This is a genomic window from Apibacter sp. B3935 (assembly GCF_009827705.1).
Taxonomy (GTDB): domain Bacteria; phylum Bacteroidota; class Bacteroidia; order Flavobacteriales; family Weeksellaceae; genus Apibacter.
Map to the genome: position 1 here is coordinate 288358 of NZ_WINL01000002.1, position 57671 is coordinate 346028.

At 30.9% G+C, this 57671-nt stretch carries 61 protein-coding genes (1 of these 61 running past the window's edge); 17 read left to right on the top strand and 44 right to left on the bottom strand.

Features of this window, described 5'->3' with window-relative positions; genetic code table 11:
- Window positions 1–77: 77 nt before the first annotated feature.
- Window positions 78–989, top strand: coding sequence for a DnaJ C-terminal domain-containing protein (locus GFV00_RS04170; protein WP_160557103.1), 912 nt, complete (start codon window positions 78–80; stop codon window positions 987–989).
- 13 nt (window positions 990–1002) lie between these two features.
- Window positions 1003–1290, top strand: coding sequence for a chaperone modulator CbpM (locus GFV00_RS04175; protein WP_160557102.1), 288 nt, complete (start codon window positions 1003–1005; stop codon window positions 1288–1290).
- Between the two features lie 97 nt (window positions 1291–1387).
- Here GFV00_RS04175 and GFV00_RS04180 read toward each other — a convergent pair whose 3' ends face one another.
- On the bottom strand, window positions 1388–3193 hold the full coding sequence (locus tag GFV00_RS04180) for a TonB-dependent siderophore receptor (protein ID WP_160557101.1): 1806 nt from the start codon (window positions 3191–3193) through the stop codon (window positions 1388–1390).
- 117 nt (window positions 3194–3310) lie between these two features.
- Here GFV00_RS04180 and GFV00_RS04185 point away from each other — a divergent pair, with 117 nt between their 5' ends.
- On the top strand, window positions 3311–4804 hold the full coding sequence (locus GFV00_RS04185; protein WP_160557100.1) for a PLP-dependent aminotransferase family protein: 1494 nt from the start codon (window positions 3311–3313) through the stop codon (window positions 4802–4804).
- Window positions 4805–4983: 179 nt separating this feature from the next.
- Here GFV00_RS04185 and araJ read toward each other — a convergent pair whose 3' ends face one another.
- Complete coding sequence (gene araJ, locus GFV00_RS04190) at window positions 4984–6150, bottom strand: MFS transporter AraJ (protein WP_160557099.1); 1167 nt, start codon at window positions 6148–6150, stop codon at window positions 4984–4986.
- 112 nt (window positions 6151–6262) lie between these two features.
- Between araJ and GFV00_RS04195 the strand changes: the two genes are divergently transcribed.
- Together GFV00_RS04195 and GFV00_RS04200 are read left to right on the top strand one after the other, a co-directional pair.
- Entirely contained in the window at window positions 6263–7120 is an 858-nt protein-coding gene (locus tag GFV00_RS04195; protein ID WP_160557098.1) for an aldo/keto reductase, read from the top strand.
- A 281-nt stretch (window positions 7121–7401) separates the two neighbouring features.
- A complete protein-coding gene (locus tag GFV00_RS04200; protein WP_160557097.1) occupies window positions 7402–8538 on the top strand; it encodes a glycosyltransferase family 4 protein in 1137 nt (378 codons plus the stop codon).
- Here GFV00_RS04200 and GFV00_RS04205 read toward each other — a convergent pair.
- The 7 genes from GFV00_RS04205 to GFV00_RS04235 all read right to left on the bottom strand — a co-directional run bounded on the left by GFV00_RS04205 (window position 8535) and on the right by GFV00_RS04235 (window position 18780).
- Entirely contained in the window at window positions 8535–9560 is a 1026-nt protein-coding gene (locus GFV00_RS04205) for an FAD:protein FMN transferase (RefSeq protein WP_185149982.1), read from the bottom strand. The two genes, GFV00_RS04200 and GFV00_RS04205, sit on opposite strands and share 4 nt — an antisense overlap.
- A 26-nt stretch (window positions 9561–9586) precedes the next feature.
- Entirely contained in the window at window positions 9587–11785 is a 2199-nt protein-coding gene (locus GFV00_RS04210) for a PepSY domain-containing protein (protein ID WP_160557096.1), read from the bottom strand.
- 4 nt (window positions 11786–11789) lie between these two features.
- Window positions 11790–12272: a DUF2271 domain-containing protein gene (locus GFV00_RS04215; RefSeq protein WP_160557095.1), complete on the bottom strand. Its 483-nt coding sequence runs from the start codon at window positions 12270–12272 to the stop codon at window positions 11790–11792.
- A gap of 6 nt (window positions 12273–12278) precedes the next feature.
- Window positions 12279–13748, bottom strand: coding sequence for an ankyrin repeat domain-containing protein (locus tag GFV00_RS04220; RefSeq protein ID WP_160557094.1), 1470 nt, complete (start codon window positions 13746–13748; stop codon window positions 12279–12281).
- Between the two features lie 141 nt (window positions 13749–13889).
- On the bottom strand, window positions 13890–15122 hold the full coding sequence (locus tag GFV00_RS04225; RefSeq protein ID WP_160557093.1) for a DUF4374 domain-containing protein: 1233 nt from the start codon (window positions 15120–15122) through the stop codon (window positions 13890–13892).
- A gap of 30 nt (window positions 15123–15152) precedes the next feature.
- Window positions 15153–16385 carry a DUF4374 domain-containing protein gene (locus tag GFV00_RS04230; RefSeq protein ID WP_160557092.1) on the bottom strand — a complete coding sequence of 411 codons (1233 nt, stop codon included), beginning with the start codon at window positions 16383–16385 and terminating at the stop codon, window positions 15153–15155.
- Between the two features lie 13 nt (window positions 16386–16398).
- On the bottom strand, window positions 16399–18780 hold the full coding sequence (locus tag GFV00_RS04235) for a TonB-dependent receptor plug domain-containing protein (RefSeq protein ID WP_160557091.1): 2382 nt from the start codon (window positions 18778–18780) through the stop codon (window positions 16399–16401).
- Between the two features lie 138 nt (window positions 18781–18918).
- Here GFV00_RS04235 and GFV00_RS04240 point away from each other — a divergent pair, with 138 nt between their 5' ends.
- The 10 genes from GFV00_RS04240 to recG all read left to right on the top strand — a co-directional run bounded on the left by GFV00_RS04240 (window position 18919) and on the right by recG (window position 31317).
- On the top strand, window positions 18919–19908 hold the full coding sequence (locus tag GFV00_RS04240; RefSeq protein ID WP_160557090.1) for a helix-turn-helix transcriptional regulator: 990 nt from the start codon (window positions 18919–18921) through the stop codon (window positions 19906–19908).
- Between the two features lie 190 nt (window positions 19909–20098).
- The gene (serS, locus tag GFV00_RS04245; protein WP_160557089.1) at window positions 20099–21367 is read left to right on the top strand and encodes a serine--tRNA ligase; all 1269 of its coding nucleotides are present in this window, start codon (window positions 20099–20101) and stop codon (window positions 21365–21367) included.
- A gap of 10 nt (window positions 21368–21377) precedes the next feature.
- The gene (locus GFV00_RS04250) at window positions 21378–21797 is read left to right on the top strand and encodes a SufE family protein (protein WP_160557088.1); all 420 of its coding nucleotides are present in this window, start codon (window positions 21378–21380) and stop codon (window positions 21795–21797) included.
- A gap of 12 nt (window positions 21798–21809) precedes the next feature.
- Window positions 21810–22808 carry a glycosyltransferase family 9 protein gene (locus GFV00_RS04255; RefSeq protein WP_368733471.1) on the top strand — a complete coding sequence of 333 codons (999 nt, stop codon included), beginning with the start codon at window positions 21810–21812 and terminating at the stop codon, window positions 22806–22808.
- A 270-nt stretch (window positions 22809–23078) separates the two neighbouring features.
- Window positions 23079–24059 (top strand): pyruvate dehydrogenase complex E1 component subunit beta, encoded by a 981-nt coding sequence (locus GFV00_RS04260; protein ID WP_160557087.1) that lies wholly within the window; start codon window positions 23079–23081, stop codon window positions 24057–24059.
- A 116-nt stretch (window positions 24060–24175) separates the two neighbouring features.
- The gene (clpX, locus tag GFV00_RS04265; RefSeq protein WP_160557086.1) at window positions 24176–25372 is read left to right on the top strand and encodes an ATP-dependent Clp protease ATP-binding subunit ClpX; all 1197 of its coding nucleotides are present in this window, start codon (window positions 24176–24178) and stop codon (window positions 25370–25372) included.
- A 185-nt stretch (window positions 25373–25557) separates the two neighbouring features.
- A complete protein-coding gene (locus tag GFV00_RS04270; protein WP_160557085.1) occupies window positions 25558–27447 on the top strand; it encodes a T9SS type A sorting domain-containing protein in 1890 nt (629 codons plus the stop codon).
- Window positions 27448–27461: 14 nt separating this feature from the next.
- Window positions 27462–27710 (top strand): hypothetical protein, encoded by a 249-nt coding sequence (locus GFV00_RS04275; RefSeq protein WP_160557084.1) that lies wholly within the window; start codon window positions 27462–27464, stop codon window positions 27708–27710.
- Window positions 27711–27762: 52 nt separating this feature from the next.
- The gene (locus GFV00_RS04280) at window positions 27763–29082 is read left to right on the top strand and encodes a TlpA disulfide reductase family protein (protein WP_160557083.1); all 1320 of its coding nucleotides are present in this window, start codon (window positions 27763–27765) and stop codon (window positions 29080–29082) included.
- A 132-nt stretch (window positions 29083–29214) separates the two neighbouring features.
- A complete protein-coding gene (recG, locus tag GFV00_RS04285) occupies window positions 29215–31317 on the top strand; it encodes an ATP-dependent DNA helicase RecG (protein ID WP_160557082.1) in 2103 nt (700 codons plus the stop codon).
- Window positions 31318–31330: 13 nt separating this feature from the next.
- Here recG and GFV00_RS04290 read toward each other — a convergent pair whose 3' ends face one another.
- The 5 genes from GFV00_RS04290 to sppA form a co-directional block, all read right to left on the bottom strand.
- Complete coding sequence (locus GFV00_RS04290) at window positions 31331–32566, bottom strand: M50 family metallopeptidase (protein ID WP_160557081.1); 1236 nt, start codon at window positions 32564–32566, stop codon at window positions 31331–31333.
- Window positions 32567–32568: 2 nt separating this feature from the next.
- Entirely contained in the window at window positions 32569–34587 is a 2019-nt protein-coding gene (locus tag GFV00_RS04295) for a penicillin-binding transpeptidase domain-containing protein (RefSeq protein ID WP_368733472.1), read from the bottom strand.
- 514 nt (window positions 34588–35101) lie between these two features.
- Window positions 35102–35929, bottom strand: coding sequence for a rod shape-determining protein MreC (mreC, locus tag GFV00_RS04300; RefSeq protein WP_105298110.1), 828 nt, complete (start codon window positions 35927–35929; stop codon window positions 35102–35104).
- A gap of 28 nt (window positions 35930–35957) precedes the next feature.
- Window positions 35958–36986, bottom strand: a complete 1029-nt coding sequence (locus tag GFV00_RS04305; protein ID WP_055425343.1) for a rod shape-determining protein — start codon at window positions 36984–36986, stop codon at window positions 35958–35960.
- Between the two features lie 153 nt (window positions 36987–37139).
- Window positions 37140–38906: a signal peptide peptidase SppA gene (gene sppA / locus GFV00_RS04310; RefSeq protein ID WP_160557080.1), complete on the bottom strand. Its 1767-nt coding sequence runs from the start codon at window positions 38904–38906 to the stop codon at window positions 37140–37142.
- A gap of 31 nt (window positions 38907–38937) precedes the next feature.
- Between sppA and folK the strand changes: the two genes are divergently transcribed.
- Together folK and GFV00_RS04320 are read left to right on the top strand one after the other, a co-directional pair.
- A complete protein-coding gene (gene folK, locus GFV00_RS04315) occupies window positions 38938–39348 on the top strand; it encodes a 2-amino-4-hydroxy-6-hydroxymethyldihydropteridine diphosphokinase (RefSeq protein ID WP_160557079.1) in 411 nt (136 codons plus the stop codon).
- A 95-nt stretch (window positions 39349–39443) separates the two neighbouring features.
- Entirely contained in the window at window positions 39444–40865 is a 1422-nt protein-coding gene (locus GFV00_RS04320; RefSeq protein ID WP_160557078.1) for an OmpA family protein, read from the top strand.
- A 528-nt stretch (window positions 40866–41393) separates the two neighbouring features.
- Here GFV00_RS04320 and rplQ read toward each other — a convergent pair.
- From rplQ to GFV00_RS04470, 30 genes are all read right to left on the bottom strand, one after another.
- Window positions 41394–41906, bottom strand: coding sequence for a 50S ribosomal protein L17 (rplQ, locus tag GFV00_RS04325; protein WP_160557077.1), 513 nt, complete (start codon window positions 41904–41906; stop codon window positions 41394–41396).
- A gap of 9 nt (window positions 41907–41915) precedes the next feature.
- Window positions 41916–42908 carry a DNA-directed RNA polymerase subunit alpha gene (locus GFV00_RS04330; protein WP_055425348.1) on the bottom strand — a complete coding sequence of 331 codons (993 nt, stop codon included), beginning with the start codon at window positions 42906–42908 and terminating at the stop codon, window positions 41916–41918.
- A gap of 24 nt (window positions 42909–42932) precedes the next feature.
- Window positions 42933–43544 carry a 30S ribosomal protein S4 gene (gene rpsD, locus GFV00_RS04335; protein WP_105298115.1) on the bottom strand — a complete coding sequence of 204 codons (612 nt, stop codon included), beginning with the start codon at window positions 43542–43544 and terminating at the stop codon, window positions 42933–42935.
- 27 nt (window positions 43545–43571) lie between these two features.
- Entirely contained in the window at window positions 43572–43964 is a 393-nt protein-coding gene (rpsK, locus tag GFV00_RS04340) for a 30S ribosomal protein S11 (RefSeq protein WP_105298116.1), read from the bottom strand.
- Window positions 43965–43975: 11 nt separating this feature from the next.
- Entirely contained in the window at window positions 43976–44353 is a 378-nt protein-coding gene (gene rpsM / locus GFV00_RS04345; protein WP_105298117.1) for a 30S ribosomal protein S13, read from the bottom strand.
- 4 nt (window positions 44354–44357) lie between these two features.
- Entirely contained in the window at window positions 44358–44474 is a 117-nt protein-coding gene (gene ykgO / locus GFV00_RS04350; protein WP_073961215.1) for a type B 50S ribosomal protein L36, read from the bottom strand.
- A gap of 13 nt (window positions 44475–44487) precedes the next feature.
- Window positions 44488–44703: a translation initiation factor IF-1 gene (infA, locus tag GFV00_RS04355; protein WP_055425352.1), complete on the bottom strand. Its 216-nt coding sequence runs from the start codon at window positions 44701–44703 to the stop codon at window positions 44488–44490.
- A 3-nt stretch (window positions 44704–44706) separates the two neighbouring features.
- Window positions 44707–46086, bottom strand: coding sequence for a preprotein translocase subunit SecY (gene secY / locus GFV00_RS04360; protein WP_160557076.1), 1380 nt, complete (start codon window positions 46084–46086; stop codon window positions 44707–44709).
- A gap of 6 nt (window positions 46087–46092) precedes the next feature.
- Window positions 46093–46542, bottom strand: a complete 450-nt coding sequence (rplO, locus tag GFV00_RS04365) for a 50S ribosomal protein L15 (RefSeq protein WP_160557075.1) — start codon at window positions 46540–46542, stop codon at window positions 46093–46095.
- 6 nt (window positions 46543–46548) lie between these two features.
- Window positions 46549–46725, bottom strand: coding sequence for a 50S ribosomal protein L30 (gene rpmD, locus GFV00_RS04370; RefSeq protein ID WP_055425355.1), 177 nt, complete (start codon window positions 46723–46725; stop codon window positions 46549–46551).
- A 4-nt stretch (window positions 46726–46729) separates the two neighbouring features.
- Window positions 46730–47251, bottom strand: coding sequence for a 30S ribosomal protein S5 (rpsE, locus tag GFV00_RS04375; protein ID WP_160557074.1), 522 nt, complete (start codon window positions 47249–47251; stop codon window positions 46730–46732).
- A gap of 14 nt (window positions 47252–47265) precedes the next feature.
- Window positions 47266–47622 (bottom strand): 50S ribosomal protein L18, encoded by a 357-nt coding sequence (gene rplR, locus GFV00_RS04380; protein ID WP_105298120.1) that lies wholly within the window; start codon window positions 47620–47622, stop codon window positions 47266–47268.
- 11 nt (window positions 47623–47633) lie between these two features.
- Window positions 47634–48179, bottom strand: a complete 546-nt coding sequence (gene rplF / locus GFV00_RS04385) for a 50S ribosomal protein L6 (RefSeq protein ID WP_105298121.1) — start codon at window positions 48177–48179, stop codon at window positions 47634–47636.
- Window positions 48180–48191: 12 nt separating this feature from the next.
- Window positions 48192–48590, bottom strand: coding sequence for a 30S ribosomal protein S8 (rpsH, locus tag GFV00_RS04390; protein ID WP_160541867.1), 399 nt, complete (start codon window positions 48588–48590; stop codon window positions 48192–48194).
- A gap of 63 nt (window positions 48591–48653) precedes the next feature.
- Window positions 48654–48923 (bottom strand): 30S ribosomal protein S14, encoded by a 270-nt coding sequence (gene rpsN / locus GFV00_RS04395; RefSeq protein WP_055425360.1) that lies wholly within the window; start codon window positions 48921–48923, stop codon window positions 48654–48656.
- 8 nt (window positions 48924–48931) lie between these two features.
- Window positions 48932–49483 carry a 50S ribosomal protein L5 gene (gene rplE / locus GFV00_RS04400; protein ID WP_105298123.1) on the bottom strand — a complete coding sequence of 184 codons (552 nt, stop codon included), beginning with the start codon at window positions 49481–49483 and terminating at the stop codon, window positions 48932–48934.
- Between the two features lie 16 nt (window positions 49484–49499).
- Window positions 49500–49814, bottom strand: a complete 315-nt coding sequence (gene rplX, locus GFV00_RS04405; RefSeq protein WP_105298124.1) for a 50S ribosomal protein L24 — start codon at window positions 49812–49814, stop codon at window positions 49500–49502.
- Window positions 49815–49829: 15 nt separating this feature from the next.
- Entirely contained in the window at window positions 49830–50198 is a 369-nt protein-coding gene (gene rplN / locus GFV00_RS04410) for a 50S ribosomal protein L14 (protein WP_055425363.1), read from the bottom strand.
- A 7-nt stretch (window positions 50199–50205) separates the two neighbouring features.
- A complete protein-coding gene (gene rpsQ / locus GFV00_RS04415) occupies window positions 50206–50460 on the bottom strand; it encodes a 30S ribosomal protein S17 (RefSeq protein ID WP_160557073.1) in 255 nt (84 codons plus the stop codon).
- Window positions 50461–50492: 32 nt separating this feature from the next.
- Complete coding sequence (rpmC, locus tag GFV00_RS04420) at window positions 50493–50669, bottom strand: 50S ribosomal protein L29 (RefSeq protein ID WP_105298126.1); 177 nt, start codon at window positions 50667–50669, stop codon at window positions 50493–50495.
- A gap of 12 nt (window positions 50670–50681) precedes the next feature.
- Window positions 50682–51104 (bottom strand): 50S ribosomal protein L16, encoded by a 423-nt coding sequence (gene rplP / locus GFV00_RS04425; protein WP_055425366.1) that lies wholly within the window; start codon window positions 51102–51104, stop codon window positions 50682–50684.
- Window positions 51105–51123: 19 nt separating this feature from the next.
- Window positions 51124–51819: a 30S ribosomal protein S3 gene (gene rpsC / locus GFV00_RS04430; RefSeq protein WP_055425367.1), complete on the bottom strand. Its 696-nt coding sequence runs from the start codon at window positions 51817–51819 to the stop codon at window positions 51124–51126.
- A gap of 2 nt (window positions 51820–51821) precedes the next feature.
- On the bottom strand, window positions 51822–52226 hold the full coding sequence (rplV, locus tag GFV00_RS04435; RefSeq protein ID WP_055425368.1) for a 50S ribosomal protein L22: 405 nt from the start codon (window positions 52224–52226) through the stop codon (window positions 51822–51824).
- Window positions 52227–52232: 6 nt separating this feature from the next.
- The gene (rpsS, locus tag GFV00_RS04440) at window positions 52233–52511 is read right to left on the bottom strand and encodes a 30S ribosomal protein S19 (protein WP_055425369.1); all 279 of its coding nucleotides are present in this window, start codon (window positions 52509–52511) and stop codon (window positions 52233–52235) included.
- 6 nt (window positions 52512–52517) lie between these two features.
- A complete protein-coding gene (rplB, locus tag GFV00_RS04445) occupies window positions 52518–53339 on the bottom strand; it encodes a 50S ribosomal protein L2 (RefSeq protein ID WP_105298127.1) in 822 nt (273 codons plus the stop codon).
- A 13-nt stretch (window positions 53340–53352) separates the two neighbouring features.
- Window positions 53353–53643, bottom strand: coding sequence for a 50S ribosomal protein L23 (gene rplW, locus GFV00_RS04450; RefSeq protein ID WP_105298128.1), 291 nt, complete (start codon window positions 53641–53643; stop codon window positions 53353–53355).
- A 4-nt stretch (window positions 53644–53647) separates the two neighbouring features.
- Complete coding sequence (gene rplD, locus GFV00_RS04455) at window positions 53648–54277, bottom strand: 50S ribosomal protein L4 (RefSeq protein ID WP_105298129.1); 630 nt, start codon at window positions 54275–54277, stop codon at window positions 53648–53650.
- Window positions 54268–54891, bottom strand: a complete 624-nt coding sequence (gene rplC, locus GFV00_RS04460; RefSeq protein ID WP_055425373.1) for a 50S ribosomal protein L3 — start codon at window positions 54889–54891, stop codon at window positions 54268–54270. The genes rplD and rplC overlap by 10 nt, the downstream gene beginning before the upstream one ends.
- 465 nt (window positions 54892–55356) lie before the next feature.
- A complete protein-coding gene (locus GFV00_RS04465; RefSeq protein WP_160557072.1) occupies window positions 55357–57471 on the bottom strand; it encodes a prolyl oligopeptidase family protein in 2115 nt (704 codons plus the stop codon).
- A gap of 84 nt (window positions 57472–57555) precedes the next feature.
- Window positions 57556–57671: the final stretch of a PfkB family carbohydrate kinase gene (locus GFV00_RS04470; RefSeq protein ID WP_160557071.1), read on the bottom strand. It continues 805 nt past the right edge of the window; the window shows 116 of its 921 coding nt (coding positions 806–921); its start codon lies beyond the right edge, outside the window; the stop codon is at window positions 57556–57558.

Genomic DNA, 57671 nt, shown 5'->3' on the forward strand with positions numbered 1-57671 from the left:
TGTACTTTGGTTTAGAATTTGTACCGATACATTATACACGAAATATCCACGAATATAAAAAATTTGACTTACACTATATGGCATATATTGATTATTATAAAGTTTTAGGATTAAGTAAAAATGCTTCTCAGGATGATATCAAAAAGGCATACCGAAAATTAGCCCGAAAGTACCATCCGGATTTAAATCCTAATGATAAAGAAGCTAATGTAAAATTTCAGCAGATTAATGAAGCTAATGAAGTTTTGGGCGATCCCGAAAAACGTAAGAAGTATGATCAATACGGCGAAAATTGGAAACATGCAGAACAATTTGAACAAGCACGTCAACAACAAGGAGGCGGTGGCGGTCAATACTATTATGACAATTCCGGTAATCCTTTTGAAGGTTTTTCCCAAGGTTTTGGTACGGAAGGTTTTTCTGATTTTTTTAGTGATCTTTTTGGTGGAAGAACCGGTAGAACTCATCGAAGAAGTTCTCAATTTAAAGGGCAAGATTATACCACAGAATTACGTCTTTCCTTGCGAGACGCAGCAACCACACATAAACAGACTCTTAACGTCAACGGTAAACAAATACGTATTACCATTCCTGCAGGCATCTCTAATGGTCAGCAAATAAAATTGAAAGGTCAAGGGGGCCAGGGTGCAAATGGAGGGCCTAACGGAGATTTATATATTACTTTTAATCTTTTGGAAGATCCTAAATTTAAAAGATTACATAATGATTTAACCACTACTGCAGAAGTAGACCTTTATACAGCTGTTTTAGGGGGAGAAATAACCGTTGATACTCTGGATGGTAAAGTTAAACTCAAAGTGAGTCCGGGTACACAAAATGGAACTAAAGTGCGATTGAAAGGTAAAGGATTTCCTGTGTATAAAAAAGAAGGAGAACATGGAGATTTATTCGTGATTTACCAAGTAAAAATACCTACTCATCTTTCTGAAAAGCAAAAAAATTTATTTAAACAATTAGCAGAATCATAAAATTATCTGATACATGAAAAATGATTTGATAACTATAGAAGAATATTCCATACATTATAATGTAGATGTATCATTTATTGAGGATTTAGAAAATTTGGGTATTATCCATACCGTTCAAAAGGAGGAAATAAAATACATTCCTTTTGATATTCTTTCCGATTTGGAATCTTATTCCAGAATGTTTTATGACATGGATATAAACCTTGCAGGAATTGATGCTGTAAAAAATTTACTTTTTAAAATACGTAAACTCCAACTTGAAATGACCGAACTTAAAAACAGGCTTGAATTTTATGAATAAATAAAAATATTCTGTATTTAAAAATTTAATTTAGCTTTATTAATATAATAGCCATACATTTTAAAAATGTATGGCTATTAACATATATGTACAAACTTTATAAAAAATTCTTAAAAACTACTCCTCCTTGTATCCATCTACCCGGCATGGGTACCAAATTTGATTCAGTATATTTAGTATTGAGAATATTGGTCATTTGGATGTATAACTGTAAGTTATTGGTTTGATACATAAGACGATCATCCAATAAATGGTAATCATCTAAGTTTACTCTGTCATTGTATCTATAAATTATTTGATTGGATATATTCTTGAAGAGTTTATGCTCTACTTTTACAACCAACTGATGTCTTAAATTATCTAATGAATATCTAGAGTACGCTCGGTCAGAATATTTTAAATTTTTATCCAAATAGGTATAACCTAAATTGATTGATTTTATGAAGAGTGCCGTAAAAGAATAATTAAAATCAACTTCTACACCATCCGTATTTATTCTTGAAATATTTTCGGGCTTCCATTTACCTTCTTCACTATCTTTTGTCCAATCTATACTTTTTCTTGATTCCCTTCTAAAAAAGCTGATGGTAGTTTTTATGTTTTTATGATTCAATCGATATCCCAATTCATAAGACAAAGCATTCTCCGGTTTTAAATTGGAATTTCCTTCGGTGACCGGGTCTGTATAATTAAGATCTGTATACGTAGGAACTCTATAGGTTTTTCCTAAATTAGCAAATAATTTATTTTGTTGGTTTATACTGTATCCAATATCAATTCCCGGATACCAAAAATTCCCAAAATCCGAATAGTCGGAAAAGCTAATTCCCGGAGTAATATCCAATCTGTTTTTAAAAAACATAAATCGATGTTCCAAAAATGCAAAATAAACTGTACGATGATTTTTTCCTAAATTATTGGAAGATAAATATTCCTTTCTAAAGTCCAATCCAACGCCGGTGATTCCTAAAGAAGATGAATAGTTTGTATTGGCTTCGATTCCTGCATTATTACCTATATGAAGGTTTCTATATTTTGAGGGATTATGTCTTTCGAAAATATATTCGTCTTGAGACCTTCTCCAATATGCATTGGATTCCCATTTGAATTTGCCTGATTTTTGATTCCAACCAATGCTAACCAAGGAAGTTTGAATCGCTTCGTATTGATCTTTTGCTAATGGGGATGAATAAAATCCGTTGGCTCCAAATTTTTTATCAATAAATCCTCCTTGTAAACGAAGTTCTCCCCCGTTTAATTTATACTGATTCTGATACCATACATTTTTAACTTGATAGTCCGTATTATAACGATATCCATCAGATTGTGAAGTTTCTGCTTGAATAAAGTGAGAAAACTTTTTTCCTGAAACATTTAATGAAGCACCTAAAGATGTCGTATTAAAATCACCTAAAGATCCTGAAATTGTTATATCATTCTTGGTAGACGGACGAGTAACAATATTAATAGCACCGGCATATGCATTTTGTCCAAAACGACGAGCTGCAGGACCTTTAACTATTTCAATTCGTTCAATGGATGCTAAATCTAACGGAAGATTCATGGTATTATGTCCGGTTTGGCTATCATTCATGCGTATTCCATTGATAAGAATTAATACTTGTTCAAAAGAACTTCCTCTTATACTAACATCGGCTTGTACTCCATGCGCTCCTCTTTGTCTTATATCTATTCCTGAATAATAAGAAAGAACTTCTTCAATACTGGAGGCAGGCATAGCTTTGATTTGTTCTTTCGTAATTATTTGAACATCTTGTGAAGTTTTATTATAAGGTAAGGAAAGTGTTTTCCCTTGAATTACAACTCCTTCAAGTTCTTTACTCTCCTGCGCAACCAGTACTAAACATATAAACAAGGCAATAATTGAATAAAATAGTTTCATAATTCTATTGTTCACAGCAAATTTTCGCAGTAGTTAGTTAAAATTTATTTTTATACTAGTTAGTTTATACAAAAGTAGTAACTTTCCGGATGATTAAACTATACCAGTTTTATTATTATGACTAGTCCGGATTTACTACCTTATTATAGCTTGATACATATCGACCGAAACGCTAAAGTTTCTGTATATCTACAAATTACCACTCAGATCATCAATGCTATTCAAAGAGGTTATTTAAGTATAGGTATGAGACTTCCCGGAACGCGTATTTTAAGTAATCTTATTCAAGTAAATCGCAACACGATCGTTAAAGTATATGATGAATTGCATGCACAAGGATGGATTGAAGTTCATCCCAATAAGGGCAGTTTTATCATTCAAAAAGACAATGTGACTAATAAAAAAATTAAATCCATATCTAAAGATTCTCTGACTCATTATCCTTCTAAAACGGGATTTTCATATAGAACTTCCAATTTATTGGATAACCCCTTTGAATCTTCAACTTGCTCATGGATGTTAAACGATGGAGGACCCGATACTCGACTTTTACAAATGAATACCTTGTCGAGCCTCTATTCATCGAACCTTAAAAGAAAAAGACATTTTACTAAAGGAAATAATGAAGTTCCTGAAAAAAGTGAATACCTAAAAAAAAACTTATCTAATTTTTTAAATCTATCTCGGGGATTACATATTTCACCAAAAAATCTTCTCATCACGCGAAGCATCGAAATGGGAGGTTATATCGCGGCAGAATTACTCATTACCCCAAAAGATATTGTATTGGTCGGAGAACCTAGTTATTTTTTGATCAATATGATTCTGCAAAAAGTTGGTGCAGATATAATAACCATCCCGGTTGATGAAGAAGGCATTTCTCCGGATGCTGTTAAAAAAATTTGTCAAAAAAGAAAGATTCGTATGTTATATATAACTCCACACCATCATTATCCAACAACGGTTTCTTTAAGTGTAAAACGTCGTATGGAATTATTGGAATTATCTCAACAGTATGGATTTATTATTCTAGAAGATGATTATGATTATGATTTTCATTACGAAAACAATCGGATTCTGCCTCTTGCCAGTGCAGATACCTCGGGAATGGTCGTTTATATCGGTTCGTTTGGAAGATCTTTAGCCCCGGGATTCCGTAAAGGCTTTGTGATCGCTCCTGAGGATTTAATTTTAGAAATGCAAAAATTATCGAATATGCTTGACAGGCAAGGAGATATTTTTATGGAATATGCTTTGGGCGAACTTATTGAAGAAGGTGAATTTAACAGACACCTGAGACGAACCTCTGCTATTTATAAAGAAAGAAGAAATTTTCTGGCATCTTTATTAAACACTCATTTGAAGAATTATTTAAATTTTTCTTTGCCAACCGGTGGATTGGCTTTTTGGACACAATGGAATTCATCGGTAAATTTGATGAAATTACGAGAGTATTGTCTAAAGGAAGATTTGCTCATTCCTAAGTCCTTGCTTTATCAAACGCACAATTTATCTGCTATGAGATTGGGATTTGGAAGTTTTACCACAGAAGAAATGGAGGAAATCATCTATAAAATCAAATCAGCTTTATCACGTTTAGAAAAAAAATAGATCCATTATCCACAATTAATCAATCATTTATTAAAATATTTATAAAAATTATATTAGATCGTAACGACATTTTTCAACGTTACTACTTTTCGTTTTGAAATTTTAAAACCGACAGTCTATAAGTAAAATTTGAAGTTTTTAAGTTGATTTTTGAATCAATTAGATAATAGTACAATTACTCAGTTACTCAGCTTGGCTCTGAAAAGGGTGTAATATATAAACACTAGAAACCCAATGAATGTTAATACAACACCCGGCAAAGCACTATATTCATAGGGATAATTTTTACTGATAGGAATACCTCCTAAATAAGCGCCTAAAGCATTTCCTATGTTAAAAGCTACCTGTGCCATTGCTGAACCTAACATCTCTCCTCCTCTTGAGTTATGCAACAATAAAATTTGTTGAGGAGCTGATACGGCAAAAAGACACCCCGTGCAAAGGAACATAAGTATTAACGAAAGGATTTGAGATTTGCTGAAAAAAAAGAAAAATAATAAAGATAGCATTGCCAACCCTTGGGTAACTGTAGCTACCTTTTGCGGAGAATATTTATCCGATAATTTTCCACTCAACAGATTTCCAACGACCATTCCCAAACCTGCAAACATCATTACTCCTGTCATAGATTCTTCTGAAAAGCCAACCGAATGGGTCATAATTGGATTTATATAACTATACCAACAAAATATACCTCCATTTCCTACAATGGTTGTTACGACAATCAGCCACGGATTCAAGTTCTTCAAAAAATGAAATTGATCTTTAAATCTAGTATAGGGAAGCGGTTTCAATTCAGGAACAAATTTTTTAATGGATATGAAAATTATGATTCCTAATAAAGCTATAAGAAAGTATGTAATTTTCCATGAAAAATGATGGCTTATGAATGTACCCAAGGGAACCCCTAAGAGGTTAGCAATCGTCATTCCTGAAATCATTCCCGAAACGGCAGAAGTTCCTTTTTCCTTAGGTGCCAGTTTACTGGCAACAATGGAACCGACACCAAAATAAGCGCCGTGTGGAAGACCTGAAATAAACCTGAACAATACATTCAATTCATAATACGAAGTCAAAGAAAAAAATAAATTACCTAATATGAAGATTAAAATAAGAATTAACAATATTCTTTTTAAGGGAAGTTTACCGGATATTAACACCAGTAAGGGAGCTCCGATAGCAACTCCGATAGCAACTCCGAGAGCATATGCCGATATAAAATGCCCTGCTTTTGGTATGCTTATAGACATATCTCTTGCAATATCCGGAAGAATGCCCATCATGCCAAATTCAGACATTCCCAATCCTAAAGTACCTAAAGCTAATGCAATGGTAGATTTTTTCATATTTTTTAACCGCCTGTTTACTAAACAAAATTATAGGAAATTATTCCTTATTCCGCAGTTTCCGGCAAAAAAATATTTATCGTATATTTGATTAAATTATAATACAGGAATCATGAATATAACAGATATCTCAGGAACAACTACTCTTTCCAACGGTGTAAAAATGCCTTATTTGGGTTTAGGCGTGTATAAAGCTGACGGAGGACAAGAAGTAATCACTGCTATACATGATGCCTTAGATGCAGGATATCGTCATATTGATACGGCTGCTTATTATTATAATGAAGAAGGAGTTGGAAAAGCCATCCAATCTGCTTCAATTCCTCGTGAAGAAATTTTTGTAACTACCAAAATATGGTTCAGTAGACAAAGATATGAGGACACTTTTAAAGCATTTGATGAATCTATGGAAAAACTTGGTCTTGATTATCTTGATCTATATTTAATCCATTGGCCTCATCCGGATTTCTATTTAGAAGCATGGAAAGCAATGGAAGAATTATATAAGGCGGGTAGAATACGTGCAATAGGTTTATGTAATTCTTTGCAGCATCATATCCAAAAAATTATAGATTTGGGACAAACCGTTCCTATGGTTAATCAAATGGAATTCCACCCCAATTTAGTGCAACAGGATTTATTGGATTTTTGCAAAAAAAATCAAATTCAATACGAAGCTTGGTCTCCTTTAAAAAGAGGGGCTTTGTTTAACGATCCTTTACTTATAGAATTAGCTCATAAGTATAATAAAAATGTAGCACAAATTATTATTCGATGGGATTTGCAAAAAGGGGTAGTTACTATTCCGAAAAGTACAAAAAAAGAAAGAATTATTTCCAATGCTGATGTTTTCGATTTTCATTTAAGTGATGAAGATGTAAAAAAAATAGATTCTTTAGATTCCAATGATCGAACCGGAGCTCATCCCGATCATTTTTTGGAATATTTTGCTAAAAAGGGAATCAAATAATCAAACTATCATATATCTCATTTAAAAAAAAAGATTCATTTAAACTCAAAAAAATATATCAATTTTTTTGGAGTTTAATTATACATATTGAAATATTTATTAATTCTTTTTTATAAATACTATTTCTTATAACCTTGAATTTGCTTTATAGACAAAAAGTATATACTTAATATAAGAGTAAACTTTCCTAAGTTAAAATTCAACTAATTACAGCTAAAAAATATTTACATAATATTGTAAAAATTTTTTAGACGTTATCGTAATTAAAAACCAATTCCTAAATGAAAATTGCATACTGTATAGGTAACATTCATAATTCCGGAGGAATAGAACGTGTGATTTCAATTAAGGCCAATTATTTGGTTGACAAAGACTATGAAGTTCATATTGTCGTTATATATCCATCTTCTCAAAAGCCTTTTTTCAACTTTGATTCCCGTATTAAATTTCATTATTTGAATTTGGATTTTGAAAAAGATAGGGGATTGAAAAAACATATTAATTTTAAAAAAAATAAAAAAATTTTTCTTCAAACAATCGGAAATCTTTTTCAGGAAATTAAGCCCGATATAGCAATTTCCACTTTTTGTAAGTATTCGAAATATATTTTTGAGTTAAATGATGGAAGTAAAAAAATTATAGAACGACATTTCGCTAAATACAAACGTGCGCAATATTATTCAAAATTGGATAATTATTTTCTAGGAAGAATCATAACGTATTTATACCGTAAAACAGATTATGATATTGGTAAGAATTTTGACCGATTTATAGTTTTAACGAATGAAGATAGAGAATCCTGGGGAAATACTCTTCCCAACCTTGAGGTAATTGAAAATCCACTTACTATATTACCTAAAACTCATGCATCTCTTGAAAATAAAATAGTAATTAGCTTAGGCCGATTAAACCAGCAAAAACAGTTTGATCATCTTATTGAAATATGGAACACTATTGTTCAAAAACATCCGGATTGGAAATTGTTACTATATGGAAATGGTGAGAAAAAAAGAGAGCTAGAAGAAATGATTGATCGATTAAATTTAAATTCCAACATTGAATTACATCCGGCGACTTCAGATATAAGTTCAGTTTTGCTAAATAGTTCCATTTATGCTATGACCTCTAAATATGAAGGATTTCCATTAACATTAATTGAATCTATGGTTCATGGAGTCCCTCCTGTTTCCTATACCTGCAAATGCGGACCTAAAGAAATTATCCATGATGAAGTAGACGGATTATTAGTTCCTTTTAATGATAAAGAAATTTTTGCTCAAAAACTCTCCTACTTAATAGAAAATGAAACTATTAGAAAACAAATGGGAAAAGCGGCTTCTGAAAATATTCTGCGTTATTCACAGGATATAATCATGCAAAAATGGATGAATTTGTTTCAACGTTTAGTAGAAAGTTAAAGTCGGGTTGCAGACTTTATTTTTTTATTATAAAATTCTACTTTTGTTTTAAAATACTTTGATTTACGGATTTTCCCCTTATCTGTAATAATGAGGCAACTATAATCCGGATATTGGTTAATGAGTTTGCGTCCGGCTTTTACTCCGAGTACCATTATTGAGGTACTGAATCCATTGGCCGTTTCTGCATTCGGACCTATCACACTGACACTTTTAATTCCTTTTACGGGATATCCCGTGCGAGGATCGATAATATGAGAATATTTTTTTCCTTCTAATTCGACATATTTTTCATAAGAACCGGATGTTGTGACGCATTCATCTTTAAGTGTAAAAAAACCTGTAATATCCGAAGGCTCAAAGGGATTAATTATTCCAATGTTCCAATATTCTCCATTAATTTTATGCCCCCAAACACTTATATCTCCTGAAGCATTGATTATCCCCGCTTTTACATTATTCTTCACCATTAGTTCTTTTGCTTTATCAGCTGCATATCCTTTTCCAATGGATCCAAATCCGATTTTCATTCCGGGGAGCTTTAAAAAGAGAGTTGAGTTTAAACTATCTATAATGATATTTTTATAGCCTATTTTCTTTATGGATTCTTTGATTTGCTCCTCTGAGGGCATTTTTTTCATTGAACCGTCAAATTTCCAAATTTTATCCATAGCTGCAAAACTTATATCAAATGCTCCTTCTGTAATCTCTGAAATTTTAATAGCTCTTCGGGTAAGTTCCAATACTTCTCTATCTACTTTTACGGGCTGTATACCTGCATTTTGGTTAACCTTTGAAACTTGCGAATCAGGCTTCCAATCCGATATTAAATTTTCAATCCGTACTATTTCATCGATAGCCTTATCTATGTATTTTTCTGCTTGTAGGGAATCTTCTGCTAGTATTGAAAAGTCAAACTTACAACCCATTAAAGTTGCCGTGCGGTTTCGTTGTACTTGCGAATTAATGTTTATGTAAGATAATACAAATAATGCTGCCAAAAGAACATATTTCCCTCTCATATTTTTACTACTTTTCTTGAAATTCATTAATAACAATCGGTTACAATTTGTCCTTTTCTTTTGTAATCATTACATTTTTTTAGGCTATCTACAAAAACAACCTCATCTAAGACTTTTTCTACCTCCAGTTGCATTTGCAAAGCTCCACAAATCATGATTACTCCTCCCTCTTCCAATAAATTAACAAAAAAATTTCTGTCATTTTGAATTAAATCCATCACATATTTATTTTCTGTATCTGATGAATACGAAAAATTATATTGTTCTAAATATCCTTGGTTCATTTGTTCCTTCAAAAAACAAATATATTGATCTACCATTTCACTTCGTTGTCTGAATCCGCAATACAAATAAGTTTTAACTTTGGTTGAATTTTGATCGATCATTCCTAAAAAGGGACCTATTCCTGTCCCATTGGCAATCATAACTACTTTTTCTGCTTTTTCGGGAAAATGAAAAGAAGTGTTAGTTATGATTTTCCCGTATATGGTATCTCCTTTTTTCCGATTTATTAAATATTCTGACGCCAAGCCGCTCGGATAATATTTTATTGATAACTGTATATTATGATTGACTTTAGCTATGGAATAATATCTTTCCTTATTGTCTTTACAGGGATAAACAGCAAGGATATCTCCTGAAGTAAATTTTTGTTTGCCGGGATGTATTTGTACTATAAAAGTTTCTTTAGAATCATTAGGTATGTAAACCTCCTCTATTTTCATTTTTATACGATTCTTAGGTTTACTTGTATAAAATTTAGCATCAGTATATAGTTTGATACCCGTTTTATTATTCCATTCTTTTATCCATGTTGTAAACTCATCTATTGATTGGTCGTTTACTGTGTGTAAATCTACTATCGATTCGCTCCATGCCTCTTTTTTGATTTGTTTGTCTACAGTTTTAGCAAACAAACAGTAATCTTCATAGGACTTTGATCCAAACCCAACTACACTGAACTTAACGTTTTGGTTTTGTGGATTTTCTTTTAGAAGTGTTTCGAATTTACGCGCATTTGAAGGAGCTTCTCCCAGTCCATAGGTTGAAGTTAAAATTAGTATATATTCCGCTTTTGGATATACTTGATACTTATTAAGCTCTGTTATATAGGATCGATAATTTTGCGAAACCATTTGTTGATGAATTGAATGAGCCAAGTTGAACGTACTTCCATTTTCTGATCCTACCAATAGTATAATTTGGCTATCTTCAGGGAGGTATTTATTTTTAAAACTACGTTTTCCTCTTTTCAAAGTTATGGTAAATCCTGAAACTATAAAAAACAATATATATACACCGGCTATAAAAAGAATGACAGCCCAAACTACATGAGTTCTGCCGGTATGAAGGTCTAAACTTAGAGTTGCTAACTTTTTTGAAATCGGATCATTAACTTGAGAGACAACTTCACCTGTTAAAGGACTGACGGTTAATTCTTTATCTTTTAATTTTAAAATAAAATATTCGTCGGGATCATCGTAAAACGGAAATTCTATTTTACGAACTTCTGAAAGTTTAATTCGTGAAAAAAGAGGGATATCTTTATATAATAGTTTCTTTGTTGAAGTTTGATCTTGGGGAGAATGAAAAATAATTTTCTCACCTTCTTTGGAAAAAAAATGAAACCTTTCTAAACATAGATAACTTCCGGTTAATGAAATTATACCAATAGGTATAAGCAGTACACGTCCAAACAAAGTATGGTAATATTGAGAAAAAGATGCTTTTTTTATTTTTGAAAAAAAGTTGCTGAATTTTTTCTGTCTTTTTATTATAAGTATGCTTCCCGAAGTTGCTATTAAAAAAAGTAAAAATGAATTGATACCCACAAGTATACGTCCGGTTTCATGCATAAACAGGGATCTATGTAATGAGGTAACCCACAAGATAAAAGAATTGTTTTTTTGAGGTTTTCCTATGATAGTTCCCGTTTTAGGATTTATATATCCTACTACCTCCTCCCCATTCGTATCGGTACCTTGTAATTTTACAAACGATTTTTCATTAATTTCTAATTCAGAAATTTCCTGAACAGTAGATTGTAATGCTGAAAGAGTCTGCGCAATACTAATACGATTTAAATCATGAATGCAATATGGTGACGTATTTTCTTCAATGGTATAAAAAGCAAGTATGGATCCCGTTATGGAAGCCATACTCAAAAATATGAAAGAAACTAATGCTAAAGTTAAGTGAGCATATCTCCAAATGGAAAGCGTCATTGAATTATTGAATCTTACTTAGTCTCACATAATTTATATATCCCGTTCCGGATATTTTACCCGTAAAGGCTTGAGAATTTAAAGGGATTTCCAGATCTTTTACATAATAATTTTGATCTTCAACAGCGGTTTCAAATCGGAGTTTATATCCCTTATCAATTTTAGAATCTTCAATTTCCAACGTGGTTATGCTACGGTCTCCGCCGGTTACGGATGCTCCGGTTTTAGCATCTATAGTTTTCTTTTTTGAATTGTATTTATGCCATTCTTTTAAGGTATTATACCATCTTTTATCTTCTCCCATTATATATAATGTCTTTTCATATTGACCTTGCGGAGAAATTAATGATACTACTATGTAGGCACCTTCTCCTATATAATTATTCATTTGAAGTAAACATTTATATTTATGAGTCTGTGCATGGCCCATAAAAGGCATCAACATAAGAAGTAAACTGTAAGCTACTAATTTAATATTCATCTTCATAATAGATTATTTTAAGAAATCAACGGATACTTTATTTTGAGTTAAGATTTTGTTTTCTTTTGCTAAATCATAGACTGTTTCTCCAAACTCTGTTTTTAGGTCTTTTTTTGCACCTAAAGATAGCAGATATTTCAAAATAGTATCGTCTTTAGCAATCATTGCGGCTCTTTGTAAAGGAGTTATCCCCTCGTTATTAGCTGTATTAACGTCTACTTTCAATCCTGAAATTTTTTTAATCAAATTGATATCATTTTTACCGACTGCTAAATGATAGAGGGTATTGCCTTCTTCTTGTTTTGTATTAAAATCTACTCCTTTATCTTTTAGTAATTCTAAATTTGCATCAAAATCTTTATTTCTAGGATGATAGGATTGGATAAGATAATAAACCAAACTGTTTCCTTTGTTATCTTTCTGATTTATATTAGCTCCATTAGCAAGTAACAAAGCAATCATTTCCGGTGTACTAGATTTTACTGCTAACATTAGAGCACTTTCTCCCTTATTGTTAACTTCATTGATATTTTTAACTAAAGGTAAAAATACTTGTGTATTTTTAATATCTTTTCCTGAAGCACTTTTTATAAATGCTGTATTTCCTTCTTTATCTTTTTTTTGTGGGTCAACCTTTTTAGAAATAAAATAGTTGATAATTTCTGCCTGATCCGGTTTTGTTGCGACTATATGAAGTACGGTTTGTTGATCGTCATTGACAATTAAAGGATTTAATTTTATATCCTCTACCAAATATTTAAAAACATCTAAGGTATTGGCTGTTCTCCGTGTAGCTTCAGCTGCCAGTAAAAGAGCATTGTTGGTGCTTTTTACCCCTCTTGTTTTCAATTTTTTTAATAATTCTATATCGCCTTTTCTGGCCGCATAATCAAATGCTGTGCTTCCTTTATCGTCTGTATCCGATAAAGAAAGACCTTTGGATTGTAAATAATCGGTAAGGTGAATATCAGAATCATAGGGAATAGCTAAAAGCAAAATGGTTGCCCCGTTTTTATATTTTTGCTTAGGATTTAATCCGGCATCAAAAAACAAGCGATAGATTTCAACATTGGTTTGACCTGCATTTGCTGCAAATACTAAAGGAGTGAGCCCATGGGAATCTTCTAAATTAATATTGCTCTTTTTATCGATTAAATATTTTATTAATTCAGTATTTCCTTTTAAAGCTGCCCAATGTAAATAAATTCTGTTATCATGAGTTAATTTATTTATGTCATTTCCTTTCTGTTTTAACAGGTATTTAATAGTTTCTAAAGGGGCTTCATTTAGTATGGCAACTGTAACAGCGTCAAATTTGTTATCATTAAACTCAATCGGACTGTTACCTTTTTTAATTTCTGTTTCAACTGCTTGTAAATCGGGTTTATTTTTCCAAAAGTTATTATCTAACAAGGTATTATTTATTTGAGCATTCATCCAAATGGATGCCATGCAAAGTAGAGTTACGAAACTTCTTTTCATTTTTTTTTATATTTTAAATGAGAGCACTATAATAGTAATTTTTTTGCAATAATACTTATATAGACTAAATAAAAACAAAATAGTTTAAAGCAGTTGAATAAATCAACTGCTTCTATTAAAAAATTATCTGAGTAAAATTAATTAATTTTTCAAGAAAGTGACCGCTCTAATATGCTCCTTATCATTGGAAAGTTCAAATCCTTTATTTGCTGTTGCTGTTACCGGATCTATGGCATATATGGCTGAATTTCCGCTAACCGGATTTAATGGTAAATATATTTTACCTTTATGTGCTAACGGCCATCCGTTACTTGACACTTGAGTATAGTCCGGAATTCCTTCTACCCATTTAAAAGATTTAGATTCCATTTTAACGACTGCAAAACGTGTTGCTTTGGAACCGTTTCCGGAACTTGTTGTTTCATTGTAAAATTCAAGTAAATAGTAATCTTTAGTAATCGGAAAAACTTTTCTGAATTTATATCCTCCTGAAGCAGTTTCAATATCAAAATAATAATTTGAATCGAATGTTTGAGAACCTTTATTAATTTTTAAAGCTCCTGCTTTTTTAGCAGTGGTATTTCCGGATCCGGCACCTGAAAATACGTATACGTTGCCTGATCCGTCCGACCAAATTTGAGAATATACAGCACCTTTCCATTGGCCTCCAGAATAGCTTAAGCGAGAATCGTTAATGACTGATTTAATAGTCATGTTATAATCCATCAAGGCTACATAAACATTATCTGAATTTGTATATTTAAATGCAGCAGCTATTTCATTATTTCCTCTATCTGCAATTCCTGTAATGGTTGGTTTTTTGTCATCAATCATATGCGAACTTAAATCGATAGGTTTATCTATCATTGATATATTATCTCCATTTCTTTCATACAGAAAGCTGTTGTCTTTATTGGATATGGCATAAATATATTTTCCAAAATTTCCTGTAACTGAAAATCTACCAATAATTATCGGACTTCCTTGTAATTCTTTCATTTTATCATCTGTGTCATATTTAAATGCTCTGCATCCTGATTTTCCTTGCCCTAAATCTGATCCGTTGGGATAAATAAAACCAACCAAGGTGCTTGCATTGTTTACTACGATCTGTGTAAAAGAACTGGTTGTTTTCACTGAATTAGAATTTCCTGAAATACTATCTTTACCGCTATCTAAATGATTGACAGTCAAAAAATAAGTTCCTGTACCTAATTTTCCACTCCCGGGAGCAGCCGCTATTACAAACTTATCTGCTTTAGTAGGAATGGGTTGTGTGGCTATCGTATTATCATCATCGCTACTACATGATATAGTCATGCATCCGGCCAAAAAGCTTACTAATACTTTTCGGATAAAATTTGTTTTTTTCATACTATATTTTATTTAAGAGTTTATTGAATTTTATTGTTTTTTTAACAGGGATAATCCCGTAATGCCATCTGCTTCAACCACTAATCCTGCTTTAGCTGAAGTAGTTTTAGGATCGATCACGTATACGGTAGGCTGCTCATTGGATGTGGTAACCGGCAGATATATTTTACCGTCATAACTTAATGGCCATCCCGTTGCCGTAATTTGTTCTTTAGATGGGAAACCATCTCTTAACCAATTAAAATTTTTGGTGCTCATTTTTAGAATTGCATATTGAGAGGCAGGGCTTATAATGTTATAGTCCAATTCGTTATAAAATTCTAACAGAAAATAGTCTTCCGTTATATGAAATACTTTACGAAATCGGTAGCCCCCTGATGCTTGTTCAATATTAAAATAGTAATCTTTATCGAAGGCAGTACTTCCTTTTTTTATACATAACGCACCCGCTGGTTTTGTGGTAGCGCTTTCGTATGAACCTGAAAATACATAGGTATTTCCGTTATCATCTTTTCCTATTTGAGAATACATGGCAGATCGCCATCTTCCTGCAGAATAACTGATTCTATCATCCGAATAAATTCGTTTAACATTTAAATTTGCGTCTAAAGCTAACACATGCACTTTATCGGGATCATTGGGACTAACGGCTGAGGTAAGAAATTCTCCATTTTCGGTATCAACAATTCCGCTAATCGTTGGATTATAACCGTTTCCAACTATATTATCGGTATGTAATGTTTTTTGGGTTATAGACATATTTGTTCCTTCTTGTTCTATAAAACTGAAGATGGCTCCTGTCGTTCCGTCTGCTAAAGCCTGTGATCCTCGTGCAGAAATCATATAATTTCCGAAATTTCCAACGGTATTATAACTGTTTACTTGAAATCCCATATCCTGATCTCCTTTTAATTTTTGAATTTTGCCGTTTGGAGCCAAAATGAAACAATATCCAACGTATGCCCCTCCTTGTCCGTATACCAGCCCTACTAATGATTTATAGTGGTTATTTATAAAATGTGTAAATACTCTTCCTACTTCCACGCCATTTCCCGATAGCGAGGTTCTGCCTATATCCAGATTATCGGAAGTTAACATATAGCTGGAACTGCCCATAGTTGCAGCTATAACAAATTTTTGTGTAGCAGAATCTGTTCCCGGATTTTCTGATAGGTTATCATTGTCATCGCTTCCGCATCCCACTATGAAAACTGATAGTGCTGCTATTAAAAGGAATTTTCTTTTAAATGATCTATTTCTCATATTATTGATTTATTTACTTTTTATGTGATTTTGAAAATGAATATCTTAGCTTGATATAATAAGCCCTACCGGGCTTTTGTAAACTGTAGTTGTCATAAAGAAATTCATTGGTGATATTTTTAAGTTCCAATGAAACACTTAATGAACTTTCGTAGAGAGTGTAATTTATAATTAGATCATGTGATAGTTGTCGGGGTAAAGTGTATTTCGATTTTTTATTTCCCAAACTTTCCCAATTAAGATAAAATTTTTCAATAAAGTTGAATGTATAACCAATACTTAAATTATTTTTTCTTTTTACCCAATCGTTAATAAAATATGCTGCATCAATTGCGCCGAAAAAATAAGGAACATTGGGTATTCTGTCATTATAGGTAATATCTTTCCTGTTTCCACTGACGGAAGAATATCGCTCTTTATTCCTTAAATTTTGGTAGGTTACATTTCCTCCTAACGAAAATTTATTTCTGTAATAGAATTTTATTTCAGCATCTATTCCAATATTTTTTACTTTTCCGTGGTTGACATAAGTTGCTGTACCATAATGTTGTTCAATAATTCTTCGGATATAATCTTTAGTATCTCTTATATAACCACTGACATCAAAGTAGATAACATTATTATTTTTAAATTGTTTATTTAAAAGGATTCCTAAATTGTAATTCATGGAATTTTCAGCTTTTAAAACTGAATTTCCCAATTCTAATACTTCATCCCCAAAGAGTTCATTATCTGTGGGCAGACGGAATGCCTTTTCTAATGATCCCTTAAATTGAAAATCTTTCAAAAAATAAGTGACGGCTAAGCCATACCCGTTGGTGTTAAATTTTTCCGTGTTCTCAATATATTTTGTACTATTGGTTATGGTAGAAATATTTTTAGGACCTTTCACTTTTTGATAGTAATATTTACCAAAAACATTCGCATTCCATATATTTTTATAATTAAAACTATAAGAACCTCCCAAAATATTTTTCAAATTGGTTCTTCTCATAGTATCGCGCACAGAACCGATTTCCACTATAGAAACCCGATCGGATTTCTTTCTTTTGTAGCCGGAAAGAACATCATTTATAGCAAAGGAATGCATATCATTCCATCGATAAGTTAAATTTGCTGTTGAGGAATAGTTATCATTATAAAATTTTGAAAGAGAATAAATGCCTTCACCTCTAGTTTTTTTGGGTACATAGTCTCCTAACCAATTGTATTGTCTGGCTGCCGTGTCCGTATTTTTATTATAATTTCTATTATAATTTGCTGTGATTTTAACATTTAATTTATTGATCAAAAAATTATTTTTTCCGTAAACTAAAGAAGGCATAACAGTTGTACCCATTCTTTTTTTCATTCCGTAAACAATTTCCATTAAATTGGCATTTTGTATATCGGAAAATTCTTGTCCAAATGTAATCCCAATTAGAAATTTATCTGCCCATCGTTTCTTAATAAAGCCTAATTTTAAAATACCTGTTTCATTGTGATATTTTCCATGAAATCTTTTGACCCAAAATTTTTCGGATGAAAAGACATTTGTTTTCAAATCCAATATAGAAGTCTTTACTTTGTAATTATTATCTGAATAATTTTGAAAAGCATTAAGTTGAATCGTAAATCCTGATTTTGAGGTATGGCCCATATTTAAATCGGTTCGGTAGGTATTAAATGAGCCGGAAGAATACGATAAATCCATATAGGTTTTAGTACTTTGAGCCGTCACAATGTTGATCACTCCACCTATTGCATCAGTGCCAAATTCAATAGGCACCACTCCTTTATATATCTCGATCCGATCCGCTATATTTACCGGAATATTATTTAATTGAAAAGCAGAACCGAAACCCTGCATAGGAACACCATCCATGAATATTTTAACATGTTTTCCCGTAAAACCATTTAAAGAAATTGACAAATCCGAACCTACCCCTCCGGCTTCTCTTATTTTTACTCCGGGTGCTTTCTCAAGCATATGAGCTAAATCTAATGAGCTATTATAAAATGATTTAGCATCTAAAACAGTTACATTATACGGGATTTCTTTTGTTTTTTGTATGGCTGATTTTCCGATAATTACAACATTATCGATATCGGTATAGGTGATAGGTTTAAGTTTAATGGATATATTTTTCTTTTCTCCTTTTTTTAAATAAACAGGAATACGTTGGGTTTCAAATTTAGGATTTGAAAACGTTAACCCATAGTTTCCCTCAGGAAGCATTATCTTATAATATCCTTTTTGATCGGTTTTAGTTATATAATCTATATTGTCTACCTGAACAGAACAATTTTCCAACACTTGATTATTAGAGGTAACTATTCCTTCTACTACTGCCATTTGAGAGTATAAACAGGTTGAAAATGAGCATATAATTAGAATATTGATAATTACTTTCATGGAGCAGTAAGTTTAAGACCACAACAATTTTTTATTTCTTATTTTTGTTTAGACTAAATAAATATTATTTGCGAAAGTATAATTTTAGAACCATATAATAATATCATATTTGGTATAAAAAATAATATAAACAGTATCATGAATATTTATTCGGAAATAAATCAAGATCTTTTACTGACTATTGAATTGGAAGACAGATTAAATATTAATTCACCTATAATTACTAAGAAAAACCATTTTAAAACACATTTTGCCAATGGTATTCAAAAAAGTATATATACCGGTGGTTTATGTATTCTTATTCAAAAATTTACTGTATTACATAATTGTATTCATACATTAAATATTGAAAAGGATTACATTCAAGTATCATTATTATTACAAGGAAAAGCAACTATTGAATCTTCTAAAAATAAAACCATTCATGGTATTAAGCCCGGTATTTTACAAATGACTTATCAAAATAAAAATAATATAAAAATTAAGATAGATTCTTATGAAAAGACATTTTATTCTATTAGTATTTTCATATCTAAACCTTTTATTTTTTCTGTCTTAAAAAATGAAAAATGGTTTTTGGATAGTATTTTTTGTAAAGATATTCAAAGGAATACTTATTCTGATTTCAACAAAATAGTTTTACCGATAGATTTCAATATGCTTACCGTTATAAATGAATTAATTGAAATTAAAGATACGGGAGTATTCGGTCACAGTTATTATCAAATTAAGTTAAAAGAGTTATTTTTAAAAATCTTTATAAAATTATCAACCAACAAGAAAGAAATAAAGTCTATAAAAGAGGAAGATTTCAAAAAAATTGAACAAGCTAATGCCTATCTAACTACCCATTACGAAGAACCGCCTACAATTAACCAGCTATCTAAAATTATTCATTTAAATGAACTAAAATTAAAAACGGGATTTAAACAGGCTTATAGTTGTACCATTCATTATTATATTATACAATTACGCATGAAAAAGGCACTTCAAATGTTGAATAACCATTACCCAATAAACGAAATTGCATTGGCAACAGGTTATAAAAGCACTTCTCATTTTATAACCTCCTTCAAAAAAATGTTTGGAAAAACACCTAAACAATATATACTAGATGATTCACTTTAGACTTTAAATAAATCGATCGTTTCTTATTTGAAAAGATTTTTCGTACTTTTTCCATCTTATTAATTCTTTAAATGATTTTTATTCATCAGATATTTTTTAATGTCTGAACGTATATTTAACTGAGCTTTTCTATTCCTTATTAGATATTTATTTTTTTACACTAAATTTGCCATTTAAAGTTTACATTGATATGTTACAGGTTGCATATATTAAAGATAATAAAGAAAAGGTCTTAGCCGGATTAAAAAAAAGAAATTTCGGCAAGTTAGAACTTATCGATGAAATTATTTCACTGGATGAATCCAGAAAAAAGATTCAATTTGATTTGGATTCCCAGCTTTCGGAAATGAATAAAATTTCGAAAGATATTGGAATTCTAATGAAAGAAGGTAAAAAAGATGAAGCCGAAAATGCTAAATCACAAACTCTTTCTTTAAAAGAATCCACTAAAAAGTTGCAACAAAGTTTATCTGAAACAGAGGAAAAGTTAAAATTAACTTTATATGAAGTACCCAATATTCCAAACGATTTAGTTCCTGTAGGAACAAATGAAGAGGATAATCTTGAGGTTTTTAAGCATACTGCACATGAAAATATCATAAGTAATGCTTTACCTCATTGGGAACTTACTAAAAAATACGATTTAATAGATTTTGAATTAGGAGTAAAAATAACCGGTGCCGGTTTTCCCGTTTATAAAGGAAAAGGAGCTCGATTACAACGCTCTTTGATTCAATATTTTTTAGATAAAAATGCTGAAGCCGGTTATATGGAAATTGTTCCGCCATTTGTAGTAAATGAAGCTTCCGGATACGGCACCGGACAACTTCCTGACAAAGAAGGTCAAATGTATTATATTAATGAAGACAAATTATATTTGATTCCTACCTCAGAAGTTCCGGTAACCAATATGTACAGGGATGTATTGCTAAACGAAAATCAACTACCAATTAAATTAACTGCTTATTCTCCTTGTTTTAGAAGAGAAGCCGGTTCTTATGGTAAAGATGTTAGAGGGCTTAACAGATTACATCAATTTGAAAAAGTTGAAATCGTTCGAATCGAAAGATCAGAAAATTCTTATGAGGCATTGGATGAAATGGTTGAACATGTAAAATCTTTATTGGAGTCACTACAACTCACTTACCGAATACTACGACTATGTGGCGGGGATTTAGGCTTTACCTCAGCAATTACTTATGATTTTGAAGTTTGGTCGGCTGCTCAAGAAAGATGGTTGGAAGTTAGCTCAGTATCAAATTTTGAAACTTTTCAAGCAAATCGATTAAAATTACGATATAAATCAGAAGGAAAAAATCAGCTTTGCCATACACTTAATGGTTCATCTCTTGCATTACCTAGAGTTTTAGCAGCTTTACTTGAAAATCACCAATCGGAAGAAGGAATTAAAATTCCGAAGGTATTAGTTCCTTATACCGGTTTCGACTTAATTAATTAAATATTTTTCCATGACAATTTCTGAAATACAACAAGGACTTATAAATGAATTTAATTTATTTGACTCTTGGGAACAACGGTATGAATATGTTATTGAATTAGGTAAATCTCTGCCCGAAATGTCTGAAAAAGACAAAACTCAAGATAAATTAATCAAAGGATGTCAGTCACAAGTTTGGCTAACTACTCGTTCGGAAAATGGTAAATTATTTTTTGAAGCAGATTCTGACGCCATTTTACCGAGAGGAATAGCTGCCATGTTAGTACGCATCTATTCAGGACAACCCATTGAAGACATTTTAAAATCGGATGAAAATTTTATTGAAGAAATAGGTCTTCAAGAATTTTTAACTCCTACTCGAGCTAATGGGTTATTGGCAATGATTAAACAAATTAAATATTACGCAATTGCTTACTCTGCAAAAAAATAATTAGTAAAAAAAGTGAGTAAGATCAAAGAAAAAATTTTAGTCTTTCGTTTTTCTGCAATGGGAGATGTCGCAATGACTGTACCCGTTATAAGAGAATTTATCGAGCAAAATAAAGATGTTGAGTTGCTGATAGTTACCCGCCATTTTTTTGCTCCCTTTTTTCAATCAATTCCTAATATAACCTTTATAGGAGTGGATATCGAAAACTATAATGGAATTTTAGGTTTAAAAAAACTTACCGATGAATTAAAGGTTTACGAACCTACTATGGTAGCTGATTTACACAATGTCTTAAGAACTAAAATTTTAAAATTATTTTTATCTAAACATGTAAAAAAAATTGCTACCCTTGATAAAAATCGTAAAGAAAAAAAATTATTAACTAGAAGAAAAAATAAAAAACTTTATCCACTTCGCCCTGTATCCGAATATTACGCCGATGTTTTCAGAAGATTGGGATTTGATTTACAATTATCTCATAAATTATCATCAAACCCTATAAAGAAGAAAAACTCCATAGGCGTTGCACCTTTTGCAAATTACAAGGAAAAAATGCTACCTTTAGATAAAATGAAAGATATTTGCATACATCTTGCAAAAGATGATTATCAAATATATTTATTTGGAGGCGGAAAGGAAGAAACTGAAATTCTTGACTCTTGGCAGAAAATGCATCCAAATATTCATTCTTTATCAGGGCAAATTACCTTAAAGGAACAAATGAATTTAATTAGCCAATTGCCTTTAATGATAACTATGGATTCTGCCAATATGCACATATCTTCTTTAGTGGGAACCAAAGTTATTTCCATTTGGGGGGCTACTCACCCTTTCGCCGGTTTTTTAGGTTATGGTCAACAATTAAATGATGTGATACAAATAAATGATCTTCCTTGCCGACCTTGCTCGATTTTTGGAAATAAACCTTGTTATAGAAATGATTGGGCATGTACAAGAAATTTGGAATGTTCTTATATCCTAAATAAAATAAAAAGTCAAACTGTTTTATAATTCGGTATTTTTTCTGTTAATATACCTAGAAGGTATTTCATAATAACAACAACTCTAATTACTTAGATTAAAAACTTACAGTATATCAAAAATTGATAACGTTCGAAAAATTAACATATTAACAATATAAAATACTACCAAAACCTATAGTCAATTTATTTTATATAAAATTATTTCTTAATTTTTATACAAATTTTCTTTTCTTTTTAAACATAAAAGAATTTGATTGTTCAAAAAATTTGTACTTTTGCCGTAATAATTTTAAGTACAATGAAGGAAGTTCAATTTAGACAAGCAATTTGTGAAGCTATGAGCGAAGAAATGAGAAGAGATCCTTCCATTTATCTGATTGGCGAAGAAGTTGCTAATTATAATGGAGCTTATAAAGCTTCCAAAGGAATGGTAGACGAATTCGGTGCCAAAAGAGTCATTGATTCCCCTATTGCAGAAAGTGGTTTTACCGGAATTAGTGTTGGCGCAGCCATGAATGGATGCCGTCCTATTGTAGAATTTATGACATTTAATTTTTCCTTGGTTGCAATCGACCAAATCATAAATAATGCAGCTAAAATTTATCAAATGACCGGTGGTCAATGGAATGTACCAATTGTATTTCGTGGTCCAACCGCTTCAGCCGGACAATTAGGAGCTACTCACTCTCAGGCGTTTGAAAGTTGGTTTGCGAATTGTCCCGGATTAAAGGTTATCGTACCTTCTAATCCTTATGATGCCAAAGGATTATTGAAATCCGCTATTAGAGATAATGACCCTGTTATTTTCATGGAATCTGAGCAAATGTATGGCGACAAAATGGAGATTCCTGAAGATGAATATCTTATCCGTATAGGTGTTGCAGACATCAAAAAACCAGGATCCGATGTAACTATTGTCTCTTTTGGTAAAATAATGAAAGTTGCTTTACAAGCTGCTGCTGAACTTGAAAAAGAAGGCATAAATGCAGAAGTTATAGATTTAAGAACTGTTAGACCTTTAGATTATGACACCGTTATTAATTCCGTGAAGAAAACCAATCGTTTGGTATTATTAATTGAAGAATGGCCTTTTGCATCTGTTGCTAGTGAAATTGCTTATATGGTACAACAAAAAGCTTTTGATTATTTGGATGCACCTATAAAAAGAATTACAACTGCTGATACTTCAGCCCCTTATTCTTCTTCTTTATTTTCTAAATGGTATCCGAATGTGAACCAAGTAATAACTGCAGTTAAAAATACTTTATATAAAAAGTAATCGTAGTTATTTTCTTTAATAATATAAACTAAAAAATATTTTTCAGGTTTCAATTTTAATTAATAAATTAATTTTGAAACCTGAATTTTAAATTAATATCAGCTTTATTAAAGCTTATGGAACAAAAATGTACTTTTTGCGGAAGAAAAAAATCTGAAGTTCAACTATTAATTGCCGGACTTCACGGACATATATGCAATGATTGTATTGAACAAGCACATAACATTGTTGTACAGGAAGAAAATTTTAAAGACGACAGCAATTTTGAATTGCAAGTAAAAAAACCTAAAGAAATAAAAGAATTTTTAGATCAGTACGTAATAGGTCAAGAAAACGCAAAAAAAACGTTATCTGTTGCTGTTTACAATCATTATAAAAGGTTAGCACATTCTTTGGAAGTTGACAGGGAGGTTGAAATTGAAAAATCCAACATATTGATGGTTGGTGAAACAGGAACCGGAAAAACTCTAATTGCCAAATCAATTGCTAAACTTTTGGATGTTCCTTTTACTATAGTTGATGCAACTGTTTTAACAGAAGCCGGATACGTGGGTGAAGATGTTGAAAGTATATTAAGTCGATTATTACAAGCTGCTGATTATAACGTTGAAAAGGCTGAACAAGGTATAGTATTTATAGATGAAATAGATAAAATTAGTCGAAAAAGCGATAATCCCAGTATAACCCGCGATGTTTCCGGGGAAGGAGTGCAACAAGCTTTATTAAAACTTTTGGAAGGCAGTATTATTAATGTTCCTCCACAAGGAGGCAGAAAACACCCCGATCAAAAATACATTCAAGTAAATACACAAAATATTTTATTTATTGCAGGAGGAGCTTTTTCAGGTATTGATAAAATTATTTCTAACAGGTTAAATAAAAACACGATAGGTTTTAGCAAAACTGATGAAAAAACACTTGAAGAAGAACACATTTTATCTCAGGTAAATGCTACCGATTTAAAAACGTTTGGACTTATCCCCGAACTATTAGGAAGATTCCCTGTAATAACTAATTTAGAGCCATTGGATGATGAGGCTATGTTACAAATTCTTACTAAACCTAAAAATGCAATAATTAAACAATATCAGGCATTATTTAAATTAGATGGAATCAATCTTTCCATTACCGATGACGTATTAAAAGAAATTGTAAAAGAAACCAGAATTTTAGGTTTAGGGGCAAGAGGGTTGCGAAGCATCTCTGAAAACCTATTTTCTAAAATTAGTTATGATATTGACAATTATAACGGAGATTTACTTATAGATATGGATAAATTTGTTGCGTTAACGAAACACAAATCAATAAAATAAAAAAAAAAGACTTGCGAATAATATTTTTATTTATATTTGCACTACTAGTATATATTATATTTAATAAATAAATTTAACTAATAAATGCTTAATAAATGAAAATGAAATTTATACCCTTGCTTTTTGTATTGGGTTGTATTGCAAGCAATTCACAAATAACCACTACGAGTGGTGCAAAGTTCTTTGTGAGTCCAGGAACGAAATTATTTAGTACTGGAGATATAACCATAGATAATAGTTCGGATGTATTTACTAATAAAGGTGATATAAAAATATCTGAAGGTACTCTTAAAAATAATGCCCTTCCAGACAAATTTGTTCTCACTTACATAGACGAGCAACATTACGGTCAATTAATTATTGCAAGTAATAAAAGTGCTTCTGGTAAAATAACTATTCAAAAACAAATTTTTGATGATGGGTCTGGTCAAATACTCTTTGGTACTCCTTTTGTTAATTATACATATGATCAATTCTATCAAAATATTACAAACTCTACTTCAACATCCGGTATACCCGATCTTATTTGTTACAGAGCTGATGTAAACAATAATTGTAGAAACAGTAAAAATTGGGCTAAACACCCTGTATTTAAATGGAGAGAGGAATATTTTAGATTTGATCCTTTTCAAAAAGGTGAAAATTTTGTTCCCGGAAATTATTATGCATTTAAAAAAGCAAAATTTGATAAGGGATCAAATTTTAATAATCCTTTATCATTTACTGGAATTCCTTATGTGGCAGGAACCAAACCAGCTGATGGAAATATAGCTTCAACTTCTGATTTGTCTGTACATGTTAGCAATAGAGTTGCAAGTGGTCGTAAAATTGGAAATAATAGAGAAAATGAATATGGTATTTACTATTGGACATATTTATCTGACCCTTTCGTTACAAATATAACTTTTGATAATAATACTAATGACCAAATTCTAGATAATGCATATTATGCTGATAGAATGTTGCACTTAGTTAATCCTTATACATCTAATATAAATCTTGATGTATTAGTTAAAAATAATTCACAATATATTATAGGTCTTGGCAGTGAAGGTCCTATAACAAATGTAGTTGACGATGGAATAACTAGATATAAACAGAAAATGCAATTGCGTACTTATAAAAATGGAAGTCCGGTGGGTGGTGATTCTATTACAATTATTCCTCCGATGACTAACTTTTTTATAAAGACCAATACAGATGATGTAAACATTAATCTATATAATTCTGACATTCAAACGTTTAGTCAATCAAAATACGAATATAATAAGGGAGACATTAAAGAATATAGTATAAAACCAGTAAATACAGATAAATATCAATTAAATCTTGAACTATTTTCTGGAAAAACCTTTTATGGTAATACATTTATTGCTGCGGGTGCTGACTTAATAACTGGAAATACTAATCAATGGGAGGCCAAAAATAGTGATAATATTATTTATGAAACTAATATTTATACTATACCAGAATCTCCTAATGGAGGAAAACAAGCTGGATATGAGGATACCAAGTTATACATTAATGTTATAAATACAGATAACGCTTCTAGGATCGCTGTGCCAGTAGGAATAAATGTTCTTAAAGAAGACAGAGGTAAACAATTTACATTTAAATCTGACCTTAGGTTGAATATGAATGCATTAAAAAAAGGTCAAACAAATTTTGATAATCCTAATGCGAGATTTTATTTTCACGATAAAGATTTGAATGTTATTAAAGAAATTGATTCTAATTTTTCATATTCTGTAACAATTAATGAATCAACTAATGACAGATTTGAAATATTTTGGAAAGAACCTGGCACTTTAGGAAATGAAGACATTAATACTTTAAATAGTTTAACAACAATTTATAAGACCGGAAACGAATATAAAATTCACTTTGACCAAAATTGGAGTAAAGCAGAAGTTAATATATTTAACGTTTTAGGTCAGTTAATTTCGACAGAAAAAAATATTAATACCCAAAATGATTATTTACTACCTATTCATACTACATCCTCATCTTTGTACGTTATAGTTGTAACTAATTCGATTACTGGCGAAAAAATAACTAAAAAAATAGTTAAATAATAAAGTACATTAATATGAAAAAATTATTTTCCATAATATTTATAGTCATCATATATAATTTTACTTATGCCTATAATTTATTACAAGTTGTAGTTGAAACTAATGAGGTTCCACCTGTACCTGAAGGAGAAGTCCAAGCATATATAGGTATTGGTGAACCACACACAACTACTCCAATAAATTTTATAGTACCATTTTTATTAATAAGTGCTATACTTTTAATATTTTATATTTTTAAAAAGAAAAGAATTAAATCTATATAAAGATTTTAATTTCATAAATTAGCCTTGTTAAATAAATAACAAGGCTTTTTTTATGAAAAAAATTTCAATTACATTCTTATTAGTTCTAATAAACTTAATAGCTCAAGCCCAATTCACTTTTAAAGGTACTATTGCCAATTATCCTAATAAAAGAATATTAGTAAAAATAGATAGAGCATTTGATGATATTTTAATAGGAAATATAACTACAAATTCAAATGGATCTTTTTCAATTCCTGTTAAAGATAACTATTCCGGTATAATTGAAATTTCATTACTGGATGCCAAAAAGAATTACATTTTCATTTCTAATAATACCGATATAGACTTTAGCGCATCAATTACTGCAAATGATGAATTTATTATAAATATACCAGGTAATCAAATTAATGACCGTTATCAAAATTATCTAAATTATGATATTAAAAAAAATTCAATTCTTCCTCAATTACAAAATATGAATTTTTATTATAATTCTAAAGATGATTTTTATTTACCCTTAAAAAATGAAATTCAAAGAATATCTGAAATGAATGAACCTGATATTTCTGAATTCCCATTTTTATCCTATTATTTAAAAACTTCAGATCTAATTAAAAACACTGAAATAGGAAACGGCGATGCTATTTCAAATAAAAATTTAATTTTAGATCATTTTAAAAATGCCGGACAAGAATTTGAAACTTCCGGTGTAGGTAAATCTCTTTTATATAATTATTTTAAACTGTCTGCAATGGGAGCCTCTTCTCAAAAAGATTGGGAAAATAAAATTGATAAAGCTATAGAAGTTTTATTGGATGAAGTTGGTGAAGATACAAGCAGGGGACAAGAGATATTATCCGCAACTATTAATTTTCTAAATGGATATGGTTTAGTAAATCTTACTGATAAATATATGAAAAGAGCAGAATCACTAACATGCGAAATAAGTGCGGAACTTAAAAAAACAATTCAAGACAATAATTCTATAAAGGAAGGAAAAATAATTCCAAACATAAAATTTACGCATAAATTAAACGATAAGTATACGTATTTATATGACATTAAAACTAAATATAAATTAATTATGGTATGGGCTTCTTGGTGTAGTCATTGCCAACAAGAAATGCCATATGTTAAACAGTTTTACGAAAATTTTAAAAAATCGGGTGGTGAAATTATAGCCCTTTCTGTTGATTACAATAAAGAGGATTGGCAAAATGCTATAAAAGAAACTTCATGGTTAAACGATTCAGATTTAATATACTGGGATAGTAAATTTGTAAAAGAACTAAATATAACCGGTACCCCTACACTAATTTTAGTAGATCAAAAAAATAAAATTTTAAAAATTACTTCTAAAATATCTGATATCAATAATTTAATTAAATAAGATACCCAAATATATACTTTTACATAAGAAGGGAAATATTCCCTTCTTATGTGTTTTCTTTAAATAGTAAATTTCAATTAATTTATATCTCTATTGCTAGTTATAGTAAGATCAGTTTCTTAATTTTGTAATATGAGTGCATTATATCTTCAATCTTCTATTGAATATGTTAAAGGTATAGGAACTGAAAAAGCGAACTTATTAAAAAAACAGCTTAATATACACTCATGCGAGGATTTACTTAATTATTTTCCTTTTAAATATGTGGATAAAAGTAAAATTTATAAAGTAAATCAACTAGGTTCTTCTTCAGCAGAAATTCAATTAAGAGGTAAAATAATATCTTTAAAAGAAACTACTTTTAACAAGAAAAGCAGATTAACCGCTATATTTGAAGATAGTACCGGAAAATTAGAACTTATATGGTTCAATGTAACGAATTGGTTAGTAAAAAGCATTCCCTTACATGAAGAAGTTTTAATATTTGGTAAAGTAAATGCTTTTAATGGAAAATTAACCCTTGCGCATCCGGAAATTGAAAAAATGAATGATGCAAAACTAGCTCCTATAGTTTTAGAACCAATTTATTCAAACTCGGAAAAATTACAAAAAAGAGGGGTCAATCAACGTTTTTTTAAAAAATCAATTAGGGAAATTTTAGTCGCTATTGATGATCAAATAGAGGATAACTTATCGCAAGAAATTTTAGTAAATTATAAGTTAATTTCTCGTAAAAAAGCTTATCAACAAATTCATTTTCCAAATTCTTACGTTGAATTACAACAGGCCGAATACAGGTTGAAATTTGAAGAAATGTTTTTTTTTCAACTTGGTTTTGGATTACAAAAAATTCATAGACAACGTATAAATTTAGGAAATCCTTTTTCTAATGTCGGACATCATTTTAATGAATTTTATAATTTTCATCTTCCGTTCCAATTAACAAATGCTCAAAAAAAAGTAATTAAAGAAATACGTAAAGACCTTAGCCGAAATATTCAAATGAATAGGTTATTGCAAGGTGATGTAGGCAGTGGAAAGACGATGGTCGCTCTCTTATCCATGCTTTTAGCTATTGATAATGGATTTCAAGCTTGTATGATTGCTCCCACCGAAATTTTAGCCGTTCAACATTATAAAAGCATTTGTGAATTGGTTGATGAAATGAATATTTCTGTCCATCTATTAACGGGATCAACTTCGACCTCGGAAAGAAAACTAATTCATCAAGAATTACTGTCGGGAAAAATAAATATATTGGTGGGTACCCATGCTTTACTTGAAGAAAAAGTACAATTTAAAAATTTAGGTTTAGCTATAATTGATGAACAACATCGGTTTGGGGTTGAACAACGCTCTCGATTATGGGTGAAAAATGCGATACCTCCGCATATATTAGTGATGACAGCTACTCCTATACCGAGAACATTGGCCATGAGTTATTATAGTGATTTGGATGTATCTATAATTGATGAATTACCAAGTGGAAGGAAAGAAATTAAAACCTATCATAGAACAGATTCAAACAGGCTATCCGTTTTTGGTTTTCTTAAAAATGAAATTAAAAAAGGCAGACAAGTATATATTGTATATCCCCTTATAGAAGAAAGTGAAAATCTTGATTATAAAGATCTTATGGATGGATATGAAAGTATAGTCAGAGATTTCCCAATGCCTGATTATCAAATAAGCATCGTACACGGGAAAATGAAACCTGCGGATAAAGAATATGAAATGCAACGATTTATCAATAATCAGACGCAAATTATGATTGCCACTACTGTTATTGAGGTGGGCGTAAATGTTCCGAATGCAAGTGTCATGGTTATTGAAAGTGCTGAGAAATTCGGATTATCTCAATTGCATCAATTAAGAGGAAGAGTGGGTAGAGGTGCTGAACAATCATATTGTATATTGATGACCAAATCAGAGCTATCGAATGATGCACAGAAAAGGATTAAAACAATGTGTGAAACAAACGACGGATTTAGAATATCTGAAGTGGATTTGGAATTAAGAGGACCCGGTAATATTTTAGGAACTCAGCAAAGCGGTACCATTGATTTTAAAAAAACAGATTTGATTCATGATAAGGTAATAGTATCATTATCTAAATCCTGTGTAGATCATTTATTACAAGATGATCCTGATCTTACAAAGGAAAAAAATCAAGCTATAAGAAAATTCTTCTTAAAATATCATAAGAATAAAATTAAATGGTCAAAAATTAGTTAATACTAAAGGGTATCTAGATAAGACTATTTTTGTCAGAATAATTCAAGCGCAAAAATATAAAAATAAATAAAGAAAATCCTAATAGTGAACTACCACCATAGCTAAAGAAAGGTAATGGGATTCCTACGGTTGGAAACAATCCTATGACCATTCCTATATTAATTAAAAAATGCATAAATAATATGGAAGCTAATGAATATCCCATAACTCTGGAAAATGCGCTTTTCTGTGTTTCTGCCAAATAATATATTCTTGCTATTAAACAAGTATAAAGCCCGATCAATAGGGTACATCCTACAAATCCCCATTCTTCGCCCACTGTACAAAATATATAGTCAGTCTGTTGCTCCGGTACGAATTTACCTGCTGTAACACTACCTTGTTTATATCCTTTACCCCAGAAACCTCCCGATCCTATGGCTGTTTTAGAATAAAGCAAATTATATCCTGCGGTATCTCTGTATTTTTTTTCACCTTCGTATAGTACTAATATTCTTTCTTTTTGATGCTTTGGTAAATGCTCGAATATAAACGGTGAGGATATGCTTATAACACTTGATATTAGTACAAATACTATGATAAATAAAATGTTAAAGTGTTGATTCCATTTAATTTTCTTTCTAAGCAAGAATAATAATAGAAACAGTAAAAGTGTTAATATTAAAATAACGATCCATGATGGAACCCAAATGGAAGTCAGAAATAAAATCGCAAAATAAAAACCAATGATGAAAAACCATCCTGTCATTCCTTCTCTATATAAAGCGATAAAATAAGCAGTAAACACTAAAATGGATCCAACATCGGGTTGCAGCAAAATTAATACTATGGGAATAAATATAATTAGAAATGCAATTCCTAATGATTGATTATTTTTAATATTAAAATTAGGAGAATCTACGTAATTAGCTAACATTAATGCTGTAGAAATTTTAGCTAATTCTACCGGTTGTAAACTAAAACCTCCAATTCGATACCAGGCTTTAGCTCCGTTAACATAGCTTCCAAACAATAAAACACCGGTAAGTAGACATAAACCAAATAAGTAAAATAAGCCCGCAAAATTCTCAAAAAATTTAGGACGAACAAGAAAGGTTGAAGTTCCTACTGTTAAAGATATTAACAGCCAGATGAATTGTTTAGTACCACTAGAACTATCAACGCTGTATATATTTGCGATACCAAATAAGGCTATAAGCAAATATAAAAATAACATTAAACCATCTACTCCCCTAAAAATTTTATTCATTTTTAATCACCAATAAAATTATCTAATTTTTTTGCTGCTTCTCCCTGATTAATTATATTTTGTATTAATCGTTGCTTTTCTTTTAAGGATAGTTTTTTATTCGAATTAATCTTATTTATACTATCTTTTAAAGCTTGAGGTAAATTATTTGGAACATATTTTCCTGTTCTTTTTAAATAATCGTTCCATTGTCTCAAATATTCATTACTGAAATCAGATTTTATGATGCTTTCCTCCATTGATTTTCTTTCAATGGTTCCGGTAAGATATTTTTCTGCAAGTAGAGAGGCCATGGGTCCGGCATAAGTTGCTCCAAAACCTCCATTTTCAACGACTACAGCAATTGCTATTTTTGGTTTATCTACGGGAGCTATTAAAACAAATATGGAATGATCTTTTCCATGAGGATTTTGCGAGGTACCTGTTTTTCCTTCCTGACTAAATGTATTGGTAAAAATCCTATGACCCGTACCCGACAAAACTACCATACTCATTCCTTTATTTACAATATCAAAATATTTTTTCTCGACTTTTACTTGTTTGGGTACAGTAAATTGAGGATCTGTTATCGGTTTTCCATCTATAGCTTTTACAATATGAGGGGTGTAAAAAAATCCTCTGTTGGCAATAACAACCGTATAATTTGCGATTTGTAATGGAGTTGCCAAAACTTCACCTTGCCCTATTGAATTCGAAATTATAGTATAGATATTCCATTTATCCTTTCCGTAACGTCTATTATAATAATTAGCATCTGGAATATTTCCTTTACTTCCCACTGCTAAATCATTATGCATAAATTCGCCGACGGCAAAACTTTTAACTATATCACTCCATTCATCAATGCTTTTTTCAATGTTACCCGGATACTTGTTAAGTATTCTTACGTAAGCCTCTGCAAAGAAATTATTACATGATTTTTGAATAGCTTTATCCATAGCTATAGGAGTATAAAAATATCCACAATGGCAACCTATCTTCCTGTTTCCATAATGAAAACCATGTTTACATATAAATGTTGTTTTTTCATCTATTACTCCCATTTGTAAAGCAGCTAAACCATTTATCAATTTAAAAGTAGATCCTGGAGGATATGCTGCTTGAGCCGCTCGATCAAACATTGGCTTATTCATAGAATCCATTTGAAGAGCATATATATGTTTATTCTTATCTCTTCCTACAAATACTGACGGATCAATAACAGGAGCTGAGGCCATAACCAATATTTCTCCATTATTGGGATCTAAAGCTACGATACCGCCTCTTTTATTAACTAACAATTTTTCTGCCAGATTTTGTAAATCATAGTCAATTGAGAGTGTTATATCTTTACCACTATGCATTTGTTGGTCATACTCTCCATCCTTATATGAGCCTATACTTCTTAATCTTCTGTCTTTTTGTATATACTTAATTCCTTTTATTCCTCGTAAATATTTTTCATACGATTTTTCTACTCCTGTCATACCAGCTAAATTACCGGGCATGTAATAGGATGAATCAGATTTTATATATTTTTCATTAACTTCATTAATATAACCCAATATGTTTCCTGCAGAATGGACCAAGTAATTTCTTTCTGGAGTTCGAACAATTGAAAATGCATTATATTTAAAAAGTTTTTCTTGTATTCTGGCTAAATCTTCACTAGTCAGACCTTTCATAAAGGTCATAGGAACCAGGTTATTATAAATTTTCTTATTTGATTTGATACTTTTGATTTTTTTTATAAAATCAGCTTTCGAAATATTAACTAATTTGCAAAAACCTAAGGTATCAAAATTTTTTTCCATCTGGGATTGGGTAAAAGTCAACTCATAGGAAGGAGTATTTCCTACTAATATTTTACCGTTTCTGTCCATTATATATCCCCGTAATGGAATTTGATATTCTGCTTTTATAGAAGTATTTGCTGCGTTAAGCTTATATTTTTCTGTAAATAATTGTAGGTAGGATATACGCGCGATAAACAGTAACGCTAAGAAAATCAACACCCCTATTATAATCTGAAATTTTTTCACTATCCAATCTTATTTTTAAAGAAAGCGTAAATTATAATGATAAATAAAAATGAAAATACTGATGTTATAAGAGCGTCTTCTATTACATCTAATATCATAGATATTTTAAAACTTTCTAAAATAAAAAGACTTAAATGATGAATTAATATAATTATTATTATATACGATAATAATTGAAGGAAATTTAAATCTGAAAAGTTTAATATTTTCATTTCTCGATCTAAATCTGAGATATATCGAAGTACTGTATTTCTTATATAAGAAATTAATACGGATGAGAAAGCATTAACGCCTCCGGTGTCCATAAAACAATCAATTCCAAATCCCAAAAGGAATGAAAAAATTAGAAACAGATAATTAAAAGATTTGTCATATGGATAAAAAATGATCCAAATAATATATATGACAGGATTATATTTATGGAAAAAATAGATGTTATTAAATACAAAAACTTGCAATAATAGTAAGATGGGAATTAAGATGAGATTTATTAATGTGTATCTGTTAAGCATTATTAATTTATAGAATCTTTCAAACTTTTAATTTCTTCTCTATCCAGTTTATCCACTACATATACTTTTTGTATATTTCCCATATCTTGAAATAATTCAACTGAAATATTCCAATTACCAGTCTCCTCATCTATGGATTTACTGCTCACTCTTCCAATTAATATACCTTCAGGATATATTTTAGATTTTCCATCCGTTTCAATAGTATCTCCTATCTTTACACCTACATATTTAGGTATATCTGATAAATGCATGATTCTGGGATCTTCTCCCTGCCATAATAATGTACCGTAATATTTACTTGATTTTAATCTGGCATTTATCCTGGTATTCCTATTAAGAATGGAAATAACTTTGGAATAATTTTTCGTACAATTGATAATCATTCCTACAACCCCGGTTGAGGTAACAACGCCCATTTCCGGACTAACACCTTGATCTGTGCCTCGATCTATAATTAAATAATTATTTGACCTTGTTATTGAATTTGATATTATATCAGCAGTGGTATAATAATATTTTTGCTTATATTTTGTAGAATCTAACATAGCAAAAAACTCAGGCTTAATTTTACCGGTTTTTCCTAGAAATTTATTTCTATATTCTTTATTCTCTTCTATTAGACGTTCATTTTCCTTTTTGAGATTTATATAGTATGTTAAATAAGATATTTTAGAATCTACATAACCGGTGAATGAAATTATTTTTTCTTCTAGTATCGAATTATGATAAACATTTCTGTTAAACGTAAAAAAAAGAGCTAATATCTGCAAAAATAGAAATAGCAGAAATCTACTATTTTTTGATAGAAAATTTATCAATACAGACATTAATAAGTTTTATCTTAAGAATAATTTATTATTTGATTAAAAAATTCTCAAATTTTTCAATATTTTTTAGTGCAATTCCAGTACCTCTCACAACTGCTCTCAATGGATCGTCAGCTATGAAAACAGGTAATCCTGTTTTCCTTCCTATTCTTTGATCGAGACCTCTAAGTAAAGCCCCTCCTCCTGCTAAATATATACCAGTATTATAGATATCTGCAGATAATTCCGGAGGTGTTCTTGATAAAGTTTCCATAATAGCATCTTCGATTCTTAAAATAGATTTATCTAGAGCCCTGGCCATTTCTTTATAATTTACCATAATTTCTTTAGGTTTACCGGTAATTAAATCTCTACCTTGAACTGGTAGATCTTCAGGCGGATTATCCAGTTCTTCAAGTCCTGAACCTACCTCCATTTTAATGTGTTCTGCTGTTTTTTCTCCGATAAACAAATTATGATGAGTTCTTAAATAATATAAGATATCATTATTAAATACGTCTCCTGCAATTTTAATAGAGTTATCACAAACAATTCCTCCCAAAGCTATAACTGCTATTTCAGTAGTTCCTCCCCCTATATCTATAATCATATTACCTTTAGGCTGTGTAACATCAATACCAACCCCTATGGCTGCAGCCATAGGCTCATAAATTAATTTTACATCCTTAGCATTTACTTTAGCTGCAGAGTCTTTTACTGCTCTTTTTTCAACCTCTGTAATACCTGAGGGAATACAAATAACCATCCTCAATGAAGGATTAAAAATTTTTCCTTTTATTCCCGGAATTTGTTTTATAAATTCCCTGATCATATGCTCGGACGCGCCAAAATCAGCTATTACTCCATCTTTTAGAGGTCTAATAGTTTTTATATCATCATGCGTTTTCCCCTGCATTTGCTTAGCTATCTCTCCGACTGCAATAGGCTTCATGGTCCTTCTATCTATTGCTACTATAGAAGGGCTGTCTACTACTACTTTATTATTATGAATGATTAAGGTATTTGCTGTACCCAAATCGATTGCTATTTCTTGTGTAAGAAAATCAAATAATCCCATTTAACTTTTAAATAATTGTACTATTTGGTTGAATAAATTTTCGAAAAAATTATAAAAATACTTTTCTCAAACTTTTAAGTTTTGCAAAGATATAACATCTTTATTGAAAATGATATATTAGTTAGAATATTTTTATTCAAGACTTTTTATCCGTTATTTAATTTCTACATCATACGGCATTAAGTACATTATTCCTTGATTACTTTCTATATTTTTTATTTTTTGATATAATTTATAATGATCCTTACCTAATTCATATTTTATAAGGTTTTCTATTACACCCGATTGATTCAATTCATTGTCATCAGAGGTAAACATATTTACTATAAAATCCCATTTGTTTTTTTCTTCCGGATAGGATACTAAATTGTAGGATGTTACCCCTGCTTTTTTTGCAGCATATTCAATAGCCTCATTGAATCCTCCGATTTCATCAACCAACCCCTTTTCTAATGCATCCCTTCCGCTCCATATTCTACCTTGTCCCACCGAATCTACTTGAGCATAGGTCATATGTCTACCCTTCATTACTTCATTAATAAATTTGTTATATGTTATAGTAATCCCCTTATTCATTATACCCTTAAATCCTTGAGATGTTCCCTGGGTAATTGAATAATAATTTGAGTTTGAATTTGTGGAAACATAGTCTGAAGTAATTCCAATAGTATTGGCTAATTTTCTAACATCCGGGATCATTCCTAAAACGCCTATGGATCCTGTTAGTGTATTATCTTGGGCATATATTTTATCAGCAGCCATAGAAATATAATAGCCTCCGGATGCTGCTATATCACTAAATGAAACTATTAAAGGTTTTTTCTTTTTAAGCTTATATAATTCATACAAAATTTCAGCTGATGCATTAGCACTTCCACCAGGTGAATTTACTCGTAAAACTACCGCTTTTATATCATCATCATTTTTTATTTCATTAATAAGATTTATAAATGTTTTGGAATAAATCTCTGTGTCTCCTTTACCTGTATAAATTTGTCCGGATGCATATAATATGGCTATTTTATCATTAATAAACGAAACATCTTCAATAATTTCTTTATATTGTTCAAAGGGTATTTTATTAATGGAATCATCATCTGACAAACCTAGTCTCTTTTTAATTAAATTATCATATTGGGATTCATAGATCAACCTATCTACTAATCTATTTTTATATGCTAATTCTGGAATAAAACTATATAAACTATCTACAGATTTATTTAAACTCTCGTTAGTAATTTTTCTTGAAGAGATTATATCAGATGATATTTTATTCCAAAAATTCTGTAACAAATTTTTTAACTGATATCTATTCTCTTCTGAAAGATTATCTCTAAGATACGGCTCAACGGCTGATTTATATTTACCGTGTCTTATAACTTCAAAATTTACTCCAAACTTTTGTCCTAAATTTTTATAAAATAAGACTTCTGCAGATAAACCTGCTAATTCTATACTTGCATTTGGATTAGCGTATAGAGAATCGGCCACAGAAGATAAATAATATGATCTTTGATCACATTCATTATTATATGAGTATATAAACTTTTTGCTTTCTTTAAAATTTAGCAAGGCTTGACGAATTTCAGCTATTTGTGAGTATCCGGCATTTATATTGGATAATTTAAGACTTATACCTTCTATTTTTTCATCTGTTTTAGCGTGATTTATTACATTTAAAATATCTTTTAAATTAACACGCTTATCGTTATTTAAAAGTGAAATTGATGCTTCTTGATCATTTGGGGATTCCAAAATAGGATTATTTAGATTTATTTCTAAAATTGATTTATCTTTAACAACAAATTTAGATGGAATAAATGCTATAATATTTATTAAAATCAAGCCGAACACAACTATACTCGTTAATAACACTATACCAACAATGGTTGCCAAAACTTGAATGATAAATTTTTTCATTTCTTTCTATTAACAAATAATTAATTAGTAGATGAACAATGTCGTTTTGTTACTGGGTAGCAATTTAGGAAATAAAAAAAATAATATAACATTAGCTATAAATTTAATAAATATTAAAATTGGACCAATTTTAAAAAAATCCAAATTAATTGAATCCGAACCTGAAGATTATTTTTCATCAAATAATTATCTAAATATTGGAATTATCGTTAGTACCGATTTGTCACCCATAAAACTTTTAAAATCAATTAAAGAAATTGAAAGATCTTTAGGCAGAATTAATGATAGTTATTTAAGCGGAAAATATGAGGATAGGACTATCGACATTGATATAGTTTATTTTAATTCAATAAAATATTTTTCAAAAATTTTAGTGATACCACACGCTTCACACATATCAAAAAGAAGTTTCTCAAAAAAAATTTTATATGAACTGGTTTAATATATTTTTTTTTTTAAAAAATTTTGATAATTTTACAACCTTCAATCATTTTGTATTAGGAGAAGACTTAATATACTTACTAATTAATTATAGTTATGAATAAAAAATGTATTCTATTTTTACTTGCAGTTTTTTGTACATGCATAAATGTACAAGCTCAAAATGTAGATAGTAGTAATTTCACTGATGATTATGTTAAATTTACTAATGATCAAAAGCAATTTAATGACTGGTCTGTATCTATATATGGAGGTGTTCCTTGGTTAATAACATCTGATTTTACCTCTATAGATAATGGTGCATCAAGCAAATGGAGAGTTGGGTATGATTTTCAAGCTTCAATAAATAAACAAATTTCACATGTCTTAGGATTAAGTTTATTAGGTCAATTTGGTGAATCTAAGCAAGGATATGGTTCTAATAAAGTTGATGCAAAAACAAATTATTTTGCATTAAGCATTTTAGGTGATTTAAATGTTTCATCTTTATTCAGAAGAATTGATAACAGATCTCCATATAGATGGGCTTTACATACATATGCTGGTGTAGGAACAATACAATATAAAGCTAAAACTAAGTTCTTAGAAAAAGGTTCAACCGTCTATGAAACTATGGCGGACCAAGATATGGGTTTAAAATCTTTATTTGCTCAGTTAGGTACAGGCTTAACATATAAAATAAATAAAAGATGGGATGCATCCTTAAGAGCTATGTATGTAATTACCGGTGATGAACTATTTGATGGTTCCGGTAATAACGGTCATTACGCTGATTTGCATAAAGGAAGTAAATCCGATAACTTTTTAACAACATCGTTAGGAGTAACATATAAAATTGGAAAACATAATGAATTTTTAGGTTGGGTTGATCCATTACGTGAAATGTTTACAAAAATCAATGATGTAGCAAGTCAACAACAATTAGAAGTTTGTGTATTTGGAGATAAAGATGATGACGGAGTTTGTGATGATTGGGATAGAGAATTAGATACTCCTAAAGGGGCTCGTGTTGATGGTTCAGGTAGAGCTTTAGACGTAGATATGGACGGTATTATAGACCTATATGATAAATGCCCTACTTTCCCTGGCCCTGCATCAAACGATGGATGTCCTGAACCTCAAAAACTTGCTGAGGATGCTATTAATCCACTTATTGCTACTATGGGAGGTATTCAATTTAATCTTGATTCAGACAAAATTCTTTTAGAATCGCAACCTATTTTAGATCAAGTAGCTGATATTATAATTAAATACGGTCAAGGTACAAGATTTTTAGTTGAAGGGCATACTGATGCTAGAGGAACAGATGCTTACAATCTTAATCTATCAAAAAGAAGAGTAACTTCTGTGATTAAATATTTAGTTTCTAAAGGTGTGCCTCCTTATCAATTAACAGGTAAAGGTATGGGATTCACTAACCCTAAATATCCTGAATGTAAACCTGCTTCTAAATGTCCTGAATGGAAAAATAAAGAAAACAGAAGAGTGGTTTTCAAATTACTTGATTCTGCAGAATAAAAAAACTTATGATATAAAAAAGCCTCTTATATATTAAGAGGCTTTTTTATTTAAAACTATTTAAAACTTACCACTTTTTAGTTATATTTTTAATTTCAATTTACTATTTATATAAAATAATTAGTTGTTTTTAAGTATTTAAAATAATTTTTAAAACTTTAAAACCATTATAAAGTATGACTTTATTAATTTATATATGAAATAAAATTAAATAAAATATTACATTAAACATTCAATTTTGACATGCATAGAGATAGAGTATTTTATTTTAATAAAATTTAATTTATAATTAATGTAAAAGACCTTTTAATCTATTTTATTGAAATAATTGCAATATTTAAAAGTTTACAAATAATAATATAGTTTCAATTAATTATTTTATCAATTATATATAAGTCTTTAATGAATAGATACTAATATTTAGATCTATAATTAATCGATTTGTAAATCTATGTAAGTAAAAAGGGATAGGTATAAAATAAAAAAGCAGGTTAAAAAACCTGCTTTTTTTTAAATTGAATTTATTTTTTATTCTTTTGTTTCATCTGATTTATTCTCAGATTCAACTTCACTAGTTTCATTAACTACAGCTTCAGATGTTGATTCTGCAGAATCCGCCTTTTTGGTTGAACGACGACTTCTTCTAGTTACTTTTTTATTAGATTCTCCTGAATTATAGGTTTCATTAAAATCCACTAATTCAATAAGAGCTGTATCTGCACCATCTCCTAACCTAAAACCAGTTTTAATTATTCTACAATATCCACCATTTCTAGAAGAAATTTTGGTTGCTACTGTTCTAAATAATTCAGTAACCGCCTCTTTACTCTGAAGATAACTAAAAACAGTTCTTCTATTATGAGTGGTATCTTCTTTAGATTTAGTTAATAATGGTTCTATATACGTTCTTAATGCTTTAGCTTTAGCAACAGTTGTGTTAATTCTTTTATGAAGAATAAGGGAAATAGCCATATTGGAAAGCATAGCTTTACGATGTGAGGCAGTTCTCCCTAAATGATTAAACTTTTTTCCGTGTCTCATGATTTCTTATTATTCTGCTTCTAATTTATACTTTGAAACATCCAAACCAAAAGTCAGATTTTTAGAATAAACTAAATCTTCCAATTCGGTCAGAGATTTTTTACCAAAATTCCTAAACTTCATTAAATCTGATTTTGTAAAGGAAACTAATTCTCCCAAAGTTTCAACTTCTGCAGCCTTAAGACAATTAAGAGCTCTAACAGATAGATCCATATCAACTAGTTTAGTTTTTAATAACTGTCTCATATGAAGAGCTTCTTCGTCATAAGTGTCTGCGGATGAAACAACATCTGCTTCTAATGTTATTCTCTCATCAGAAAATAACATAAAATGATGAATTAATATTTTAGCTGCTTCTGTTAAAGCTTCTTGAGGAGTTATTGAACCATCTGTTTGAATATCTAAAATAAGCTTTTCATAATCAGTTCTCTGTTCTACACGATAATCTTCAATGCTATAACTAACATTTCTGATTGGAGTATAAATAGAGTCAATTGCTATAGTTCCTATTGGAGCGTGATTAGATTTATTTTGTTCTGCAGGTACGTACCCTCTTCCTTTATCTATATTAAAAGTTATATTAAATTTAACTGATTTATCCATATGACAAATCACTAAATCAGGATTTAAAACTTGATAAGAAGAAATAAATTTACCTAAATCTCCGGCTGTCAATTCTGATTTTCCGGATATTTGAGCTGTTACAATTTCATTTCCACCTTTATTGATTTGATTTTTAAATCTAACTTTTTTAAGATTCAATATGATTTCAGTCACATCTTCTATTACACCCGGTATAGTTGAAAATTCATGTTCAACTCCTTCAATTTTTATTGATGTAATAGCATACCCTTCCAACGAAGATAATAAAACTCTTCTTAAAGCATTTCCAACGGTTAATCCAAATCCAGGCTCTAAGGGTCTGAATTCAAATTGACCTTTAAAATCATCTGATTCAACTAAAATTACCTTATCAGGTTTTATAAAGTTTAAAATTGCCATATAAATCTTAGCTAATTTTTTGTTTTATTTAGAATATAATTCGACTATCAATTGTTCTTTGATATCTTCAGGAATTTGAATTCTTTCAGGAACTACTTTAAAATCTCCTGATAGTTTTTCATCATTCCATACTAACCATTCATAAGTTTTATGAGAATTATTAGCTAAAGCATCTTTAATTACTTGTAATGATTTAGATTTTTCTCTAACTCCAATCACATCACCTGGTTTTAATAGATAAGAAGGTATATTTACAATCTCTCCATTAACTGTGATATGTTTGTGTGATACTAATTGACGAGATCCTGCTCTAGTATTAGACAAACCGAATCTATAAACTACGTTATCTAGTCTTGATTCACATAATTGTAATAATACTTCACCTGTAATCCCTTTACTTCTTTGTGCCTTGTCAAACAAATTTGCAAATTGTCTTTCTAATATACCGTAAGTATATTTTGCTTTTTGTTTTTCAGCCAACTGAACTGCATATTCAGATTTTTTAGCACCTCTTCTCTTGTTCGGACCGTGTTGTCCTGGAGGGTATTTTCTTCTTTCAAAATACTTATCTTCCCCATAAATAGCTTGTCCGAATTTTCTAGCTATTTTCGTTTTTGGACCAATATATCTTGCCATTATAAAATTTGAATGATATTAATAGTATTAAACTCTTCTTCTTTTTGGTGGTCTACATCCATTATGTGGTATAGGAGTTACATCAACGATTTCACTAACTTCAATACCAGCATTATGAATAGTTCGAATAGCTGATTCTCTTCCAGCTCCCGGACCTTTCACAAAAACTTTTACCCTTCTTAATCCTAATTCATACGCAACTTGCGCACAATTTTCAGCTGCCATTTGAGCTGCATAAGGGGTATTTTTTTTAGAGCCTTTAAAACCCATTTTTCCAGCAGATGCCCATGATATTACTTCTCCGTTTTTATTAGTTAAAGAGATAATAATATTATTAAATGAGGCTTGGATATGAGCTTCTCCTACTGCTTCAATTTTAACTTTTCTTTTTTTAGCTGTTTTTGATGCTGTTTTTGCCATGTTTCTATTTATTATTTAGTGGCTTTTTTCTTATTAGCTACAGTTTTTCTTTTACCTTTTCTTGTACGAGAATTATTTTTGGTTCTTTGACCTCTAAGTGGTAAACCCAGACGATGTCTGATACCTCTCTGACATCCAATATCCATTAAACGTTTAATATTTAATTGAATTTCAGAACGTAATTCTCCTTCTACTTTAACGTTTTCGGAAATGAATTTTCTGATAGCATTAACTTCATCGTCATTCCATTCAGAAACTTTTTTATCCTCACTAATTCCTGCATCTTTTAAAACTTTAGCTGCAGTACTTTTACCAACACCGTAAATATAGGTAAGGCCTATAACTCCTCTTTTATTTTTTGGTAAATCTACACCGGAAATTCTAGCCATAGTATTAACCTTGTCTTTGTTTAAATTTAGGATTTTTTTTGTTTATAATGTATAGACGACCTTTACGTCTTACAACAATATCATCTGAACTTCTTTTTTTAAGTGATGCTCTAATTTTCATTTTTCTTTCTATTTTAATATCTGAAAGTTATTCTTCCTTTTGATAAATCATAGGGTGACATTTCCAACCGTACTTTATCTCCAGGTAATAGTTTAATATAATGCATCCTCATTTTACCAGAAATATGTGCGGTTAAAATGTGGCCATTTTCTAATTCTACTCTGAACATTGCGTTAGACAATGCTTCAATAATAGTTCCGTCTTGTTCTATATGTTTTTGTTTTGCCATATATTAATTCGGATTTCTACTTAATCTTGACTGCATTAAACCATCATAATGGTGGTTTAATAAATAAGTATTAATTTGTTGTACAGTATCTAATAATACACCTACCATAATTAATAAAGAAGTTCCTCCAAAAAATAAAGCAAATTTATCGGTTGCGGTGAGACCGATAATTTTAACTATTGCAGGAAGAACTGCTATAAGAGCTAAATAAATAGCTCCAGGTAGTGTAATTTTAGATAAAACATCATCTAAATAATCAGCTGTTTCTTTACCTGGTTTTACACGTGGAATTAATCCTCCATTTCTTTTTAAATCATCAGCCATTTGATTTATAGGAATTGTAATAGCTGTGTAGAAAAAGGTAAAGACAATTATTAACAGGGCAAATAATAAATTATATTGCCAACTAAATACTTGACTAAATCCTGCCCAAAAAGTATTAGTAGTTGTTTCAGAACGTACCAATAAACCCGGTATGAACATTAATGCTTGTGCAAAAATGATAGGCATTACACCGGCTGCATTAACTTTTAATGGTATATATTGCCTAGCCGCATTTGTTATGGAACGTAATGATCCAGATTTTGTTCTACTCACGTATTGTACAGGAACTTTTCTTACGGCCACAGTCAACATAATACATAATATGATAACTAACAACCAAGCAATTACTTCTACAAACATCATGATAAGTCCTTTTCCGGTATCTCCCATTTGTACACCAACTTCTTGAACAAATGCAGTTGGAAAACCTGCTAAAATACCAACCATAATTAAAATAGATATCCCATTACCGATTCCTTTGTCAGTTATCTTTTCCCCCATCCACATAGCAAAAATTGTGCCTGAAATTAAGATTATAATACTTGGCACCCAAAATAAGAAAATATTATTGGGATCTACTAAATAGGCTGTTCTAAATTGCTCAATAGGTAGAAAGACTTGTGTAATAGATGTCAAATAGGCAGGAGCTTGTATTAAACATATTAAAATTGTCAACCACCTAGTAATCTGATTAACCGTCTTACGACCGCTTTCTCCCTCTTTTTGTAGTTTTTGTATATAAGGTATAGCTAATCCCATTAATTGCACCACAATAGAAGCAGATATATACGGCATAATACCTAAAGCAAAAATTGATGCTTTACTGAATGCACCTCCCGTAAATGAAGATAATAACCCTAACAGGCCGGTAGCCTGTTGGTTTCCACCATTGTTTTTGTAGATTTCAAGAATATTATCTACTTCTACCATATTGATAGCAGGAAGTGAAACATGCGTACCAAATCTGTATACCAATACTAGAACAAAAGTGAAAATAAGTTTATCTCTTAACTCTTTTATACTCCAGATATTCTTTAATGTCTGTATAAATCCTTTCATGCTATTTTATAAGATGTTAGCTTTCCCTCCGGCTTTTTCTATAGCCTCTTTTGCTGATTTAGTATATTTATCAACAGTTATAGTAACGGTTGATTTTAATTCTCCTCTACCAAGAATTTTAACTAAATCATTTTTAGAAATTAATCCATTTTGGATTAAAGTTTCTTTAGTGATTTCAGTAGAAATTTTATTACTATCAATTAAACCTTGAATTGTGTCTAAATTAATACCCACATATTCTTTTCTATTGATATTCTTAAAGCCAAATTTAGGAATCCTTCTTTGTAAAGGCATTTGACCTCCTTCAAATCCTACTTTATCTTTATGTCCTGAACGAGATTTATCTCCTTTGTGACCTTTAGTAGAAGTACCTCCTTTACCACTTCCTTGACCTCTACCTAGTCTCTTGCTATTATGTGTTGAACCTTGTGCAGGTTTTAAAGTATGTAAATTCATATCTTATTATTCTTCAACAGTTACTAAATGTTTTACTACTGCAACCATACCTAATATTTGTGGGGTTGCTTCATGTTCAACGGTCTTATTCAATTTAGTTAAACCTAATGCTTCTAAAGTAAGCTTTTGATTTTTCGGTCTTTTAATTGAACTTCTTTTTAAAGTTATTTTTATCGTTGCCATGTTCTTATCCTTTAAATACTTTAGAAAGTGAAACTCCTCTTTGTTGTGCAATGGTTTCAGCACTTCTTAAGTTTAATAGTGCTTTTACTGTTGCTTTTACTACGTTATGTGGATTTGAAGATCCTTTAGATTTTGAAAGTACATCTTTAACTCCTGCAGATTCCAATACGGCACGAACTGCTCCCCCAGCAATCAATCCTGTACCATGAGATGCCGGACGTAAAAATACATCAGCACCGCCATATTTTGCAGATTGTTCATGTGGAAGCGAACCGTTTAATATCGGTACTCTAACTAAATTTTTCTTAGCATCTTCTACAGCTTTTGAAATAGCGCTAGCCACTTCTTTTGATTTACCTAAACCAAATCCTACAACTCCTTTTTCATCACCTACAACCACAATAGCTGAAAACCCGAATGCTCTACCACCTTTGGTTACTTTTGTTACTCTTTGTACACCTACTAAACGATCTACAAGTTCTAACCCACCTGGTTTTACTCTTTCAATATTATTTATTCCTAACATAATTTTTTAATGTATTAAAATTTTAAACCTCCTTCTCTAGCACCATCAGCTAAGGCTTTCACTCTTCCGTGATATATGAAGCCATTTCTATCAAAAACTACAGTTTCAATACCGGCTACTTTAGCATTTTCAGCTAATTTTTTACCTACTAAAGCAGAAATTTCAGTTTTTGTTCCTTTTTCTCCGGCAATTTCTTTTTGACGCGAAGATGCGTAAGCTAAAGTTTTGCCAGAATTATCATCTATAAGTTGAGCGTAAATTTCTTTATTACTTCTAAAAACTGACAAACGAGGTTTTTCAGCTGTACCGAATATATTTTTACGTACTCTCCTTTTAACTCTTATTCTTTTTTCTCTTTTAGTTAATGCCATAACTTAATTTTTTATGCAGATTTACCTGCTTTTCTTCTGATTTGTTCTCCTACAAATTTAACTCCTTTACCTTTATAAGGTTCAGGTTTACGAAGTGATCTTATTTTTGCACAAACCATCCCTAATAAATGTTTATCATACGAAGATAAAGTAATTATTGGATTTTTACCTTTTTCAGTTAAAGTTTCCACTTTTACTTCCTGAGGTAACTCTATAACTACTAAATGCGAAAATCCTAAAGCCAATTCTAATTTTTGGCCTTGATTAGATGCTCTATAACCTACCCCCGCTAATTCCAATTTTTTGGTGAATCCTTCAGATACACCAACTATCATGTTATTAATAAGGGCTCTGTATAATCCATGCAAAGATTTATGTTCTTTACTGTCGGATGGACGTTGAACTGCTAATTCAGAATTTTCAATATTTATAGTTATTCCTCCGGTAAGTTCTTGTTTTAACTCACCGTTTTTTCCTTTAACTGTAACTACATTATCTTTATAATCAATGGTAGTACCTGTTGGAATATTTATTATTGCTTTTCCTATTCTTGACATTTCTTCAATTTTTTAATAAACATAACAAATTACCTCTCCACCAACATTTTCTTGTCTAGCTTTCTTATCTGTCATTACTCCTTTTGAAGTTGAGATAATAGCGATACCTAATCCATTTAAAACTCTTGGAAGCTCTTTACAACCGGAATATTTTCTTAAGCCGGGTTTAGATGCTCTTTGAATTTTTTTGATAGCCGGAAGATTAGTTGCTTTATCGTATTTTAAAGCAATTTTAATAACTCCTTGTACACTACCTTCTTCAAATTTGTAGTTAAGGATATATCCTTGATCGAAGAGAATTTTAGTAATCTCTTTTTTAATTTTTGATGCAGGAATTTCAACAACTTTGTGTCCTGCTCTCATGGCATTTCTTACTCTTGTTAAGTAATCTGCAATTGGGTCTGTAACCATATTTATTTAATTTTAGAGTATAGAATTTAAATTCTACTTTTAAAATCTGTTATTTTTTAATTTTTACCAACTAGCTTTTTTAACTCCCGGTATTAATCCTTCGTTAGCCATTTCTCTAAAAGTTACTCTGGAAATTCCAAAAACTCTCATATATCCTCTTGGTCTTCCTGTAAGCTTACATCTATTGTGTAATCTTACCGGAGAAGAGTTTTTAGGAAGCTTTTGAAGTGCTTCGTAGTCTCCGGCTTCTTTTAAAGCTTTTCTTTTAGCGGCATATTTAGCTGAAAGTGCTTCTCTTTTGCGCTCACGCGCTTTCATTGATTCTTTAGCCATACTATTAATTAATTCTTTTTAAATGGTAATCCAAAGTGGGTTAATAATGCTTTTGCTTCCTTATCGGTTTTTGCATTAGTTACAAAGGTAATATCCATACCTTGAATTTTCTTCACTTTATCAATATTTATTTCTGGAAATATGATTTGTTCAGTAATTCCTAATGTATAGTTACCTCTACCGTCAAAACCATCTGATTTTATTCCATTAAAATCTCTAACACGAGGTAGAGCAGCAGTAATTAATCTATCTAAAAACTCATACATTCTATCACCACGTAAGGTAACCATTGCGCCGATTGGCATTCCTTTTCTTAGTTTGAAACCGGCTTCATCTTTTTTAGATAGACATGGTATTGCTTTTTGTCCTGCAATTAAAGAAATTTCTTCAACTGCATAATCAACAATTTTTTTATCTGCTGTTGCTGCCCCTAATCCTTGGCTTATCACAATCTTTTCTAGTTTTGGAACTTGCATCACAGATGTATAACCAAATTCCTCTTTTAGAGCAGAGATGATTTTATCTTTATATAATTGTTTCGGTCTTGCTATGTATTGCATAATCTTTCAAATTTAATTAAATCACTTCTCCTGATTTGGTTGCAACTCTAACTTTTTTCTCACCATCCATTTTATAACTTACTCTTGTTGGTTTTCCAGATTTTGGATCCAATAAAGCTAAGTTAGAAATATGTATAGAAGCTTCTTTTTCAATAATACTTCCTTGAGGATTTTCTGCTGAAGGTTTTCTATGTTTTTTAACTATATTAACTCCTTCAACTATCGCTCTGTTTTTTTCAGGATAAATTACTAAAACTTGTCCTTGCTTTCCTCTGTAAGATCCAGCAAGAACTTGAACTTTATCTCCTTTTTTTATTTTAACTTTTGCCATTTTTTTTAATTTACCTTATAATACCTCAGGAGCTAATGATATAATTTTCATATACTCTTTATCACGTAATTCTCTGGCTACCGGTCCAAAAACACGAGTTCCTCTCATTTCTCCTGCCGCATTTAACAATACACATGCATTATCTTCAAAACTAATATAAGAACCATCTTTCCTTCTTACAGGTTTTTTAGTTCTAACCACTACTGCTTTGGATACTTGACCTTTTTTAGCGTTTCCTGATGGAGTAGCATCTTTTATAGTAACAACTATTTTATCACCTACAGATGCATATCTTCTTTTTGAACCTCCTAACACTCTGATAACTAAAGCCTCTTTTGCTCCAGTATTATCTGCAACTTTTAATCTTGATTCTGTTTGTAGCATCTCTAAATTATTTAGCTCTTTCTAATATTTCTACTAATCTCCATCTTTTATTCTTACTCAATGGACGAGTTTCCATAATGCGAACGGTATCTCCTTCATTGCATTCGTTTTTCTCATCGTGAGCAGTATATTTTTTTGTTTTTAAAACGAATTTCCCATACATGGGATGTTTCATTCTGCTTGTCTCACTAACAACGATAGTTTTATCCATCTTATTGCTAGATACTACTCCGATTCTTTCTTTTCTTAAATTTCTTTCCATAATTGAAATTAAATTCTTTTTCGGATTTTAAATTACTTTAAGGCTGTTAACAACCTTGCTATTGTTTTTCTCATCTCTCTTAATTGAATCGGATTTCCAATTGGAGACACTTTATGTGATAATCTTAGTTTAGCATACTCAGCTTTTGTTTCAGCTAATTTTGCTTTAACTTCTTCTTGACTTAAATTTCTTATATCAACTGCTTTCATCGATTTTATTATTTATGATTGCACAAAATCGTTAGCAACAACAAATTTAGTTTTCACCGGTAATTTTTGGGCTGCAAGTCGTAATGCTTCTTTTGCAACATCATAAGGAACTCCCCCTATTTCAAATAAAATTCTTCCCGGTGATACTCTTGCCACCCAATATTCCACAGCACCTTTTCCTTTACCCATACGAACCTCAGCAGGTTTTTTGGTAATAGGCTTATCCGGGAATATTTTAATCCATAATTGTCCTTCTCTTTTCATATATCGAGTGGCAGCAATACGTGCAGCTTCTATCTGTCTTGCAGTAATGAATACTGAATCTAACGCTTTAATTCCAAAAGTACCGTATGCTAATTTACTTCCTCTGTAAGAAAGACCTTTCATACGTCCTTTTTGCTGTTTACGGAATTTTGTTCTTTTTGGTTGTAACATAATTACCTAAGATATTTTTTTATCTTCTTTCTTTAACTTTTCTTTTCTGAGTCTTTTTCTGAAGACCTACTAACGGAGATAACTCCCTTTTACCATACACTTCGCCTTTCATAATCCATACTTTTACCCCTAAGCGACCATAAGTTGTATGAGCTTCAGCAATATAATAATCAATATCAGCACGGAAAGTTGACAAAGGAATTCTTCCTTCTTTAAAAGATTCTGATCTTGCCATTTCAGCACCGTTTAAACGTCCGGAAATCATAATTTTAATTCCTTCAGCGTTCATTCTCATTGTAGATGCAATAGCCATTTTAACAGCTCTTCTATATGAGATACGGCTTTCAATTTGACGAGCTACACTTTCTGCAACTAATTTTGCATCCAGTTCAGGTCTTTTAATTTCAAAAATATTTATTTGAATTTCCTTTTTAGTAATCTTTTTTAACTCTTCTTTTAATTTATCTACTTCCTGACCACCTTTTCCTATGATAATTCCAGGTCTTGCTGTGGTGATGGTAATAGTAACTAATTTTAAAGTTCTTTCGATGTAAATTCTGGAAACACCTGCTTTGGATAATCTTGCTTCTAAATATCTTCTGATTTTGTAATCTTCTGCTATTTTATCTCCAAAGTTTTTTCCACCATACCAATTAGAATCCCATCCTCGAATGATTCCTAATCTATTACCTATTGGATTTGTTTTCTGTCCCATACTTAATTTACTTCGTTTTTGTTTCCTAGAATAATTGTTACATGATTAGATCTTTTTCTAATCCTATATCCTCTCCCTTGAGGAGCAGGACGTAATCTTTTTAACATAGATCCACCGTCAACAAAAATTTCTTTTACATAAAGTTTAGCTTCTTCGATGTCTTTACCTTCATTTTTAACTTGCCAATTAGCTATAGCACTTAATAAAAGTTTTTCTAATCTGATTGAAGCTTCTTTTTTTGAATATTTTAATATGTATAATGCTTTATCAACATCAACGCCTCTAATGATATCTGCTACTAATCTCATCTTTCTAGGCGAGGTAGGACAATTATTCAAGCGAGCAATTGCTAAATTTTTCTTAGCTTCTTTACGTGCTGTTGCACTATTTTGTTTTCTGTTACCCATTGCTTATTATCTGTTACCTTTATTTTTATTTCCTGCATGACCTCTAAACACACGAGTAGGTGAAAATTCTCCTAGCTTATGTCCAACCATATTTTCAGTTACATATACCGGTACAAATTGTTTTCCGTTATGTACTGCAAACGTTTGACCAACGAAATCCGGAGATATCATTGATGCTCTAGACCATGTTTTAATCACGACTTTTTTTCCTGACTCTATATTTGCTTGAACTTTCTTGTTTAATTTATAGTGAATATAAGGTCCTTTTTTTAACGAACGTGCCATACTAGATTATTTTCTTTTTTGTAAAATATAACGATTCGATTCTTTCTTCTTTGAACGAGTCTTGTATCCTTTTGCAGGCATACCTTTTCTAGATCTTGGATGTCCTCCGGTTGATCTACCTTCACCACCTCCCATTGGGTGATCTACAGGGTTCATTGCTACCGGCCTTGTTCTTGGTCTTCTTCCTAACCATCTGCTTCTACCTGCTTTACCAGATACGATTAACTGATGATCTGAATTGGATACTGAACCAATTGTTGCCATACATTCAACTAAAATCATACGAGTTTCTCCGGAAGGCATTTTAAGAACGGCATATTTACCGTCTCTGGCTATAAGTTGTGCGCTGGTTCCGGCACTTCTTGCCATTTTTGCTCCTTGTCCGGGACGTAACTCAATACATGAAATAACAGTACCTAAAGGTATGCTTTTTAATTTCATTGCGTTTCCAATTTCAGGAGCAACACTCTCTCCTGAAACGACTTTTTGTCCTACCTTAATACCGTGAGGAGACACAATGTAGCGTTTTTCACCGTCTGCATAAACCAATAATGCGATAAATGCAGTTCTGTTTGGATCATATTCTACTGATTTTACAGTAGCCGGAATGCCAAACTTATTTCTCTTGAAATCGATCTCTCTGTATCGTTTCTTGTGTCCACCTCCGGTATAACGCATGGTCATTTTTCCGGAATTATTTCTACCTCCTGATTTAGAAATTCCTCTTAGTAAGGATTTTTCTGGTTTTGAAGTAGTGATTTCTTCAAAATTGTTAACAATTCTGAATCTTTGTCCGGGGGTGATAGGTTTTAATTTTCTTACCGACATGATTCTTTATAAATTATATATTTCCAAATACATCAATGGTTTGACCTTCTTTTATGTCAACCATTGCTTTTTTCAATTTATTAGTTTTTCCAACTTGAAGACCTGTTTTTGTATATTTTGACTTAACAACAGGTGCAGAAATTAATGTTCTTACTGCAACTACATTAACTCCGTAAGCTTGTTCTACAGCATATTTAATCTCTGACTTATTCGCTTTAGTATTTACTAAAAAAGTATAACGATTTCTTTTTTCAGCGATTTCGTTAGCTTTTTCTGATATAATAGGTTTTATGAGTACAGACATAATTCTATTTTCTTAAATTTTCTTGTATTTTTTCTACTGAACTTTCAAACAAAACCACTTCATTCGCTTTTAAGATATCATAACTACTTATCTCGTTATATCCTAATACTTTAGCGTCTTGTAAATTTCGTGATGACAAGTATACATTTTTATTAGACTGCCCTAAAATAAACAAAGCTTTTTTGTTAGCTAGTCCTAAATCTTGTAAAACTTTAGTAAAATCTTTTGTTTTAGGTGCTTCAAAATTTAAGTCTTCAACTACTTTTAAGTTGTTTTCTTTTAATTTTTGGCTAAAAACTGATTTTTTTGCTATTCTTTTTAATGATTTATTTAATTTGAACCTGTAATCTCTTGGTCTAGGTCCAAATACTCTTGCTCCACCTCTGAACAAAGGGTTGTTGATATCTCCTTTTCGGGAACCTCCTGTTCCTTTTTGACGATGAAGTTTACGAGTTGATCCACTTAATTCGGATCTTTCTTTAGATTTATGAGTTCCTTGTCTCTGTGATGCCAAATATTGCTTTACTTCTAAGTAAACAGCATGTGTATTTGGTTCAACTCCAAATATTGTTTCGTCTAAAGTAACCTTTCTTCCGGTTTCTTTTCCGCTTCTATCTAGTACTACTAATTCCATCTTCTTACAATTACATATGAATTTTTAGGACCCGGAACTGCACCTTTTACAATTAAAAGATTTTTTTCATTGTCCACTTTTATAACCTGTAAATTTTGCACTGTCACTTGATTTCCACCCATTCTTCCAGCCATTCTCATTCCTTTAAATACTCTGGATGGATCTGAACCCGCTCCAATAGAACCCGGAGCTCTTAATCTGTTATGCTGACCGTGTGTTGCTTGCATAACTCCTCCAAAGCCGTGTCTTTTAACCACCCCTTGGAATCCTTTACCTTTTGAAGTTCCGGTAACGTCAACATATTCTCCTTCTGAAAATAAATCAACTTTTACTTCTTCTCCAATTTTCAATCCGTCAAATCCATGACGAAACTCCACCATTTTTCTTTTTGGTGTTGAACCTGCTTTTTTGAAGTGACCTAAAAGGGCTTTGCCGACATTTTTTTCACTTCTGTCATCGAAACCTAGCTGAACCGCATAATAGCCGTCCTTTTCTTCGGTTCTGACCTGTAAAACTGTACATGGACCTGCTTCTATAACAGTACAAGGAATGTTTTTACCTTCCTCGTCAAACAAGCTGGTCATGCCAATTTTTTTTCCAATAATACCTGACATTTGTTCTATTTATATATTTTTTCGGACTGCAAAATTAAAAAATTTTTTTCACAATTTAACATTCTGATTCAAAATTTTTTATAATTAGTTTTTATTTTGATTTTAATGGATTTAACTTGATTAAAATTTTAATTTAAAATTTATCATTATTTCATCTAATTTTAGGTAAATTAATTCAAAACAAAATACTTATAACTTTATTGTGTTTTTAAGTTTTTCACATATCACGTAATTCCTTTTTTTCTCAATGTAGGTAAGCTCAAAAACTTTTAATTTAAATTAATCTAAATTTTGCATAATTTGATTGAATGTAATTTTTCTATTTTTTAAATCATTTAATTATAAAATTTTTTTTAAACTTTATTGATTTTACAATATATATAACTTATAATAATCTTTCTATAAAAAATAAGGGATTGCTATAAAATAAAGCAATCCCTCGGTGTTATTTTTGGTTTTTTGTATCTATTTTAACTCTTTAATTCCGAAATTTTTAAAAGCAAAAGCAAATTTATCTGCAGTTTCTTCAATAAGTAAATCAATAGGTTTTCCGGCTCCATGTCCGGCCCTTGTTTCAATTCTTATTAAAGCCGGATTTTTGCAATTTTGTTTTTCTTGTAATTCTGCAGCAAATTTATAGGAATGAGAAGGAACTACTCGGTCATCATGATCTCCGGTAGTAAGTAATGTTGCAGGATAGCAAATTCCTTTTTTAACATTGTGTACCGGAGAATAAGATTTAAGATAAGTAAACATTTCTTCATTATCTTCTGCTGTTCCATAATCATACGCCCACCCGGCTCCGGCGGTAAAAGTATGATATCGTAACATATCAAGAACACCCACAGCCGGTAAGGCAACTTTGGCTAAATTTGGCCGCATGGTCATTACTGCCCCTACTAACAATCCTCCATTGGATCCTCCCGATAAGGCTAAGTATTCTGAAGAGGTATATTTGTTGGATATTAAATATTCACCGGCGGCTATAAAATCTTCAAATACATTTTTTTTCTTTAATTGAGTTCCTGCGTCATGCCACTTTCTACCGTATTCCCCTCCTCCTCGAAGGTTAGCAACTGCATAGACTCCTCCATTTTGTAACCACACGGCAGTCGCTACAGAAAATACGGGAAGCAGACTAATTTCGAATCCTCCATATCCATATAAAAGGGTTGGATTTTTCCCATTGAACTGTGTCCCTTTTTTATAAGTAATTGTCATCGGTATTTTCGTTCCGTCTGATGAAGTATAAAAAATTTGTTTACTCTCAAATTGATGCGGATCAAAGTTTATCTCAGGTTTTTTGTACAGCTCTGATTTTCCGTTTTCCGTATCTAACTTAAAAACGGTTGATGGATATATGTAGCTGGTAAAGGAATAATATATTTCTTTTTGATGAGATTTTCCTGTAAAGCCTGTTGCCTGACCTAATCCGGGTAATGGTAAGGTTCGTATTAAGTTACCATTTAAATCGAATTGCTTCACTTCAGAATGTACATCAACAATAAAGTTAGCAAAAAAATATTTATTAGCACCGGTCACATGTAAGACTGATTCAGACTCCGGTATGATCGTTTCCCATTTCGGCTCTTTCTGCCCTAATTGTGTTACATTCAATCTAACCAATTTTTTATTGGGTGCCTGTTCATTGGTTTCAATATATAACCAATCTCCATCGGTAGTGATTACTTCGTAATTATTGGTAAAACCGGTTACGATGGGTTGTATTTTATTTTTATTTTGGGTGTCCAGAATATATAGTTCATTACCCGATGTTGAATTTGCTGCCGTGATTATTATATATCGTTGATCTTCGGAAACCTTTGCATTGATATATCTTCTTGGTGTTTCTTCTCCCCCGAAAATTATCGTGTCTTTGGATTGAGATTCCTTTAAGGAATGAAAATACAAGATATGATGTTCTGTTTTCCCCGATAATTGACTTCCTTCTTTCGGCTTTTGATAACTCGAATAATAAAATCCTTCATTGGATTTCCAAGCTATGTTTGAAAATTTAACGTGAGTTAATGTATCTCCAATCTGTTTTTTAGTTTGGGTTTCTATTACTACTACTTTCCTCCAATCTGAACCACCTTCAGATATTTGATAAGCGGCTAGGCTTCCGTCTTTACTGAAAGAAATATCACCTAAAGAAGATGTACCGTCTTTAGAAAAGGTATTGGGATCTAAAAATACCTCTTCTTTTTCTCCGGAAGTTAATTTTCTATAAAGCACCGACTGAGGCTGCAATCCATTATTTTTATAATAATAGGTATAGTTTCCTTCCTCAAAAGGTGCTGAAATTCTTTCATAATTCCACAGCTTTTTAAGCTGGTCTTTTAGTTGATTTCTAAAAGGTATGTTATGTAAATATTCAAATGTCAACTCATTTTGAGTTTTTATCCATTGTTGAGTTTTAGGAGATTGATCATCTTCCAACCATCTATAAGGAGCCGGAACTTTTTCTCCAAAATATTCGTCAACTACCGATTCTTTTTCTGTATTAGGATATTTCATGTGTTGTGCATTTACGGTTAAGCATGAGACTAAACTTAACGTAATTATTTTTGGTTTTATCATAAAAACTAATTAATAATTATAAAATTAAAAAAAACCTTTAATTAACAAATTAAAGGTTAGATAAAATTATAGATGTTAAAAATATTAAAAGCTGTAATTATATTCGGTCAAATTTTTGAATTCATTTAGTCTATTTTCATATTCCATGGAAGATAACTCTTGTAATTTCTCTGTACCGAATTTTTCAACCGAGAAAGAAG

Excerpts from the sequence above, each read along its gene's own strand:
- GFV00_RS04170 (WP_160557103.1), top strand. The coding sequence starts at position 78 with ATGGCATATATTGATTATTATAAAGTTTTAGGATTAAGTAAAAATGCT.
- GFV00_RS04175 (WP_160557102.1), top strand. The coding sequence starts at position 1,003 with ATGAAAAATGATTTGATAACTATAGAAGAATATTCCATACATTATAAT.
- GFV00_RS04180 (WP_160557101.1), bottom strand. The coding sequence starts at position 3,193 with ATGAAACTATTTTATTCAATTATTGCCTTGTTTATATGTTTAGTACTG.
- GFV00_RS04185 (WP_160557100.1), top strand. The coding sequence starts at position 3,311 with ATGACTAGTCCGGATTTACTACCTTATTATAGCTTGATACATATCGAC.
- araJ (WP_160557099.1), bottom strand. The coding sequence starts at position 6,150 with ATGAAAAAATCTACCATTGCATTAGCTTTAGGTACTTTAGGATTGGGA.
- GFV00_RS04195 (WP_160557098.1), top strand. The coding sequence starts at position 6,263 with ATGAATATAACAGATATCTCAGGAACAACTACTCTTTCCAACGGTGTA.
- GFV00_RS04200 (WP_160557097.1), top strand. The coding sequence starts at position 7,402 with ATGAAAATTGCATACTGTATAGGTAACATTCATAATTCCGGAGGAATA.
- GFV00_RS04205 (WP_185149982.1), bottom strand. The coding sequence starts at position 9,560 with ATGAGAGGGAAATATGTTCTTTTGGCAGCATTATTTGTATTATCTTAC.
- GFV00_RS04210 (WP_160557096.1), bottom strand. The coding sequence starts at position 11,785 with ATGACGCTTTCCATTTGGAGATATGCTCACTTAACTTTAGCATTAGTT.
- GFV00_RS04215 (WP_160557095.1), bottom strand. The coding sequence starts at position 12,272 with ATGAAGATGAATATTAAATTAGTAGCTTACAGTTTACTTCTTATGTTG.
- GFV00_RS04220 (WP_160557094.1), bottom strand. The coding sequence starts at position 13,748 with ATGAAAAGAAGTTTCGTAACTCTACTTTGCATGGCATCCATTTGGATG.
- GFV00_RS04225 (WP_160557093.1), bottom strand. The coding sequence starts at position 15,122 with ATGAAAAAAACAAATTTTATCCGAAAAGTATTAGTAAGCTTTTTGGCC.
- GFV00_RS04230 (WP_160557092.1), bottom strand. The coding sequence starts at position 16,385 with ATGAGAAATAGATCATTTAAAAGAAAATTCCTTTTAATAGCAGCACTA.
- GFV00_RS04235 (WP_160557091.1), bottom strand. The coding sequence starts at position 18,780 with ATGAAAGTAATTATCAATATTCTAATTATATGCTCATTTTCAACCTGT.
- GFV00_RS04240 (WP_160557090.1), top strand. The coding sequence starts at position 18,919 with ATGAATATTTATTCGGAAATAAATCAAGATCTTTTACTGACTATTGAA.
- serS (WP_160557089.1), top strand. The coding sequence starts at position 20,099 with ATGTTACAGGTTGCATATATTAAAGATAATAAAGAAAAGGTCTTAGCC.
- GFV00_RS04250 (WP_160557088.1), top strand. The coding sequence starts at position 21,378 with ATGACAATTTCTGAAATACAACAAGGACTTATAAATGAATTTAATTTA.
- GFV00_RS04260 (WP_160557087.1), top strand. The coding sequence starts at position 23,079 with ATGAAGGAAGTTCAATTTAGACAAGCAATTTGTGAAGCTATGAGCGAA.
- clpX (WP_160557086.1), top strand. The coding sequence starts at position 24,176 with ATGGAACAAAAATGTACTTTTTGCGGAAGAAAAAAATCTGAAGTTCAA.
- GFV00_RS04275 (WP_160557084.1), top strand. The coding sequence starts at position 27,462 with ATGAAAAAATTATTTTCCATAATATTTATAGTCATCATATATAATTTT.
- GFV00_RS04280 (WP_160557083.1), top strand. The coding sequence starts at position 27,763 with ATGAAAAAAATTTCAATTACATTCTTATTAGTTCTAATAAACTTAATA.
- recG (WP_160557082.1), top strand. The coding sequence starts at position 29,215 with ATGAGTGCATTATATCTTCAATCTTCTATTGAATATGTTAAAGGTATA.
- GFV00_RS04290 (WP_160557081.1), bottom strand. The coding sequence starts at position 32,566 with ATGAATAAAATTTTTAGGGGAGTAGATGGTTTAATGTTATTTTTATAT.
- mreC (WP_105298110.1), bottom strand. The coding sequence starts at position 35,929 with ATGTCTGTATTGATAAATTTTCTATCAAAAAATAGTAGATTTCTGCTA.
- GFV00_RS04305 (WP_055425343.1), bottom strand. The coding sequence starts at position 36,986 with ATGGGATTATTTGATTTTCTTACACAAGAAATAGCAATCGATTTGGGT.
- sppA (WP_160557080.1), bottom strand. The coding sequence starts at position 38,906 with ATGAAAAAATTTATCATTCAAGTTTTGGCAACCATTGTTGGTATAGTG.
- folK (WP_160557079.1), top strand. The coding sequence starts at position 38,938 with ATGAACAATGTCGTTTTGTTACTGGGTAGCAATTTAGGAAATAAAAAA.
- GFV00_RS04320 (WP_160557078.1), top strand. The coding sequence starts at position 39,444 with ATGAATAAAAAATGTATTCTATTTTTACTTGCAGTTTTTTGTACATGC.
- rplQ (WP_160557077.1), bottom strand. The coding sequence starts at position 41,906 with ATGAGACACGGAAAAAAGTTTAATCATTTAGGGAGAACTGCCTCACAT.
- GFV00_RS04330 (WP_055425348.1), bottom strand. The coding sequence starts at position 42,908 with ATGGCAATTTTAAACTTTATAAAACCTGATAAGGTAATTTTAGTTGAA.
- rpsD (WP_105298115.1), bottom strand. The coding sequence starts at position 43,544 with ATGGCAAGATATATTGGTCCAAAAACGAAAATAGCTAGAAAATTCGGA.
- rpsK (WP_105298116.1), bottom strand. The coding sequence starts at position 43,964 with ATGGCAAAAACAGCATCAAAAACAGCTAAAAAAAGAAAAGTTAAAATT.
- rpsM (WP_105298117.1), bottom strand. The coding sequence starts at position 44,353 with ATGGCTAGAATTTCCGGTGTAGATTTACCAAAAAATAAAAGAGGAGTT.
- ykgO (WP_073961215.1), bottom strand. The coding sequence starts at position 44,474 with ATGAAAATTAGAGCATCACTTAAAAAAAGAAGTTCAGATGATATTGTT.
- infA (WP_055425352.1), bottom strand. The coding sequence starts at position 44,703 with ATGGCAAAACAAAAACATATAGAACAAGACGGAACTATTATTGAAGCA.
- secY (WP_160557076.1), bottom strand. The coding sequence starts at position 46,086 with ATGAAAGGATTTATACAGACATTAAAGAATATCTGGAGTATAAAAGAG.
- rplO (WP_160557075.1), bottom strand. The coding sequence starts at position 46,542 with ATGAATTTACATACTTTAAAACCTGCACAAGGTTCAACACATAATAGC.
- rpmD (WP_055425355.1), bottom strand. The coding sequence starts at position 46,725 with ATGGCAACGATAAAAATAACTTTAAAAAGAAGTTCAATTAAAAGACCG.
- rpsE (WP_160557074.1), bottom strand. The coding sequence starts at position 47,251 with ATGTTAGGAATAAATAATATTGAAAGAGTAAAACCAGGTGGGTTAGAA.
- rplR (WP_105298120.1), bottom strand. The coding sequence starts at position 47,622 with ATGGCATTAACTAAAAGAGAAAAAAGAATAAGAGTTAAAAGGAGAGTA.
- rplF (WP_105298121.1), bottom strand. The coding sequence starts at position 48,179 with ATGTCAAGAATAGGAAAAGCAATAATAAATATTCCAACAGGTACTACC.
- rpsH (WP_160541867.1), bottom strand. The coding sequence starts at position 48,590 with ATGGTTACAGACCCAATTGCAGATTACTTAACAAGAGTAAGAAATGCC.
- rpsN (WP_055425360.1), bottom strand. The coding sequence starts at position 48,923 with ATGGCTAAAGAATCAATGAAAGCGCGTGAGCGCAAAAGAGAAGCACTT.
- rplE (WP_105298123.1), bottom strand. The coding sequence starts at position 49,483 with ATGCAATACATAGCAAGACCGAAACAATTATATAAAGATAAAATCATC.
- rplX (WP_105298124.1), bottom strand. The coding sequence starts at position 49,814 with ATGGCAAAAGTTAAAATAAAAAAAGGAGATAAAGTTCAAGTTCTTGCT.
- rplN (WP_055425363.1), bottom strand. The coding sequence starts at position 50,198 with ATGCTACAAACAGAATCAAGATTAAAAGTTGCAGATAATACTGGAGCA.
- rpsQ (WP_160557073.1), bottom strand. The coding sequence starts at position 50,460 with ATGGAAAGAAATTTAAGAAAAGAAAGAATCGGAGTAGTATCTAGCAAT.
- rpmC (WP_105298126.1), bottom strand. The coding sequence starts at position 50,669 with ATGAAAGCAGTTGATATAAGAAATTTAAGTCAAGAAGAAGTTAAAGCA.
- rplP (WP_055425366.1), bottom strand. The coding sequence starts at position 51,104 with ATGTTACAACCAAAAAGAACAAAATTCCGTAAACAGCAAAAAGGACGT.
- rpsC (WP_055425367.1), bottom strand. The coding sequence starts at position 51,819 with ATGGGACAGAAAACAAATCCAATAGGTAATAGATTAGGAATCATTCGA.
- rplV (WP_055425368.1), bottom strand. The coding sequence starts at position 52,226 with ATGGGTAACAGAAAACAAAATAGTGCAACAGCACGTAAAGAAGCTAAG.
- rpsS (WP_055425369.1), bottom strand. The coding sequence starts at position 52,511 with ATGGCACGTTCGTTAAAAAAAGGACCTTATATTCACTATAAATTAAAC.
- rplB (WP_105298127.1), bottom strand. The coding sequence starts at position 53,339 with ATGTCGGTAAGAAAATTAAAACCTATCACCCCCGGACAAAGATTCAGA.
- rplW (WP_105298128.1), bottom strand. The coding sequence starts at position 53,643 with ATGTCTGTACTCATAAAACCTATTATATCAGAAAAAGCTAACGAAATC.
- rplD (WP_105298129.1), bottom strand. The coding sequence starts at position 54,277 with ATGGAATTAGTAGTACTAGATAGAAGCGGAAAAGAAACCGGAAGAAAG.
- rplC (WP_055425373.1), bottom strand. The coding sequence starts at position 54,891 with ATGTCAGGTATTATTGGAAAAAAAATTGGCATGACCAGCTTGTTTGAC.
- GFV00_RS04465 (WP_160557072.1), bottom strand. The coding sequence starts at position 57,471 with ATGATAAAACCAAAAATAATTACGTTAAGTTTAGTCTCATGCTTAACC.